Source organism: Pseudomonas sp. MYb185 (genome assembly GCF_002979975.1).
In the GTDB taxonomy this organism is placed as follows: domain Bacteria; phylum Pseudomonadota; class Gammaproteobacteria; order Pseudomonadales; family Pseudomonadaceae; genus Halopseudomonas.
On the sequence record NZ_PCQD01000008.1, the window covers coordinates 1 to 56,390 of the forward strand.

A 56,390-nucleotide genomic window follows, 5' to 3' on the forward strand; every position below is an offset into this window, starting at 1 on the left:
CTCGCCCCTTGCGGGAGAGGGGCCGGGGGAGAGGGGGAGACACACCCTACCGCCGAGCCCGAAAAAACTCCGTCAACAACGCCCCGCACTCCTCCGCCAATACCCCACCCTCCACCTGCACCCGGTGATTCAGCCACGGCTGGTCCAATACCTGCGCACGGCTGATCACAGCGCCGGAGCGGGGTTCGCTGGCGCCGAATATCAGGCGGCTGATGCGGCTGTGCACCAGCAGGCCGGAGCACATGGTGCAGGGTTCCAGGGTGACGTAGAGGGTGGTGCCGGGCAGGCGGTAGTTGGCGTCGCTGGCGGCGGCCTGGCGCAGGGCGACCATTTCCGCATGGGCGCTGGGGTCATGGCTGCTGATGGGCTGGTTGAAGCCGCGGCCGATGATCCTGCCGTCACGCACCAGAATGGCGCCCACCGGCACTTCACCCAGTTCGGCCCCCTTACGCGCTTCGGCGATGGCCTCACGCATGAAATCGATATCAGCTGGTTTCATCTGGAATCTTTTGCCGCCCGTCTATCACACCCCGTGGACGGCAAAGGATACACAATCGCGCGGAAAAGGTGGCGGGCATTGCTGCCCGCCGGAGGGATACTGCCTCAGATCAGCGAACGCTCGCGCAGCAGTTCGATGACCTTGTCGACGCTGGCCGCCAGATCCAGCTCGGCGGTATCGATGACCAGGTCGGCATCCTCTGGTATTTCGTAGGGATAGGAGATGCCCGGAATGGTGCCCTCTTCCCCGGCGGCATACAGCCCGGACGGGTCGCGCGCCTGGCACACTTCCAGCGGTGTACTCAGATGCACCATCAGGCAGCGATCACCGAGGATATGCTTGGCGGTTGCGCGACTTTCCGCGGTGGGCGCGACGAAGGCACCCAGCGCGATCAGGCCAGCCTGGTTCAGTTGGCGGGCAACGCGGGCGCCCTTGTGCAGGTTTTCCGCACGGCCAGCCGCATCCCGGCCCAGTCCCTTGCTCAGATCCTGGCGCATGGCTTTGCCATCCAGCACGAAGCAGGCCCGGCCACGGTCGAACAGGCGACGCTCCACGGCGTAGGCCAGGGTGCTCTTGCCAGCGCCGGACAGGCCGGTGAACAGCAGGGTGACCGGCTCCTGGCCGTAACGCACTGCGCGCTCGCTCGGGGTGACGTGGGCGAACCCGCCAAGGCTACCGCTGCTCTGCTGTGCCGACTGCGCCTTGGCCACGATCATGCCGGCACCAACGGTGCCATTGGTCATGCGATCGACGACGATAAAGGCACCGGTGGTACGGTTGGCGCGGTAGTCGTCAAAGGCAATGGGCCGTTCCAGTGCCAGCTCGACCCGGGCGATTTCATTCAATGCCAGCTCGCTGGCCTCTTCATGGGCCAGGGTGTTCACATCCTGACGGAAGTGAATACGGGTGAAGGACCCGGGACTGTAGCTGGTGGCCCGCTTGATATCGTACTTGCGGCCCGGCTGCATCGGCTGCTCGGACATCCACACCAGGCTGGCCTCGAACAGATCGCCGATCACCGGGCGGTTATCCACATGGGCGAGCATGTCGCCGCGGGAGATATCGATTTCATCCTCCAGCGTCAGGGTCACGGCCTGACCCGGTCCGGCGGCATCCAGCTCGCCATCGAAGGTGACGATGGACTTGACCCGGCTGGTCTTGCCCGAGGGCAACGCCACCAGCTCATCGCCCTTGCTCACCACACCGGAGGCAATGGTGCCGGCAAAACCGCGGAAGTTGAGGTTCGGCCGGGTTACCAGCTGCACGGGGAAGCGCAGGTCGGTCAGATTGCGGTCCGCAGCCACTTCCACGGTTTCCAGGATCTCCATCAGCGACGGGCCGGTGTACCAGGGGCTGCGCTCGCTGCGGTTGACCACGTTATCGCCTTTCAATGCGGACATGGGCACGAAATGCACCGAGCTGTTGGCCAGCGTGTCCAGCCCCTCGGCGAACTCGCTGTAATCGGCGCAGATCTTGTTGAACACCTGTTCGTCGAAGTCCAGCAGATCCATCTTGTTGACCGCGACAACGATATGCTTGATACCCAGCAGGGAGGCGATGAAGCTGTGCCGGCGGGTCTGGGTCTGCACACCGTAACGGGCGTCGATCAGGATGATCGCCAGGTCGCAGGTGGAGGCGCCGGTGGCCATGTTGCGGGTGTACTGCTCATGGCCGGGGGTATCGGCGATGATGAACTTGCGCTTGGCGGTGGAGAAATAGCGGTAGGCGACATCGATGGTGATGCCCTGCTCGCGCTCGGCCTGCAGGCCATCGACCAGCAGCGCCAGATCCACTTCCTCACCGGTGGTGCCGGACTTCTTGGAGTCGCGGGTGATGGCTTCCATGTGATCTTCGTAGATCATCTTGGAATCATGCAGCAGGCGGCCGATCAGCGTGCTCTTGCCGTCGTCGACGTTACCGCAGGTGAGGAAACGCAGCAGTTCCTTGCGCTCGTGCTGCCCCAGATAGGCCAGGATATCCTGGCTGATCAAATCAGATTGGTGACTCATGTAATTCTCCGGACTGAGCGCTTAGAAGTAGCCTTGACGTTTTTTCTCTTCCATCGACCCTGCCTGATCGTGGTCGATCACGCGGCCCTGGCGCTCGGAAGTACGGGTAAGCAGCATTTCCTGGATGATTTCCGGCAGCGTCGCGGCGGTGGACTCCACCGCACCGGTCAGCGGGTAGCAGCCCAGGGTACGGAAGCGCACCATTTTCATTTCCGGTGTTTCGCCCGGTTGCAGCGGCATGCGCTCGTCATCGACCATGATCAGCGAACCGTCGCGGTTGACCACTGGACGCTCGGCGGCGAAGTACAGCGGTACGATCGGGATGCCTTCCAGATAGATGTATTGCCAGATATCCAGCTCGGTCCAGTTGGACAGCGGGAATACGCGGATGCTTTCACCCTTGTGCACCTTGCCGTTGTAGATGTTCCACAGCTCGGGGCGCTGGTTCTTTGGGTCCCAGCGGTGATGCTTGTCGCGGAAGGAGTACACGCGCTCCTTGGCGCGGGACTTTTCCTCGTCGCGGCGCGCGCCACCGAAGGCGGCATCGAAGCCGTACTTGTCCAGTGCCTGCTTCAGGCCCTGGGTCTTCATCACGTCGGTATGCACGGCGCTGCCATGGGTGAAGGGACCAATGCCCTGGGCCACGCCTTCCGGGTTCATGTGCACCAGCAGGTCCAGGTCCATCTCCTCGACCATGCGCTCACGAAAGCTGTACATCTCGCGGAACTTCCAGCCGGTGTCCACATGCAGCACGGGGAACGGCAGGCGGCCGGGATAGAAGGCCTTGCGCGCCAGGTGCAGCATCACGGCGGAGTCCTTGCCGATGGAATAGAGCATCACCGGGTTCTGAAACTCGGCGGCGACCTCACGAATGATGTGGATGCTTTCAGCTTCCAGCTGTTTGAGATGGGTCAGTTTTTCCAGCATGGGGTACTCGCGGTGAACGAAGGGCTTCAAAAGAATCTCGCATTGTAACAAAGCGACGACCTTCTAATAAGCAGCCCCTCAATACCTTTAAGTTATAAGCATATTCACCGCGAGTCAGTCACACCGGATTGTCGATATCGATGAAGCGGTGTTCGACCCCGAAGTGCTCGACCAGATGCTCTCCCAATGCCTGCACCCCGTAGCGCTCGGTGGCATGGTGGCCGGCGGCATAGAAGTTGATGCCGCATTCGCGGGCGATATGGATGGTCTGCTCCGACACCTCGCCGGTGATGAAGGCATCCACGCCCAGCGCCACCGCCTTGTCGATATAGCCCTGCGCCGCGCCGGTACACCAGGCAATGCGCTTGACCGGTCGGCTATGGCCACTGATGAACAGCGGCTCGCGCCCCAGCGCCAGGTTCAGTTGCTGGGCCAGTTCCTCGCCGCTGAGCGCTTCGGCCAGCTCACCCTGCAGCCCTACCGAACGCGGGTTGTTCGGTTCCAGACCGCCGGTGATATTCCAGCCGAGCAACTGCGCCAGTTGCACGTTATTGCCCAGCTTGGCATGCACATCCAGTGGCAGATGATAGGCGACCAGGTTGATGCCGTGCTCGAGCAGGGCACGAATCCGCCGCTGCTTGAGCCCGGTTATCGGTGCCGCTTCACCTTTCCAGAAATAGCCATGGTGCACCAGCAACAGGTCGGCGCCCTGCTCTGCCGCCGCGTCGATCAAGGCCTGACTGGCGGTCACCCCGGTAACGATGCGTTGTACCCCGGCGCGCCCTTCCACCTGCAGGCCGTTGGGGCAATAATCCTGAAAGGCGTTGCAATCGAGCAGGTTATTGCAATAGGCCACCAGCTCGGAACATTCGGTCATGTTAGCTTACCCTCTGATATGAAAGCGGTTTTCGTGTATACAAGATGAAGATACCAGGCGCGTGCCGGAGGTACCTGCACAATCATATTAATCTCTTTATAATGACAAACTCCCAGGCTCTTCCCTCTGGCCATTTTCGGTAAAGGTAACCCAGTGAAAGGTTTTCTGCGTAATTTGGGCTGGCCTGCGGTCTGCGGCCTGTTACTGGCCCTGGTGATCCTGCAGCAGTTTCCGGAATGGCTCGGACTGCCGGCCAGATCCAACTATCAAATGGCTCCGGCAATGGCGCTCCCCGCCTCGACCGGCGTGGTCTCCTATAGCGACGCGGTGAGCAAGGCCGCGCCCGCGGTAGCCAATATCTTCACCACCAAGCAGGTGAATACCTCGAATGGCAACCAGCCATTCAACAACCCATCCGTGCGCGATTATGCCGATAGCATACCGGCGCCCTCCCGCCGCCAGTCCAGCCTCGGCTCGGCGGTGATCCTGCGCCCGGACGGCTACCTGCTGACCAACAACCATGTAGTCGCTGGCGCCGACGGTATCCTGGTGGCGCTGCAGGATGGCCGCGAGGCCATCGCCGAGCTGATCGGTACGGACCCGGAAACCGACCTGGCGGTACTCAAGATCGACCTGCCCGACCTGCCGGCAGTGGTCATCAGCCCGGCTGAGCAGCAACGCACCGGCGATGTGGTCATGGCCATCGGCAACCCGTTCGGTCTCGGCCAGACCATCACCATGGGCATCATCAGTGCCACCGGCCGCAACCAGCTGGGGCTCAATACCTATGAAGACTTCATCCAGACCGATGCGGCGATCAACCAGGGCAACTCCGGTGGCGCCCTGATCGATGCCTATGGCCGGCTGATCGGTATCAATACCGCCATCTTCTCCCAGTCCGGCGGCTCCCAGGGCATCGGTTTCGCCATTCCGGCACCGCTGGCGATCAATGTCATGGAGGAGATCATCCAGCGCGGCCGGGTCATTCGCGGCTGGCTGGGTGTCGAGGTCCAGCCGCTGACCAACGACCTGGCCGAGTCCTTCGGCCTGATCCAGGCCCACGGCATCGTGGTTTCGGGACTCTACCGCAACGGGCCGGCATGGGTCGCCGGCCTGCGTCCCGGCGATGTGATCCTGAAGATCGACGGTCAAACGGCCAGCAATGGGCGTCACGCGATGAACCTGGTGGCGCGGGCGACGCCCGGTCAGAAAGTCGAGCTGGAAGTGCTGCGCAACGGCGAATCGTTGAACTTTACCGCCGAGGTTGGCGTACGGCCAACCTTCGGCTCCTGACAAGTCAGCCGTTCAGCAGGTCGCCGAGGGCATCGAGCAGCGCCTGATTCTGCTCCGGCGTACCCACGGTAATACGCAGGAACTGCTCGATACGCGGCAGACGGAAATGCCGCACGATCACCCTGCGCTCACGCAACCCCGCCGCCAACTGTGCCGCATCCCGCTGGGGATGGCGGGCCAGCACGAAGTTGGCGGCCGAGGGCAGCACCTCGAAGCCCAGTTGCGCCAGCGCGGTACTCAATTGCTCGCGACTGTCGATGACCGCCTGGCAGCACGTCTCGAAGTAGGCCTGATCCTCGAATGCCGCTACCGCGCCGACAATCGCCAGACGATCCAGCGGATAGGAGTTGAAACTGTTCTTGATCCGCTCCAGCGCTTCGATCAGATCCGCATGACCGACCGCCAGGCCCACCCTCAACCCGGCCAGCGAGCGTGATTTGGACAGGGTCTGGGTCACCAGCAGGTTGGGATAGCGGTCCACCAGAGCAATGGCCGTCTCGCCGCCGAAATCCACATAGGCTTCGTCCACCACCACCACCGAATCCGGGTTGGCCTGCAGGATCTGTTCGATACCGGCCAGCGGCAGCAACATGCCGGTCGGCGCGTTGGGATTGGGGAAGATGATGCCACCATTGGCCTGCCGATAGTCTTCCGGCCGGATACTGAAATCCTCGGCCAGCGGCAACAACTGTGCCTCGATGCCGTATAGCCCGCAATACACCGGGTAGAAGCTGTAGCTGATGTCCGGCATCAGCACCGGTTTGCCGTGCTGGAACAGCGCATGGAAGATATGCGCCAGTACCTCGTCGGAGCCGTTGCCAACGAATACCTGGGCGCTGGTCACGCCGTAATAGCCGGCAATGGTGTCCTTCAGTGCATCGGCATTGGGCGCCGGATACAGCCGCAGGCCGTCATCCAGCTGCGCGCGGATGGCGTCGAGCACCTTCGGCGACGGACCGTAGGGATTCTCGTTGGTGTTCAGCTTGATCAGGTTGTCGAGCTTGGGCTGCTCGCCCGGCACATAGGGCACCAGATCCTTTACAAAGGGACTCCAGAAACGACTCACGGCAAGACTCCAGAACAGTAACGGCTCACCGGTCGGGAGCCTGGGTCAACATTGATACTACCGGCAAACGCCATGGATTGCCGCGCCACTACGTGGCTCGCAATGACGGTGATATTTCGGCCTGGCTCATGGTGGCTCGCAATGACAATGGTATTTCAGCCTGGCTCATGGTGGCTCGCAATGACAATGGTATTTCAGCCTGGCTCACGATGGCTCGCAATGACGGTGGTATTTCAGCCTGGCTCACGATGGCCCTCAATGACGGTGGTATTTCAGCCTGGCTCACGATGGCTCTCAATGACGGTGGTATTTCAGCCTGGCTCATGGTGGCTCGCAATGACAATGGTATTTCAGCCTGGCTCACGATGGCTCTCAATGACGGTGGTATTTCAGCCTGGCTCATGTGACAACCTCACAACCCATAGCCACCTTCGCCCACTCCCTCGTCATTGCGAGGAGTGAAACGACGCGGCAATCCACGGACTCGGTATCTCCGGCCATCACTGGATTGCCACGCCTCTGCGAGGCTCGCAATGACGACAATATTATTGCTTGATGCGGTACTCCGCGCTGCGCGCGTGCGCCGTAAGGCTTTCACCCCGGGCCAGTACCGAGGCGGTTTTCGCCAGTTCGGAGGCACCCTCTGGCGAGCAGAAGATCACCGAGGAGCGCTTCTGGAAGTCATATACCCCCAATGGCGAGGAGAAGCGCGCGGTGCCCGAGGTGGGCAGCACGTGGTTCGGGCCGGCGCAGTAGTCGCCCAGCGCCTCGGGGGTGAAGCGGCCCATGAAGATGGCGCCGGCATGGCGGATCAACGGCAGCATGGCATCCGGATCGGCTACCGACAGCTCCAGGTGCTCAGGGGCAATGCGGTTGGATACTTCGCAGGCCTGCTCCAGACTGTCGACCTTGATCAGCGCGCCGCGGCTTTCCAGGGAGATACGCACCATGTCGCTGCGCTCCAGGCTGCCCAGCAGCTTGTTCAGGCTGGCCTCGACCGCATCCAGGAATTGCGCATCCGGTGACAGCAGGATCGATTGCGCATCCTCGTCGTGTTCGGCCTGGGAGAACAGGTCCATGGCGATCCAGTCCGGGTCGGTCTGGCCGTCGCAGATCACCAGGATCTCCGAGGGACCGGCGATCATGTCGATACCGACCTGACCGAACACCGCGCGCTTGGCGGTAGCCACGTAGATGTTGCCGGGACCGACGATCTTGTCCACCGGAGGTACCGTCTCGGTGCCATAGGCCAGCGCCGCTACCGCCTGCGCGCCACCCACGGTGAATACCCGGTCCACACCGGCCAGGCAGGCGGCGGCCAGTACCAGCTCGTTGATCTCGCCGCGCGGGGTCGGTACCACCATGACCACTTCGGGCACACCGGCAACCTTGGCCGGGATGGCATTCATCAATACCGAGGACGGATAGGAGGCCTTGCCGCCCGGCACATACAGGCCAACGCGGTCCAGCGGTGTCACCTGCTGACCCAGCACGGTGCCATCGGCCTCGGTATAGCGCCAGGACGCCTGGCGCTGGTGTTCGTGATAGACCCGCACCCGCTCGGCAGCTACTTCCAGCGCCTGGCGCTGCTCGGGTGTGATGCGCTGCAGCGCCAGTTCCAGGCGGGCACGATCCAGGGTCAGGTCGGCCATGCCGGCCACCTCCAGCCCGTCGAAACGGCCGGTGTATTCGACCAGCGCCGCATCGCCGCGCTCGCGCACGGCGGCGATGATTTCCTCGACCCGCTCGTTGACCGCCTTGTCGGATACCCCTTCCCACGCCAGCAGGCCATCCAGATGATGGTTGAAATCAGCCTGATTGACATCCAGACGGGCGATTTTCAACGGCGTGTTCATGGCGTATTCCTCAACGGTAGGGATAGTACATATCAGCTGGCGCGGCGCTCGACGGCGTCGCTCAGCAATTGGATCAGGGTTTGTATCCGAGCATGCTTCATCTTCATCGAGGCCTTGTTGACGATCAGCCGCGAACTGATGTCAGCGATCAGCTCCTGCGGCTCCAGGCCATTGGCCTTGAGCGTATTGCCGGTATCGACGACATCGATGATCTTGTCCGCCAGGCCAACCAGCGGCGCCAGCTCCATGGAGCCGTACAGCTTGATCACTTCAACCTGGCGTCCCTGGGCAGCGTAGTAGCGGCGCGCGACATTCACGAACTTGGTCGCTACCCGCAGCCGGCCCTTGGGTTCGGGGGTGTTCACCGGGCCGGCGGTCATCAGCCGGCAGTTGGCGATCTTCAGGTCCAGCGGCTCGTACAGCCCCTGGCTGCCGTACTCCATGAGCACGTCCTTGCCGGCCACGCCCAGATCGGCAGCACCCTGCTCGACATAGGTCGGCACATCGGTGGCACGCACGATCAGCAGGCGCACATTCGGATCGGTAGTACTGAAGATCAGCTTGCGGCTCTTGTCCAGGTCCTCCACCGGCTCGATCCCCGCCAGCTTCAGCAGCGGCAGGGTATCGTCGAGGATGCGGCCCTTGGACAGGGCGATGGTCAGGCTATTGCTCATGTAGATTTCTCTCAGGCGGAAACGCGCCGGATGCTGGCACCCAGCATCTGCAGTTTTTCCTCGATGCATTCATAACCACGGTCGATGTGGTAGATCCGGTCCACCAGAGTATCACCGTCAGCCCACAGGCCGGCAATCACCAGACTGGCCGAAGCGCGCAGGTCGGTGGCCATGACCGGTGCGCCCTTGAGTCGCTCGACCCCGGTGACGATGGCGGTGTTGCCCTCGACCTGGATCTGCGCACCCATGCGGCTCATTTCCTGCACGTGCATGAAGCGGTTCTCGAATACCGTTTCGATCACCGTGCCAGTACCCTCGGCCACGGCGTTCATCGCCATGAACTGTGCCTGCATATCGGTGGGGAACGCCGGATAGGGTGCGGTGCGCAGGTTGACCGCGCGCGCGCGGTTGCCCTTCATGTCCAGGCTGACCCAGTTCTTGCCGGTATCGATCTGCGCGCCGGCTTCTTCCAGCTTCAGCAACACCGCCTCGAGTATGCTCGGGTCGGTATCCTTGAGCTTGACCCGCCCGCGGGTCGCGGCACCGGCCACCAGGAAGGTACCCGTCTCGATGCGGTCAGGCATCACCGAATAGGTAGCGCCGTGCAGACGCTCAACGCCATCCACGGTAATGGTATCGGTACCATGGCCGCGGATCTGGGCGCCCATGGCGATCAGGCATTCAGCCAGGTCCACCACTTCCGGCTCGCGCGCGGCGTTGTGGATCACTGTCTGACCGCGCGCCAGGGTGGCGGCCATCAGGATGTTCTCGGTGCCGGTGACACTGACGGTATCGAACGCATAGTGCGCACCGCGCAGCCCGCCTTCCGGCGCCTTGGCCTTGATGTAGCCACCTTCCACGGTGATCTCCGCGCCCATGGCTTCCAGGCCGCGGATATGCAGGTCGACCGGCCGCGAACCGATGGCACAGCCACCGGGCAAGGCCACTTCGGCATAACCGAAGTGCGCGACCATCGGCCCCAGCACCAGGATAGAGGCGCGCATGGTCTTGACCAGCTCGTAGGGCGCGACCAGGGTGGTGATGCTGGTCGGGTTGACCTCGACGTTGAGCTTGTCGCCTACCACCGGCTGCACGCCCATGCGACCGAACAGTTCGATCATGGTGGTGATGTCGTGCAGGTGCGGCAGGTTACAGATGGTAACCGCCTCGTCGGCCAGCAGGGTGGCGGCGAGGATTGGCAGTGCCGAGTTCTTCGCGCCGGAAATGCGGATTTCACCATCCAGGCGGTTACCGCCGGTGATCATCAGTTTGTCCATACGGATTCTCTTGTGCGGGATCGTTTCAGCGACGATCATCCCAGGCTTGGCGGGTGAAGAATTTCATGGTGACCGCATGAATGCGACCATCGGCGATCGGCTCGTTGAGCAGCGCATAGATCTGCTGCTGGCGCTTGACCGGCGACAGGGCCGCCAGCTCGTCGCTGATCAGCAACAATTGAAAATTGCAGCCCTCGCCTTCCACTTCCACCTGGGTGCCAGGCAATTGTTGTTCAATCAGGGTCTTTACTTCACTGGCCTGCATTGGGTATCTCCATGGTGCTGACAGTCGCAGCAGAAAGGGTTTCCAGCCATTCATCCAGCCCGCACACGGCCGCCATGCTCAGCAGGCCGGCCGGCAGAGCGCTGACCTGCAGTTGCACCTGGTGCTCGCGGGCAGTACGGGCGGCCGACAGCAGCAGTGACAAGCCGACGCTGTTGGAGTGGGTGACGCCCGACAGATCCAGCGTCATGGACTGACCGGCGCTGGCGGCGATGGCACGGGTGAGCTCCTCGCGCAGCGCTATGGCGCTGACGAAGTCCAGCTCACCTTCGAGCCGCAGCCGTTCGGCATCATGCAGCAGACGTGTGCTCACTCGCCGGCCTCTTGCTCGACGATCTCGCGGGACTCGGCAACCACACTGCCCCAGTTGGCGATCACCGCATCCAGGTCGTTGCGGTTGGCCTGCATGGCCTGGGCGAACTGGTCACGGAACAGCAGACCGATATTGATGCCCTCGACGATCACGTTGCGCACCTTCCATTGGCCGTCGAGCTTGACCATGGTGTAGGTGACCGGATAGATGTTGCCGTTGTTGGCCCGCACTTCCATGTTCACACTGGCGCGCTCATCGGACTGCTGCGCGCCCCTGGCCGGCGGCAGCACGGTGATGTTGCCGCTGTCGAATTCGAGCAGTGCATTGCCGTAGAACTCGACCATGCTGCGCTTGAAGGTGTCGATGAAGCGATCCATCTGCTCCTCCGAGGCACTGCGGCTGTAACGCACGGTCATCACGCTACGGGCGATACCGCGGAAATCCACCACCGGATCGAGCACTTCATTCAAGCCTTCGAGGAAGGCATTGGAGTCCTGCTCGTACAGTTCACGGTTGGCATTGAGCACTTCCATGACCCGCACGGAAGTATCTTCCACCACCTGGTGGGGGGTGGCGGCCGCAGCCTGGGCCAGCAGGGGCGTACTCAGCAGCAGGGCCAGTGCCCAAGTCATGAGGTTGCGCATGATATTCTCCTGTTAATCGTCTTTGCTGACGGTATTGAGCAAGAAGCGGCCGATCAGTTCCTCAAGTACCAGCGCGGACTGGGTATCGAGGATCTCATCACCATCAGCCAGCACCAGGTCGTCGCCGCCCACGGAAATGCCGATGTACTTTTCGCCCAGCAGGCCGGCCGTCACGATTGAGGCGGTGCTGTCGGCCGGCAATGTGTCCACATCGGAATTGATGGTCATCTCGACCAGTCCGGTATAACGGTTCTTGTCAAAGGTGATGCGCTTGACCTGGCCGATGGTCACACCCGCCATGGTCACCTTGGACCGGGCCGTCAGCCCGGACACGTTGTCGAAGTGGGCATACACGGTATAGGTGTCACCATTGGTGCTCAGGGTCAGGCCACTGACTCGCAGGGCAAGTATCAGCAGGGCCAGCAATCCAGCCAGGATGAACAGGCCTACAGTCAGTTCCAGTTTACGGGTGCGCATGGCAGTTTCCTTGGCAGATCAAAACATCAAAGCGGTGAGAATGAAATCCAGGCCCAGGATGGCCAGGGAGGCATAGACAACAGTGCGGGTGGTGGCCCGGCTGATGCCTTCGGACGTCGGCTCGCAATCGTAACCCTGGAAGACCGCAATCCAGGTGACCACAATGGCGAAGACCACGGCCTTGATCAGGCCATTGAGCACATCGGCACTGAACAGCACCGAATTCTGCATATTGGACCAGTAGGACCCGGAATAGACGCCCAACCAGTCCACCGCAACCATGGCGCCACCCCAGATACCGACCACGCAGAAGATCAGCGACAGCAGCGGCATGGAAATGAAGCCGGCCCACAGGCGCGGTGCGATCACGTACTTGAGCGGGTCGACGCCGATCATCTCCAGGCTCGACAGCTGCTCGGTGGCCTTCATCAGGCCGATCTCGGCGGTCAATGCGGAACCGGCGCGCCCGGCGAACAGCAGTGCGGTCACCACCGGCCCCAGCTCACGCAGCAGGGTCAGCGCAACCATCTGCCCGACCGCCTGCTCGGAACCGTAGTCCTTGAGAATGTTGTAGCCCTGCAGTGCCAGCACCATACCGATGAAGACGCCGGAGACGATGATGATCGCCAGCGACAGCACGCCCACCGCGTACAGCTGCTTGAGCAGCAGGCTGAAGCCATTGCCGTAGCGGGAACGCCCCGCCAGCGCCTGAAACAGGAAGATGCCGGAGCGGCCGATGGCAGCCACTACATCCAGGCCGCCCCGGCCCAGCGATGCCACCCTATCCACGAGCGTGCTCACTATTTGCGCTCCTTCTGCAACAGGTCATCCACATAGTCCGTCGCCGGGAAGTGGAACGGCACCGGGCCATCCGGCTCGCCCTGCATGAACTGGCGAATGCGCGGGTTATCGGAATTCATCAGGTCATCCGGCTTGCCATGACCAAGCACCTGGCCATCACCCACCACATACAGGTAATCGGCGATGCTGGCGGTTTCCGCCAGGTCATGGGACACCACGATACTGGTCAGTCCGAGCGCGTCATTGAGCAGGCGGATCAACCGTACCAGTACCCCCATGGAAATCGGGTCCTGGCCAACGAAGGGTTCGTCATACATCATCAGTTCGGGGTCCAGGGCAATGGCCCGGGCCAGCGCCACGCGACGCTTCATGCCGCCGGACAGCTCGTCGGGCATCAGCTTGAAGGCACCGCGCAGCCCCACGGCCTGCAGCTTGAGCAGCACGATGTCACGGATCATGTCTTCCGGCAGCTTGGTATGCACCCGCAGCGGGAAGGCGACGTTCTCGAACACGTCCAGGTCGGTGAACAGCGCACCGCTCTGGAACAGCATGCCCATGTGCTGACGCGCGGCGAACAGCTCTTCGCGGCCAAGCTGGGGAATGTTCTGGCCGTTGACCAGGATCGCACCGCTGTCGGGACGCAACTGCGCGCCGATCAACCGCAACAGGGTGGTCTTGCCACAGCCGGACGGCCCCATGATGCCGGTAATCTTGCCGCGGGGAATCCGGACGTCTACATTATTGAAGATAGTCCGCTCACCCCGGGTGAAGGTTACCTGCTGCAGATCGACGATGAAATCCGATGATTCGGGCATAGTTATGGGTGGCCTTACTGTTGACCGGCGCAATGACGGAAAAATGAACGGGCTAATATACCAGTTCAGCGAAGGCAGCCCAAGCTGGACACCTTTCATTTGTTTTCAGGGACGCCGAATTTCATGAAGCACTGCCAATAGATCCCCGCCCCGCCCCATCCCTTCCCAGTATTCTTTGCACTACCAGCAGCATAAAACTTTGCGGAACAGGTTGGCCGGCAGGGTTGGGCCGACCGTCGGTTGCCATGGATGGCAACCGCGAGCCCCCAGGGATGGGTTCACGGCGTGTCGGCACGGCCCTGCCGGCCAATCTGTTCCTTGCAGACTCCGGCAAAAGACATCAATCCTACGCTGGCGGTGACAAATGAAGAGGCACAGCACAGATGAGTTGAGCGTCACAAAACGCTATACTCCGCGCTGACTGCTTATAGAAATCAAAGACCATGCCAGAATTCGATTACACAGCTTCAGCCCAGCGCACCATTCGTCTCGAACGTGACGCCGTCGACAGCCTGTTGACCCGGCTCGAAGGGCATTTCGATACCGCCTGTGCCACGCTCATTGAATGCCCCGGACGCATCGTGGTCACCGGCATGGGCAAATCCGGCCATGTTGGCCGCAAGATCGCCGCGACCCTGGCCAGCACCGGCTCGCCGGCCTTCTTCGTCCATCCGGGCGAGGCCAGCCATGGTGACATGGGCATGATCACCCGCCAGGACGTGGTGATTGCCCTGTCCAATTCGGGCAACACCGCCGAGGTGGTGACCCTGCTGCCGCTGATCAAGCGCCTCGGTATTCCGCTGATCAGCATTACCGGCAACCCCGAGTCGACCCTGGCCCGCGCCGCCGTGGCCAACCTGGACACCGGTGTCGAGCAGGAAGCCTGCCCGCTGAACCTGGCGCCGACCTCCAGCACCACCACTGCCCTGGTGATGGGCGATGCGCTGGCTATCGCCCTGCTCGAGGCCCGCGGCTTCAGCGCCGAGGACTTCGCCTTTTCCCATCCCGGCGGCAGCCTTGGTCGGCGCCTGTTGCTGCTGGTCGATGACATCATGCACAGCGGCGCGCAGATGCCGCTGGTATCGCCGGACACTTCGCTGCGTGATGCTCTGCTGGAAATGACCCGCAAAGGCCTCGGCCTGACCGGCATCACCGACAGCCAGGGCGTGCTGGCCGGTATCTTCACCGACGGCGACCTGCGCCGCACGCTGGATCAGGACGTCGACATCCGCAGTGCCCGCATCGAGCAGGTCATGACCCCGCGCTGCAAGACCGTGCGCCAGGGAGTACTGGCTGCCGAGGCGCTGAAGGTAATGGAGGACGGCAAGATCAGCGGCCTGTTCGTGGTCGATGAGCAGGGCCTGCCGGTCGGCGCCCTGAACATGCATGACCTGTTGCGTGCGGGGGTGGTATGAAACCTGAGTTGACACTGCTGGAACGCGCCCGCGCTATTCGCCTGGCGATCTTCGACGTGGATGGCGTGCTCACCGATGGCCGCCTGTACTTCATGCCCGACGGCACCGAATTCAAGTCGTTCAACACCCTGGACGGCCACGGCATCAAGATGCTGATCGCCTCCGGTGTGCAGACCGCAATCATCAGTGGCCGCAACTCGCCACTGGTGGAGCGCCGGGCTGCCAACCTCGGTATCCAGCACCTGATCCAGGGCCGTGAAGACAAGCTTACCGCACTGGCCGAGCTGCGCCAGCAGGTACCAGTGGAGCTGGAAGAGATCGCCTTCCTCGGTGACGACCTGCCGGACCTGCCGGTCATGCGCCGCGTCGGCCTGGGCATGGCGGTGGCCAGCGCTGACGGCTTCGTCCGCGAGCATGCCCACGGCGTGACCCGCAATACCGGCGGGGCCGGTGCGGCGCGGGAGTTCTGCGAACTGATCATGCGCGCCCAGGGCACCCTGGACGCCGCGCAGGCGGCCTACCTGTGAAGATTCCGCGCTATCTGGTGACCGGTGGGCTGGTACTGCTGGCGGTCGTGCTGGCCCTGGCGGTGGGCTACTGGAACATCCGACCGGCCAGCTTCACCCCGCAATTGGTGCAGGACCCGCTGCAGCCCGACTTCTTCATGGATAATCCACGGATTCGCCAGCTCAACGAGCAGGGCCAGCCGGTCTATGACCTGACCAGCGTGCGCGCCGCCCACCAGGTCGGCGAAGACGTCACCGAACTGGATGAACCCAGACTGCTGTATTACCGCGAGGGCGAGCAGCAGCCGTGGAATCTGCGTGCCCGCTATGGCGAAGTCAGCGCCGACGGGGAACGCGTCGAGCTGAGCCAGAACGTGGTTATCGAGCAGCCGCTCGCCGGCCAGCCGGCCCGCCGACTGTCGACCCCGGCGCTGAGCATCTTCCCCAGCCGCCATTATGCCGAAACCGACCGCAGCGTCAGAATCGAGGCAAGCGGCGTGACCACGGCTACCGGTATGCAAGCTAACTTCAACGACGGCCGCATCGAGCTGCTGTCCAACGTAAGAGGCGAACATGAAGCGCTTTAGAATTCTGTGTCTTGCCCTGCTGGCCGGTGCCGCCGCGCCGGTGGCGGCGCTGCCTGATGACGCCAGCCAGCCCATTCGCATCCAGGCCAACTCCGCGACCCTGGATGATCGTCGCAACACCGCGGTGTACAGCGGCAATGTCATCATTACCCAGGGCAGCATGCGCCTGACCGGCAGCCGCGTCACGCTGAATACCGACCAGGCCGGCGAGGTCAGCAAGATCGTCGCCCAGGGCTCCCCGGCCACCTACCGCCAGACGCCCGATGCGGGCGGCAAGCCGGTAGACGCCCGGGCGCTGACCATCGAATACCACGCCGATGTCGAGCGTGTAGTGCTGATCGACCAGGCGTTTCTCGAACAGGCTGGCAACACCTTCCAGGGCCAGCGCGTCAGCTATGACATCCAGCGCCAGGTCGTGGATGCCGGCCGCGCCAGCGGCGACGATGACGCCTCGGCCGAGCGCATCGAAATCATCATCCAGCCACGCAAGCGTACCGAGCCGGCGAACAATGACGAAACTTGAAGCACGCCATCTGGCCAAGGCCTACAAATCGCGCAAGGTCGTGGAGGACGTCTCGCTGTCGATCAACAGCGGCGAGATCGTCGGGCTGCTTGGCCCCAATGGTGCCGGCAAGACCACCTGCTTCTACATGATCGTCGGCCTGGTCAAGGCCGATCGCGGCAATATCCTGATCAACGAGCAGGATGTCACCCGCCTGCCCATGCATGGCCGCGCGCGCCAGGGCATCGGTTACCTGCCGCAGGAAGCCTCGATCTTCCGCAAGCTCAGTGTGGCCGATAACATCATGGCGATCCTGCAGACCCGCAAGGACCTGAACCGCAAGGGCCGCGAAGGCAAACTCGACTCGCTGCTACGCGAGTTCCACATTCATCACCTGCGCGACAACCTGGGCATGAGCCTGTCCGGCGGCGAGCGGCGGCGAGCGGAGATTGCGCGGGCACTGGCCACCGATCCGCAGTTCATCCTGCTGGACGAGCCGTTCGCCGGCGTCGACCCGATCTCGGTGAACGATATCAAGCAGATCATCCAGCATCTCAAGGACAAGGGCATCGGCGTGCTGATTACCGATCATAACGTCCGTGAAACCCTGGATATCTGTGACAAGGCCTACATCGTCAACGATGGCCACATCATTGCCGAGGGAGATGCCGAGGAAGTGCTCGCCAACCAGTTGGTTCGCGAGGTGTATCTGGGTCATGCCTTCCGTTTGTAAAGACCGTCAGGTTTAAGGCATGCTAGAGGGCAATTGGCCATGATTTTGTTTTTATCATCAATGGCTTGAAACAGCGTACAAGGTAAACCGCAACACTATGAAACCAACGCTCGTCCTCAAGATGGGGCAGCAGCTGACGATGACACCGCAGCTGCAGCAGGCCATCCGACTGCTTCAGTTGTCCAGCCTCGACCTCCAGCAGGAGGTGCAGGAAGCGCTGGAAGCCAATCCGATGCTGGAAGCGGACGATGGCGAGGATGACTTTTCTTCCAGCTCGGCGGAGACCGCTGGCGGCAACGAAGACGCGCCCTCCACCGCCCTGCCCGAGCCCACCGCGCTGGATGTCATCGACCAGCACAGCCACAGCGAGGAAGAAGGCAACTGGAACGAGCAGATTCCCAATGAACTGCCGGTCGACACCCAGTGGGAAGACATCTACCAGACCTCCGCCAGCTCCTTGCCCAGCAGCGGTGATGATGAGGACTGGGACTTCACTGCGCGCACCAGCACAGGCGAAACCCTGCAGAGCCATCTGGAATGGCAGCTCAACCTGTTGCCGCTGTCGGATACCGACCACCAGATCGCCATTGCCCTGATCGACGGCATCAATGCCGACGGCTACCTGGAAGAATCGCTGGAAGACATCCAGGCCTCCCTCGATCCCGAGCTGGGCGTGGAGCTGGACGAGGTCGAGATGGTGCTGCATCGCATCCAGCAATTCGAACCTGTCGGGATCGGCGCGCGCAACCTGAGCGAGTGCCTGCACCTGCAGCTGCAGCAGTTGCCCGACAGCACACCGATGCTGGAGCAGGCCAAGCGCATCGTGCGGGAGTACCTGGAACTGCTCGGCAGTCGGGATTTCGCCCAGTTGATGCGCCGCACCCGGCTCAAGGAAGACCAGCTGCGCGAAGTCATCGCGCTGATCCAGACGCTCAATCCGCGCCCCGGCGGTGAAATCGCCTCCGGCGAGGCCGAGTACGTGATCCCTGATGTGATCGTACGGCGGGACCACAACCGCTGGATCGTCGAGCTGAACCAGGAAGCCGCACCACGGGTGAGGGTCAACAGCCAGTACGCGTCGATGGTCAAGCGCGCGGACAGCAGCGAGGACAACACCTATCTGCGCAACCACCTGCAGGAGGCGCGCTGGTTCATCAAGAGTCTGCAGAGCCGCAACGAGACGCTGATGAAGGTGGCCACGCAGATCGTCGAGCACCAGCGCGGTTTTCTCGAGCACGGTGAGGAAGCCATGAAGCCGCTGGTTCTGCATGATATTGCCGAGGCGGTCGGCATGCATGAATCGACCATTTCCCGGGTGACCACGCAGAAATACATGCACACCCCACGCGGCATCTTCGAGCTCAAGTACTTTTTCTCCAGCCATGTCAGCACCAGCGAGGGCGGGGAATTCTCTTCCACCGCCATTCGCGCGCTGATCAAGAAACTGGTGGCGGCAGAAAACCCGAAGAAACCATTGAGTGACAGCAAGATCGCTGGTTTACTGGAGGAACAAGGCATCCACGTGGCGCGGCGCACCATCGCCAAATATCGCGAGTCGCTCAACATCGCGCCATCGAGCGAACGGAAACGACTGGTCTGAAGCGACTTGGGTCAAGGAACACGAACATAAGAAGTGGCACCATGGGGGTAGCTGGACAAGCTACCCCAGTTCATCAAGCCAATCGGGAGAAATCTTATGCAAATGAAAATCACTGGTCTCCAACTCGATGTGACAGACGCCCTGCGCGACTATGTGACCGAGAAAATGGCACGCCTGGAGCGGCACTTCGACAAGATTATCAGCGCCCAGGTCACCCTGGAGGTGGACAAGCTGCAGCAAAAAGCCGAAGGTACACTCCACATCGCCGGCAACGACCTGGTTGCCGAGGCGCAGCATACCGATATGTATGCCGCCATTGACCTGCTGATCGACCGTCTGGATCGCCAGCTGATCAAGCACAAAGAAAAACACATTGGCCGCCAACAGGGCGTCAACGACCGGTAAGACCCAAGCAGCGAACCATGCAGATAAGTCAAATACTCTCCCCCCAGCTCACCTTCACGGCAGTGCAGGGGGGTTCAAAAAAACGTGTGCTGGAACTGATCGGCAAGCTGATCGCCCAGCACACCCACCTGGATTCCGATGCCATCTACGAAAGCCTGATCGCCCGGGAAAAACTCGGCTCGACCGGCTTCGGCAATGGCATCGCCATTCCCCACTGTCGCCTGGAGCAATGCACCGAGGCGGTGGGCGCCCTGCTGCAACTCGACAGCAGGATCGATTTCGATTCCCTCGACGGTGAACCCGTTGATCTGATTTTCGTTCTGCTGGTGCCCCATGAGGCCACCGAGCAGCACCTGCAGATCCTCAAGATGCTGGCCGAGAAACTTGACCAGGAAGATTTGCGCGAGGCGCTGCGACAGGCGCCGGATGCAGAGACCCTTTACCGGGTCATGGTTGGCAACGGAGGCTGACGATAATGCGTCTGGTGGTCGTCAGCGGACGTTCCGGCTCCGGCAAGAGTACCGCTCTGCACCTTCTGGAAGACAATGGCTTCTACTGTATAGACAACCTGCCGGCAGGCCTGCTCCCGGAGCTGGCACGGCAGGCCAACAATACCGACCTGAGTCTGCCCAAGGTAGCTATCAGTATCGATGCGCGCAATCTGCCCAGCGATCTGCAACGCTTTCCCGAGCTGCTCAAGCAGGTGCGCGACGTGGGCATCCACTGCGATGTGCTGTTTCTTGCCGCCACCGACGAGGTGCTGATCAAGCGCTTCTCGGAAACCCGCCGCAAGCATCCGCTGACCGATGGCAACCTGTCCCTTGGTGAAGCGATCGCCGCCGAGCTGAAAGTGCTCGAACCCATCATCGATCTGGCCAGCCTGAAAATCGATACCAGCCACCTGACCCTGTACCAGCTGCGCGATCTGCTCAAGCAGCGCCTGCTGAGCAGCCAGAGCAACAGCCCGTCCATTCTCATCCAGTCGTTCGGTTTCAAGCGTGGCGTGCCGGTGGATGCCGACCTGGTGTTCGATGTGCGCTGCCTGCCCAACCCCTACTGGAAGCCCGACCTGCGGCCGTTTTCCGGCAAGGACCAGCAGATCCGCGACTATCTGGACGCCGAGCCCGATGTGCAGGACATGTACCAGGATATATATCATTTCCTGCAGAAGTGGCTGCCACGCTATGCCGCCGGCGAGCGTAGCTACATGAGCATAGGCATCGGCTGTACCGGCGGTCATCACCGCTCGGTGTACATCGCCGAACGGCTGGTCAAGGAATTGAGCGTGCATTCCTCCAACCTACTCATTCGTCACCGTGACCTGCCATGACCCAGCTGACCCAACGCGTCCAGATCATCAACAAGCTCGGCCTGCATGCTCGCGCCGCGGCCAAGTTCGTCAGCGTGGCCAAGCAGCATGGTTGCAGCGTGTGGGTCGGCGGCGATGAGCAGCGGATGGTCGATGGCAAGAGCATCATGCAGGTCATGATGCTGGCCGCGAGCAAGGGCACCGAGCTATGCATCACCTGCGAAGGCGATCATGCCGAACAGGCCATGGACGAGCTGGTCTGCCTGATCAACGATTATTTCGGCGAAGGCGAGTAGCCCCAGCTGCCCACTGAACGCCCCCTACCTCACCGACAGTAGGCGTAGCGCCCGAACGCGGACCGGGGCGCTACACCCCGAGAAACAGACGGCGGTGAGCAAGGCACTTCAGCCTGGGCTGGCCTTTCGGGTTGTCGCGCGCCTGCGCGACGACGGAGTGGGAATGATGGCGCACAACCTGGAACGCCTCAGGCACCACCAACGGTCATGCCGTCCACCAGCCAGCTGCCGGTGAGGTAGTTGCCGCGCCGCTCGATATCCGAACCCACGCAGCGCAGATTGCCGAACATCTCCCGCAGGTTGCCGGCGATGGTCACTTCCCGTACCGGATGGCTGATCACACCGTTTTCCACCCAGAAGCCACCGGCACCACGGGAATAATCCCCGGTCACGCCGTTGATGCCCTGCCCCATCAGTTCGGTGACCAGCAGACCGGTACCCATTTCCTGCAACAATGCCTGCAGATCACCAGCATTGGAGCTGATGTGCAAGTTGTGCACGCCGCCGGCATTGGCGGTGCTCGGCAGCTTCAACCGTCGCCCGGAATAGGTGCTCAACACCCAGCTTTGCAGGGTGCCCGCGTTGATGAACGCCTGCTCCCGCGTAGCCAGGCCATCGCCATCGAAAGCGGAGCTGCCCAGCGCCTGAGGCAGATGCGGGCGTTCATCGATGCTGACCCACTCGGGAAACACCTGGCTGCCCATGGCATCCAGCAGGAAGGTGGACTGGCGGTACACCGCCCCACCGGAAATCGAGCCGATCAGATGACCAAGCAGGCCGGCAGCCTGGTCAGCAGCAAAAAGCACCGGCACCCGCGCAGTCTTCACCGGTTTGGCGCCAACCCGCGCCAGGGTCCGCTCCGCCGCCTTGCGGCCCAGCGCCTCGGAGCCCATCAGCCGGTCAGCGCGGCGATCGACTGTATACCAGTAGTCGCGCTGCTTGCCCTCTTCGGTACTGACGATCAGTACCGCGGACGCGCTATGCCGCGAGCCCAGCGAGCTACCGATGAAACCATGGCTGTTGCCATATACCCGGCAGCCCTGCTGACTGCTGATATTGGCACTGTCGCTACTCAGCCGCGGATCGATCGCCAGCGCCGCCGCCTCGCAGGCCAGGGCGCGCTCGATCGCGGCCTCGGCATCCAGCTGCCAGGGGTGATACAGATCCAGATCGACAAGATCACGCGCCATCAGCTCGGCATCGGCCAGGCCGGAACAAGGATCGGGGGAGGTGTTGCGCGCAATCGCCAGCGCCGCCTCGACGGTCGAACGGATCGCCTCATCGGAGGTATCCGAGGTGCTTGCCGACCCCTTGCGCTGATCCAGGTACAACGTGATGCCGAAGCCCTGGTCACGGTTGAGCTCGACCGTTTCCACCTCGCCCTGGCGCACACCAACGGACAACCCGGTGTTCTGGCTGACCGCCACCTCGCAGGCCGAGGCGCCCTGGCGGCGCGCCTCGTCAAGGATGAAGGCCACTCGCTGTTCGAGCATCCGGCACAGGGCCTGGGGGTCATCGTACTGCTGATCAGGAAGCTGTTCGGTCATGTGATCTCCTCGTAGATGGCCATTGTACCCCGGACAGACACCCTGTGAACGGGTATCATGGCGCATTGAACAGAACCGGCGCACGGGCGGCAACCATGACAGATTTTCCAGAAGAACACGACGACGGCCAGCAGGAAGACGAAAAGAGCAAAAGCCAGGTCAAACGCGAAATGCAGGCGTTCCAGGAGCTGGGCCGCCGCCTGGTCGAACTCAAGCCCTCCCAGCTGGCGAAGCTGGAGCTGACCGACAAACTGCGCGCTGCCCTGGAGGAAGCCCACCGGCACACCGCCCGTGGCGCATTGAAACGCCACCTCAGCTTCGTCGGCAAGCTGGTGCGTGAACAACCGGATATCGATGCCATCCAGACTTACGTCGACCGCCTCGACAGCAGTAGCCAGGTGCATGCCCAGTACTTCCATCAACTGGAGCGCTGGCGCGACCGCCTGCTCACCGGCAAGCCGGAGGAACAGCAGGCGTTCATCGATGCCTACCCCGACGCCGACCGGCAGATCATCCGCCAACTGGTACGCCAGGCGGGCAAGGAAGCCGCCGAAAACAAGGCGCCGGCCGCTGCACGCAAACTGTTCAAGCTGATTCGCGAAATCGCCGACCACGCTGAATAATCGCCCCCTGCCGGGTGGTGGATCACTATCGCCCGGCTATCCTTCCGTCACCACAAATGGCGTTCCCAAGTGGCTGTGCTAGGTTCAAGAAGAACCCCAAGCACAGGATTCGCCGTGAATATAGCCACGCCCCTGCCCCGTCTGGAAAACCTGCTGACGCCTGATCAGGGTCACGAGCATCAGCAACTGCTCGATGGACTGCTGCAACCACAGGCCTGCATCAATCCCAAATACTTCTACGATGATCGCGGCTGCGAACTGTTCACCCGTATCTGCCAGCTCGACGAGTACTACCCGACCCGCACCGAAGCGGCCATCTTCGAACAATGCGCCGACGAGATCAGCGCAGCATTGGCCAACCATGCCCAATGGATCGATCTGGGCTGTGGCGACTGCAGCAAATCGCGCCGCTGGCTGGAGCGCATTACCCCGGCCCGGCTGATCGGCATCGACATCGCCGGAGACTTTCTGCAATCCTGCCTGGCGGACATCGCCGACGGGCATCCGGAGCTGGAGTGCGTCGGCGTGGTCAGCGACTTCACCCAACGCCTGGATATCAGCCGGCTGCTGGCCGAAGACCCACACAGCCCGCCGGTGTTCTTCTACCCCGGCTCGTCGATCGGTAATTTCGCCCGCACCGATGCCCTGCGTTTGCTGCGCGGTATTCGCCGACACTGCGGCGAGCGCGGACAGCTGCTGATCGGCGTCGACCTGGTCAAACCCAGCCACATCCTCGAAGCCGCCTACGACGATACCGAAGGCGTCACCGCCGCGTTCAATCTGAATGTGCTGGAAGTAGTCAACCAACTGCTACCGGCGGACTTCGCAGCAGCCGCATTCCGCCACCAGGCCGTCTACGACCCGCGCAACTGCCGTATCGAAATGCGCCTGGTAGCCAACAGCCCGCAGACCGTGAGGCTGGGCAACACCGCGGTACGGCAATTTCAGCGTGACGAACATATCCTTACCGAGTATTCCCACAAATACACCACCACCGGCTTCAGCACCCTGCTGGCCGAGGCCGGCTTCGGCCGGCAACAGCTGTGGACCGATCCTCACCACTGGTTCGGCGTATTCCTCGCGGAGCCACAGGCATGACCCTGCAACCGCCACCGACCGAAACCAGCCTGCTGCACTCGCATTACCGCAACGTGCGTGACCACAGCATGCAACTGGTCGAAGGACTCAGCGCCGAGGACTGCCAACTGCAGTCGATGGCCGAAGCCAGCCCGATCAAATGGCACCTGGCGCATACCACCTGGTTCTTCGAGACCTTCATCCTGTCCGCCCTGCCGACACCGCCACCCCGCTTCGATGACGCGTTCGCGGTGCTGTTCAACTCCTATTACGTCGGAATCGGTCCGCGTCATGCACGACCGGAACGGGGCATGCTGTCACGGCCCTCGCTGGAGCAGGTTTTCGCCTATCGCCGACATGTGGATGCGCACATGCATCACGCCCTCTCCTCCCCGACCCTGCCCCAGGCGTTGATGGAACTGGTGGAACTGGGTCTGCATCATGAACAGCAGCACCAGGAATTGATCCTTACCGACCTCAAACATCACTTCTCCCGCAACCCGCTGGCCCCGGCCTGGCGCGACAGCGGCAAGGATCAGGCAGTGACTACTCACGGTGGCCTGACGGTCAGGGCGCTTGCCTTCGAAGGCGGTCTGGTCGAGATTGGCCATGCCGGCAATGGCTTCTGCTATGACAATGAAGGCCCCCGCCACCGCGTCTGGCTCGATTCCTTCAAGCTGGCCAACCGCAATGCGACCAACGGGGAGTACCTCGCCTTCATCCGCGACGGCGGCTATCAACGCCCCGAACTCTGGCTATCCGACGGCTGGGACCAGGTCTGCGGCGAACAATGGCAGGCCCCGCTGTACTGGCAGCATGACGACACCGGCTGGCATGTCTTCACCCTGCATGGCCTGCAACCCCTGGCCCCCGAAGCAACGCTCAGCCACATCAGCTTCTACGAAGCCGACGCCTTCGCCCGCTGGGCCGGCGCGCGCCTACCCACCGAGGCCGAATGGGAGCATGCGGCAAATCAGGACCAACCATTGCACGGCCTGTTCGACGAGGCCTGGCAGTGGTGCAACAGCGCCTACCTGCCCTACCCCGGTTTTCGCCCCGCCGCCGGCGCGGTCGGCGAGTACAACGGCAAGTTCATGATCAACCAGATGGTACTGCGCGGCGGATCAATCGCCACACCCGCCGGGCATAGTCGGACTTCATATCGCAACTTCTTTCCGACATGGGCGCGGTGGCAGTTCAGTGGGGTGCGGTTGGCCTGGGATGGCAATTGAGCCGGCTTCCCCAGCGACTCCGAAATCGAACTAGCGCAGAACCGAATAGCCCCATCCAGACCGTTTGATGCCAGGGACGGCATCAACGAGCCTACAGGGATGTATTCACGGCGCGTCTGGATGGGGCTATTCGGTTCTGCGCGTAACCACAAGACCACCACAATCCAAATAAAAAGGCCGCTCCCGTTACCGGAAGCGGCCTTGTTGATCACTCAACGCCAGCTATCAGTAGCCCAGCGAGAAGTTCTCTTCGTCCATCTCCATCAGGTTGGCGGAACCGGACAGCATGGCCTCGACGTGTGCACGGGTACGCGGCAGGATGCGCTGGTAGTAGAAGCGCGCAGTCTGCAGCTTGGCCTTGTAGAAGGCCTCGTCCCCAGTGCCGGCAGCCAGTTTCTCGGCAGCAACGCGGGCCATGTCAGCCCAGAAGTAGGCCAGGCAAACGTAGCCGGAGTACATCAGATAATCGACCGAAGCGGCACCGACCATCTCACGGTCCTTCATCGCCGCCATGCCGATCTTCATGGTCAGGTCAGCCCATTCCTTGTTCAGGGTCGCCAGCGGGCCGACGAACTCCTGGATGGACTCGTTGCCTTCCGCGCCCTTGCAGAACTTGTGCACGATCTTGGTGAAGTTCTGCAGGGTAGCGCCCTGGGTCATCAGCACCTTGCGGCCCAGCAGGTCCAGCGCCTGGATGCCCGTGGTACCTTCATACAGCATGGAAATGCGCGAATCGCGTACGTTCTGCTCCATGCCCCACTCGGAAATGAAACCGTGGCCACCGTAGATCTGCACACCGTGGTTAGCCGCCTCGAAGCCGACCTCGGTCATGAACGCCTTGGCGATCGGCGTCAGGAAGGCCAGCAGCGAGTCGGCCAGCTTCTTCTGTTCCTCGTCCTGGCTGCGCTTGATGATATCCACCTGCTTGGCAGTGAAGTACACCATGGCACGGTTGCCTTCGGCGAAAGCCTTCATGGTCAGCAGCATGCGGCGCACGTCCGGATGCACGATGATCGGGTCAGCTGGCTTCTTCGGTGCCTTCGGGCCGCTCAGCGCGCGCATCTGCAAACGCTCGCGGGCGTACTTGATGCCACCCTGGAACGCCACTTCAGCATGGGCCAGGCCCTGCAGAGCGGTACCCAGGCGCGCCGTGTTCATGAAGGTGAACATCGCGTTCAGGCCCTTGTTCGGCGGCCCGATCAGGAAGCCGGTGGCGCCGTCAAAGTTCATCACGCAGGTGGCGTTGCCATGGATACCCATCTTGTGCTCCAGCGAGCCACAGGTAACGGCATTGCGCTCGCCGTTCTCGCCCTCGGCGTTCGGCAGAACCTTGGGCACGATGAACAGGGAGATACCCTTGGTGCCAGCCGGGGCATCGGGCAGACGCGCCAGAACGATATGGACGATATTCTCGGCCATATCGTGCTCACCGGAAGAAATGAAGATCTTGGTACCGGAAATGCGGTAGCTGCCATCTTCAGCCGGCTCGGCCTTGGTGCGCAGCATGCCCAGGTCGGTACCGCAATGGGGTTCGGTCAGGCACATGGTGCCGGTCCACTGACCGGAAATCAGCTTGGTCAGGTAAACCTGCTTCTGCTCTTCAGTGCCGTGGGCTTCGATGGTATTCATCGCGCCGTGGGACAGGCCCGGGTACATGCCCCAGGACCAGTTGGCCTGGCCAACCATTTCGCTCAGGGTCAGACCCAGGGAGTCAGGCAGACCCTGACCGCCGTATTCGGGGTCCAGCGACAGGCTCGGCCAGCCGCCTTCGACGAACTGTGCGTAGGCTTCCTTGAAGCCGGTCGGAGTCTTCACGCCCTCAGGGCTCCAGGTACAGCCCTCGGTGTCACCGACGCGGTTCAGCGGTGCAATCACCTGCTCGCAGAACTTGGCACCCTCATCGAGGATGGCGTTGATCATGTCCGGAGTGGCGTCTTCGCATCCAGGCAGGCTGCTGTAATGCTCTTCATAACCCAGTACTTCGTCGCGTACGAAACGGATGTCGCGCAGGGGAGCCTTGTATTCTGGCATGGGTACTGACCTCAACGATTATTTCAGGATTCGGGACGGCGACGAGCCGGACGGCCCATTCAAACACGTGTTTGAAACTTACGTTTTAGCCCTGTCAATGTCAAGCCCCGGCGGACGGAAAACAGGGAATTGCACTGCTGAGAGTAGCAGTAAGACCCAGGAGCTGGGTTGGGAGCCGGATACGCGGAAGGTGGTAACGAAGCAGTTACCGTTACATGGTCACGGGGGTAGCGGCTTCGTCACGCCGCCGACTAGCACTTTAATCGCTCTGTATTGGGGAGAAGGATGACGGGGATTTACGAAGGATGACGAGCTTAAGTGAACAGCATGGCAGCCGGCGCCGAAGATAATGGGGAATGTGATGAAAGGACTGCTCAGGCCCGAATATCGATCAGGGTGCCCAGCACCTCGTCGGCGGTATCAATGATCGCCGCACCTGCCTCGACGTCCCGACTGGCCTGCTGCAGTTCCACCAGGCTATTGGTCAGGTTCACCGGACGGTTGCTATCCACCCGGGTGCTGGCCGCCGGTTGTCCGGTAGCCGGTTGCAGCGGAATGGCGCCAGCCGCCGCCGGCCCGACCGGTGCACCGGCACGGGCGATTTCCGCCGCGGCGGTATTGGCACGGTACTGGCCCTGACGCACGGCGTCGAAGCCGGAGGACAACAGATCAAGCGAGGCCATGGCGCAGACTCATATAGTGGCAATATGCCCATTCAAGCACAGAATGCCTCAGGATGACATGCCGCTGGTCGGTGCAAGCAGGGCATCAAGCTGCAGATGCGCGGCCACCGTCGCCGAACCGAGCGGCTCTATGCGCGGCACCACACCCAGGCAGGGGGCCGGTAGCAGCGCCTGCAGGGTCTGCAGATTGTGCTGCTGGCGGTCCATCTGCGGGTCGACCTGGTTGGCGACCCAGCCGGCCAGTTGCAGGCCATCAGCGGCAATCGCCTCGGCAGTCAGCAAGGCATGATTGATACAGCCCAGGCGCAATCCCACCACCAGGATCACCGGAATGTTCAACTCGATCGCCAGATCGGCCAGGGTCTGCCGGTCATTCAATGGCACGCGCCAACCACCGGCACCTTCCACCAGGGTCAGGTCCGCACCCTGCTCGAACACCTTGTTGCAGGCGGCGGCCAGTTGCGCAGCAGTCAGTGTCAGCCCCGCTTCCCGGGCGGCGATATGTGGCGCGATCGGCGGGGCCAGCGCCACCGGATTGAGCAGATCGTAGTCCAACGGCGGCAGGCATTCGGCCTGCAGTGTCAGGGCATCATCGTTACGCAGGCCGGCAGCGGTGCTTTCGCAGCCGGCGGCAACCGGTTTGACCGCTGCGGTAGTCAGCCCGCGCAGCCGTGCGGCATGCAGCAGGCCGGCTGCGATGGTGGTCTTGCCGATCTCGGTATCGGTACCGGTGACGAAGTAGCGCTGGGACATGCGGGGTCTCCGGATCAGTTATCGGTTGCTTTGAACATCAGCACCTGCGCCACCTGCCAACTGGCGGGCAGGCCGTCGGCGGTGCGGAAGTCTTCATAGGCGGCAGTCAATCGGCGCAGGCGCGCGGCGCCAGTCAGCCCACCGGGACGGCCGGGGTTGACGTTATGCGCACCCAGGGACTTCAACTCCTGGGTCAGCTCGCCCAGGCGCGGGTAATACAGCACATGCTGCTCGACCTCACAGCGCCAGTCGGCAAAGCCCGCCGTACCCAGCACCGCCTGCAGTTCGTCCAGCGGCATGAAGCGATTGACGTGGACAAAGTCATCCACCGCCCGCCAGGCACTGCGCAACTCGTGCAGGCTGCCTTCCAGCAACGTGTTGAAGGCCAGGCAACCACCGGGGCGCAGCACACGCCAGGCCTCGGCCAGCGCCTTCGACAGGTCGGGACACCATTGCAAGGCCAGGCTGGAAAAGATCAGATCCTGAGAGTCACTGCGCAGCGGCAGGGCTTCGGCATCGGCGGCCACCCAGGCCGGCAGCGCCGGGCTGAGCTGGCGGGCGTGGCGCAGCATACCTTCGGCCAGATCCAGACCGATGACCGGCTGTTGAAAGCGGGCAGTCAACGCCCGGCTGAAGTAACCGGTGCCACAGCCCAGATCGATGATGTCGACAGGCGCCGAATCCGCCGGCACGCGCTCCAGCAGATTGCTGCCCACGGTGCGCTGCAGGGCCGCTGCCTGGTCATAGGTCACGGCGGCGCGGCTGAACGACTCGGCAATCAGGCGCTTGTCCAGCACTGGCTCAGGCATGCCGGGTCTCCAGCCAACCGGCAATCTCGGCGGCCAGCCACAGCGGTTGCTCCAACGGCAGAGCGTGGCTGGCCTGTTCATGCACCACCACCCGCGACGCATCATGCAGTGCAGCAATAGCCTCGGCAGCAGCTACCGGCACCAACGCGTCCTGCCCAGCAAAGCAGTGCAGCATCGGTTGCAATGGGCGGCTCAGGGCCACACGGTTGTCGAGCATGCCGAGCACTGCCAGGGCATGCAGGCGCTGTTCGGCCTCCAGTTCGTCCCAGGCCAGGGCTTTCACCAGCTGTCTTGCCTGGGGGCTGCCCTGGGCCACCAGCAAGGCAAAGCGCTTGAGGGTTTTCTCCGGCGCATCGCGGTAATCCTGATAGAAGCTCTTGAAGGTTTCCGTGGGCATGGCCTGCGCCCAGTCCCGACGTTCGACGAAACAGGCGTTGCTGGCCAGCGTCGCCACCCGCGGGAAATGCTCCGGAAAGCGCCGATGCAACTGCACTGCCAGCATGCCGCCCAGCGACCAGCCAACCAGCACGCCCGGCTTCATCTGCTGGGCCAGGCTGCTCAGATCGGTCTCCAGGCTGGATAGCTGGATCGCCGGTAGCGGCAGAATATCCACGCCGACATCGGGCAGGCGCTCAAGCAGCGCCTCGCGCAGCGGCTGCAGGGTCTGCGGCGCCAGCGCCCAGCCGGGCAACAGGGTAATGTGCGTCATGTGTTCATCTCCGGCAGGCTGGCCAGGGTTTGCTGCAGGGCTTCCAGCAAGCGGGCGATATCGTCTTCACTGTGCTCGGCCGACAGCGTGACACGCAGTCGTGCCGTACCCTGCGGTACGGTTGGCGGGCGAATGGCGGTGATCAGGATGCCGCGCTGACGTAGCCCCGCCGACAGCTGCAGCGCTCGCTGGCTGTCACCGATCAACAAGGGCTGGATCGGTGTGGGGCTGTCCATCAGTTGCAATCCGAGCGCGCTGGCGCCGGCACGGAACTGGGCAATCAGCCGGGCCAGATGTTCCCGGCGCCAGCTCTCGTCACGCAACAGCTGCAGGCTTTTCAATGTTGCCCAGGCCACCGCTGGCGGCTGGCTGGTGGTGTAGATATAAGGGCGGGCGAACTGGATCAATGTCTCGATCAGCTCCTCACTGCCGGCAATGAAGGCGCCAGCGGTGCCGAACGCCTTGCCCAGGGTCCCCACCAGCACCGGCACATCCTCCAGACCCAGGCCGTAATGCTCGACGATGCCGGCACCGGTGGCCCCCAGGCAGCCGAAGCCATGGGCGTCATCGACCATGACCCAGGCGTCGTGGTGGCGCGCGGTAGCGCAGATCTCCGGCAGCTTCGCCAGGTCGCCATCCATGCTGAACACCCCGTCGCTCACCACCAGGGTGTTGCCGCTGGCCTTGCCCAGCCGCTGCTGCAGACTCTGCGCATCGTTATGCAGATAACGGGAGAAGCGCGCACCACTGAGCAATCCGGCATCCAGCAGCGAGGCGTGATTGAGCCGGTCCTGCAACACCGTATCGCCCTGCCCGACCAGCGCGGTGATCGCGCCCATGTTGGCCATATAGCCGCTGGACATCAGCAGCGCGCGGGGACGACCGGTGAACTCGGCCAGGGCTTCTTCCAATTGATGATGCGCACCGCTGTGACCCACCACCAGATGCGAGGCGCCGCCACCAGTCCCCCAGCGACGCACCCCCTCAATCATCGCTTCGGCCACCTGGGGGTGGTTGGCCAGCCCCAGGTAGTCGTTGCTGCAGAAAGCCAGCAGCGACTGCCCGTCGACCACCGCATGCACACTCTGCGGCGACGCCAGCAGCGGGCGCTGGCGGTAGAGATGGGCGGAGCGGCGCTCGGCCAGACGGCTCGACAGGTCGAAGGACACGGGATTCTCGTTGCAGGCGAATGGATGGAAAGAGGGGCCGGACGTCAACACGTCCGGTCCGGTACTACTGATCAGTCAGTGAAGCTCAGGCTCAAACCGCCGCGGCGTTGGTAAACATGGCACTGTCGCGCTGCTCGACCAGCGCCTGCTCGATTGCCGCCTGGTGCACCTCGTCATCATGCTCCTGACGCTCCTCGGGCTTGATGCCCAGACGCTGGAACAGACGCATGTCCTTCTCCGCCTGGGGATTGGAGGTGGTCAGCAGCCGATCGCCGTAGAAGATCGAATTGGCCCCGGCGAAGAACGCCAGCGCCTGGGTCTGCTCACTCATCTGCTCACGGCCGGCGGACAGGCGAACATGGGACTTGGGCATCATGATCCGCGCCACCGCCAGCATGCGGATGAAATCGAAGGGGTCCAGGTCCTCGGCGTTTTCCAGCGGCGTGCCGGCTACCTTGACCAGCATGTTGATCGGCACGCTCTCCGGGTGTTCCGGCAGGTTCGCCAGCTGTATCAGCAGCCCGGCGCGATCTTCCAGGGATTCGCCCATGCCGAGGATACCGCCGGAGCAGATCTTCATCCCCGCATCGCGCACGTAGGACAAGGTCTGCAGTCGGTCACCATAGGTACGGGTGGTGATGATGTTGCCGTAGAACTCCGGCGAGGTATCCAGGTTGTGGTTGTAGTAATCCAACCCGGCATCGGCCAGCGCGGCAGTCTGCTCCTTGGTCAATTTGCCCAACGTCATGCAGGTTTCGAGACCCAGCTCACGCACGCCGCGCACCATTTGCAGTACATAGGGCATATCCTTCTCGGAAGGATGCTTCCAGGCCGCGCCCATGCAGAAACGGGTGGCGCCAATGGCCTTGGCCGCAGCGGCCTCGTCCAGCACCTTCTGCACCTCGAGCAGTTTTTCCTTGTCCAGGCCGGTGTTGTAGTGGCCAGACTGCGGGCAGTACTTGCAGTCTTCCGGGCAGGCACCCGTCTTGATCGATAGCAGCGTCGAGACCTGAACACGGTTGGCGTCGAAGTGCTGGCGATGCACCGTCTGCGCCTGGAACAGCAGGTCGTTGAAGGGTTGGCGGAACAGGGCCAGCACTTCTGCCGGAGTCCAGTCATGGCGGGTAACAGGCGCAGTCATCGGAGCATATCCTTGGAGTCAGTGAGGATTTCTTTATGCAACGCATGATAATGACGACATGGAGACTGTCAACCACTTATGAAGGGCAAGGTTTACAACTGGTTAACTTTTAACCATATCAATCGCTGCCTGCTGTGCCTGGGCAGTGCCGCCGGAATCGCCGAGTGCATCTGCACACCCTGCCTGGAGGAGTTGCCCTGGCTCGGCACCGCCTGCCGGCAATGTGCACTGCCATTACCCAATGCCGACCAGTTGTGTGGCCATTGCCAGTTGCTGCCGCCGGCATTCAACCAGGTGGTGGCGCCCTTTCGCTATGCCTTCCCACTGGACAGCCTGATTCCCGCATTCAAGCATCAGCACAAGCTCACCTATGGTCGCCTCCTGGCACGCCTGCTGTGTCAGGCCATAGTGCATCATCATGAGGAGCACGAGCAGGCGTTGCCCGACCTGATAATCCCGCTGCCGCTGCACCGTGCGCGGCAGGCGCAGCGCGGCTACAACCAGGCGCTGGAGCTGGCCCGACCGATCGCCCGGCGGCTGGGCGTGACGCTGGACAGGAGCATCCTGCTACGCCAGCGCGCCACCGCAGCGCAGCAGGGGCTGGATGCCCAGGCGCGCCGGCAGAACATGCAAGGCGCCTTTGTCTGCCAGCACCCACAGCGGCTTAAGGGCAAGCATGTCGCGCTGGTCGACGATGTGGTCACCACCGGCACCACGGTCAATGAAGCCAGCCGCACCCTGCTGGCAGCCGGCGCGGCCAGCGTCAGCATCTGGTGCGTGGCACGCACGCCCTGAGGCAACCGCAGGCCGGTTTTGCGTAAACCCAGCCAATGGAAACGGCGCTCGCGGCAAGACGCGGCTTCTATAATGCATAGAGGATTACCTGTAAGCTGCGTTCAACTATCATGGCAAGCCGGCCAGTACGGACGGTTTGAGGCTTGCTGCTTGCCACCTGGAGCTGCAAATGAGTCACCCTTTTGCCCTGCTGACCCCTGATACCGTGCTGGATGCGGTGGAGTCGCTCGGTTTTGTCAGCGATGCCCGCACCCTGACGTTGAACAGCTACGAGAACCGGGTATTCCAGATCGGTATCGAGGATGGCCAGCCGCTGATTGCCAAGTTCTACCGCCCGGGACGCTGGAGCGATGCAGCGATCCTGGAGGAACACCAGTTCTCCATGGAGTTGGCCGAACGCGATATCCCGGTGATCCCGCCATTGCAGATAGATGGCCAGACCCTGTTCGAATTCGCCGGCTTCCGCTTCAGCCTGTTCCGCCGTTTCGGTGGCCGCGCCCCGGAGCTGGACAACCCCGACCACCTGTTGATGCTCGGCCGGCTGCTGGGTCGACTGCATGCCGTCGGGGCCATGAAGCCCTTCGCCCATCGTCCGGAACTGACCGTGCAATCCTTCGGCCATGACAGCCGCAACTGGTTGTTCGAGCATGGCTGCGTGCCGGAAAACCTGCGCCCGGCCTATTTCTCGGTGGCCGACGACCTGCTGGCGCGCATCGAGGATATCTACCGCGCTCATCCCTACCAGACCATCCGCCTGCATGGCGATCTGCATGTCGGCAACCTGCTGTGGCGCGACGACAGCCTGTACATGGTCGACATGGATGACTGCCGCCAGGGCCCGGCCATCCAGGACCTGTGGATGATGCTGTCCGGCGAGCGCGATCAGCGTCAGGCGCAACTGTCCGAGCTGGTCGACGGTTATAACGAGTTCCATGACTTCGATCCGCGCCAGTTGCCACTGATCGAATCCCTGCGCAGCCTGCGCCTGATCCACTACAGCGCCTGGCTGGCCCGGCGCTGGGAAGACCCGGCATTCCCCATGCACTTTCCCTGGTTCGCCAGCGAACGCTACTGGGCCGAGCAGATACTTACCCTGCGTGAACAGCGCGCTGCGCTGGATGAGCCGGCGCTGCGGCTGTTCTGATCCAGCTTTATCAATTCCATCAATGGCTGTTCCACGCTGACCGATGTGCCGCATACACTGCGGCACATCATAATTCACAGCCTCTGGAAACATTGACGCGCAGGCACTGCAACAGGCCGGACGCAACGGGTTTCGAGGTGAACTCAACGGGGTGCCCCACCATGACCGATACCTTGCTCGACTCACGCAACCTGGCCTTTGAGCTGTATGAAGTACTCGACGCCGAGGAACTGACCCAACGCGAGCGCTTTGCCGATCACAACCGCGAGACCTTCGACGCCGCCCTGGCCACTGCCCGGCAGATCGCGGAGAAATACTTCGCCCCGCACAATCGCAAGAGCGACGAGAACGAACCGGAATACGTGGACGGCGCCGCGGTGCTGATCCCCGAGGTGAAGCCGGCGGTGGATGCCTTTATCGAAGCCGGTTTCCAGAACGCCGGGCGCAGCTTCGAGGAGGGCGGCATGCAGTTGCCGAACCTGCTGTCGCGCGCCTGCTTCGCGCACTTCCAGTCGGCCAACATCGCTACCTCGTCCTACCCGATGCTGACCATGGGCGCCAGCAACCTGATCGGCAAGTTCGGCACCGAGGATCAGAAGCGCCGCTTCTTCCAGCCGATGATCGATGGCCGCTTCTTCGGTACCATGGCGCTGACCGAGCCGCATGCGGGGTCTTCCCTGTCCGACCTGCGCACCCGCGCCGAGCCGGCCGGTGACGGCAGCTATCGCATCAAGGGCAACAAGATCTTCATTTCCGGTGGGGATCACCCGCTGTCGGAAAACATCGTGCACATGGTACTGGCCAAGCTGCCCGACGCGCCGCCCGGGGTGAAGGGCATCTCGCTGTTCATCGTGCCCAAGTTCCTGGTCAACGATGACGGCAGCCTGGGCGAGCGCAACGACGTGGTGCTGGCCGGCCTGTTCCACAAGATGGGCTGGCGCGGCACCACCTCCACCGCACTGAACTTCGGTGACAACGGCAATTGCGTGGGCTATCTGGTCGGCGAGCCGCACAAGGGCCTGGCCTACATGTTCCAGATGATGAACGAAGCACGTATCGGTGTCGGCATGGGCGCCATCATGCTCGGCTACGCTGGTTACCTGTACTCGCTGGACTACGCTCGCGAGCGTCCGCAAGGCCGGCATCCGGATGGCAAGGACCCGACCAGCCCGCAGGTAGCGATCATCGAGCATGCCGACGTACGGCGCATGCTGCTGACCCAGAAGGCCTATGTCGAAGGTTCCTTCGACCTGGGGCTGTTCTGCGCCAGGTTGGTGGATGACGGCAAGACCGGCAGCACCGATGAACAGCGCCAGCTGGCCAACGAACTGCTCGACCTGCTGACCCCGATCGTCAAGTCCTGGCCCTCGGAGTTCTGCCTCAAGGCCAACGAGCTGGCGATCCAGATCCTCGGTGGCCATGGTTACACCCGCGAATACCCGGTCGAGCAGTACTACCGCGACAACCGCCTGAACCCGATCCATGAAGGCACCCACGGCATCCAGTCGCTGGACCTGCTGGCGCGCAAGCTGACCCAGAACAAGGGGGCGGGCCTGCGCCAGCTGACCGGACTGATCCAGGACAGCATCCAGCGCGCCGGTGCGCATGCCTCGCTGCAGGAACTGCGGGCTCCGCTGGAGCAACTGCTGCAGCGCCTGCAAACCACCACCCAGGCGCTGCTGACTGACCTGGGCAGCGGCAAGGTCAACCAGACCCTGGCCAACTCGGCACTGTACATGAAGGTCTTCGGCCACGCGGTGATCGGCTGGCGCTGGCTGGAACAGGCCATCCGCGCTGAGGAAGGCCTGGCTCGGGGCAACACTGCTGACGAGGCGTTCTACCGTGGCAAGCTGCAGGCAGCCCGCTACTTCCTGACCTGGGAAGTGCCCGCCTGCCATCATGAGCTGAACCTGCTGGATGCCCGCGACCAGACCTGTATGGAGATGCAGGATAGCTGGTTCTGAGGCCTTTCCCCTCTCCCCCGGCCCCTCTCCCGCGAGGGGAGAGGGGAGCGGAACGTGCAAACCGGCAACATGGGTGACAGCTCAGACAGGGAGGATGGTTACGCAAGTTACGGCAGCCTGTGCTCTGGTTACACATTGCCAGCGGTATCTACCCTTGTCTGAAAACGCCATGCTGACAAGAAGGCTCACGGATTTCAGCAAGCACAATCCAGCTCCCTCTCCCCTCGCGGGAGAGGGTTGGGGAGAGGGGGAAGCTGTAGCCGTTCGCCCCTCTACCCTTTCATTCGCACCCACCGACGTCTAACCTAGCCATCAGCTCACTGCGGATTGCTAGCCATGCCACGCCTTCACCTGCTGCTGTGTCTGCTGTTCGCCTGCCAGGCGCTGTTCATGCCCCTGGCCCACGCGCAGGACAGTGACGCGGACCTCAGCCCCATCGAACGCCTGCAGGCGGATATTGCCGCGCTACCCGACAGCGGCAAGTCCGCCGCCGAACAGCAACAGTTGCAGGAAGCCTGGCAGCAGAGGCTGACGGCTCTGCAACGGATCGAGTCGCTGAAGGAGCAGCAGGCCGACCTGCAGTCGACCCTCGACGGCGCGCCTGAACAGCTACGCAGCCTGCGACAGCAGACAGATGCCCTCCGCCCGGCCGATGAAGACCACCTGCGCCAGCGTTTTACCGCCGCCACGCTGCAGACCCTGGATACCACCCTGGGCGACCTGGTGGCCAGGATGTATGACTGGCAGAACGAACTGACCGCGGTCAACAGCGATCTGATCGCTGCGGAAACCCGCCCGGAGAAGACCCAGAGCCGTATCTCCACCAACCAGTCGCGGGCCAATGAACTCAATGAGCAACTGCGCCAACTGCAGCGCCAACCCCAGAACCAGTTGAACCAGGCGCGGGTGGAGGCAATCCAGGCGGAACTGGCCAACCTGGAACAGTCCAGCAACCTGCTGCGCCAGCAATTGTCGGCGAACAATACGCTGCTGGAGCTGGCCAATGAAGAGCGCCGCCTGCTGCTCGCCGAGCTGGGCAATATCGACAAGGAAATCAACGTCCTGCAGGACGTGATCGACGAGAAGCGGCGCAGCCTGTCCGAGCAGGTGATCAGCGATACCGCCGCCGAATCGCAGCAGATCAGCAATCACCAACTGCTGCACAAGCAAAGCCTGATCAACCAGCGGCTCAGTGAAGAGCTGCTCGAATCATCGAACCGGATCAGCACCCTGTCGCGGCGCAATATCCGCACGACCCAGCAGATCGATCACCTGACCCAGCAGGAAAGCGCACTGGACCAGCAGATCAGCGTACTGGAGGGCAGCCTGTTGCTGTCGCGCATCCTGCACCAGGAAAAGCAGGCATTACCGACGGTGCAGATCGACCCCACGCTGGCCGACTCGGTAGCCGACATGCGCCTGCGCCAGTTCGAGATCAATCAACTGCGCGAACAACTGCGTAACCAGGATGCCTATCTCACGCGCCTGCTCAACCAGTTGCCGGAGGACCAGCGGGATGACTTGCGGGATGATCTGCTGCAACTGATCCGCAGCCGGGTGACGCTGGTGGAGCAGCTCAGCAGCCATATCAACACCCTGCTGGGGGAGGCCATCGCCCTGCAGATAAGCGAGAACCAGCTGCAGCAACTCAGCACCAAGCTGCAGCAGACCATCGATGATCAGTTGTTCTGGGTAGCCAGCAATCCACCGATCGGCCGTGACTGGCTGCTCAGCCTGCCGGAGCAGATGCTCTCCCAGTGGCAGGATCTGCAACCGCTCAACCAGATCAAGCGTCTGTTGCTGACCCTCAAGGATCACCCTGGCTGGCTGGCGCTACTGCTGGTCCTGGCTGGCATACCGCTGCTGCTGCGCAAGCGGCTGATCGACCGGCTGCAGCAACTGCATGGGGAAGTCGGGCATTATCGCCTCGACAACCAACGCACCACGCCCCGCGCCCTGCTGCTGACGGCGGTCTCGGTGCTACCCCTGCCCATCCTGCTGGGCGGCGCCGGTTTCGGCCTGACCTTTGGTGATACCCCCGCCATGCCCACGTTCGGCCAGGCACTGCTGCAACTGTCCGTGAGCTGGTTCGTGCTGCATCTGATGTATCGGCTGTTCGACCCCCAGGGCATCACCATCCGGCATTTCCGCTGGTCCGCAACCACGGTTTCGCGCCTGCGCAAGCTGACCCGGCGCCTGGCCTGGGTACTGTTGCCGATGGTGCTGATCATCAGCCTCGGCACCACCAACCCGGAGCATCTGGACAAGGACGTACTGGGCCGACTGGTCATGATCACCACCCTGGTGCTGTTCAGCCTGCTGGTTGGCAGTGTCATGCGCCAGAGCGAGCCCTTGAACAATTCCCGGATATTTCACTTCGGCGCGTCGCTGATTCTCATCCTGCTGCCACTGGTGCTGGCCGGGATGACCATATGGGGTTATCACTTCACCGCTATCCGCCTGGCGGACCGGATGATCGATACCCTGTACCTGATCACCGCCTGGATACTGCTGCAGGGCATCGTGGTACGCAATCTGCGCGTGGCCGGCCGCCATCTGGCCTACCAGCGGGCGATCAGCAAGCGCCAGGCCGAGGAGCAGGCCAATGGCACCGAAACGGAAGTGACACTGGACATCCCCGAACTCAAGCTCGAGCAGATCAACCAGCAATCGCTGCGGCTGGCCCGCCTCGGTCTACTGATCCTGTTCAGTGTGCTGGTGTACCTGGTCTGGTCCGACCTGATCAGCGCCGCCTCCTATCTGGAATCCATCACCCTGTGGGAGTACAACAGCGGTACCGCCGACAACCCGCTGATGGTGCCGCTCAGCGCCGGCGACCTGCTCGGTGCGATCATCGTCGTGGTGCTGACCATCACCCTGGCACGCAACCTGCCCGGCTTGCTGGAAATCCTGGTGCTGTCGCGCATGGAACTGCGCCAGGGCAGCAGTTACGCCATCACTACTCTGCTCAGCTATCTGATCGTCAGTGTCGGCATCATCAGTTGCCTGTCCACCCTCGGGGTCAGCTGGAACAAGCTGCAATGGCTGGTTGCCGCACTCGGCGTCGGTCTCGGTTTCGGCCTGCAGGAAATCTTCGCCAACTTCGTCTCCGGGCTGATCATCCTGTTCGAGCGGCCGGTACGCATCGGTGATGTGGTGACCATCGGCGAGCTGTCGGGCACGGTCAACCGCATCCGCATCCGTGCCACCACCATCACCGACTTCGACCGCAAGGAAATCATCGTCCCGAACAAGACCTTCGTCACCGAGCACCTGATCAACTGGTCGCTGTCCGACACCGTCACCCGTGTCACGGTGAAGATCGATGTAGCCTATGGTTCGGATGTGGCTCTGGTGCGCAGCCTGCTGCTGCAGATCGCCGAGAATAATCCGCGGGTGCTGGATGAACCGGAACCCCTGGTGCTGTTTCTCGGTTTCAATGACAACCGACTGGATCACGAACTGCGCATGCATGTGCGACAGTTGGGCGACCGCAACCCGGCCATCGACGAAACCAACCGGGAAATCGATCGCCTGTTCGCCGAAAACCATATAGAAATCGCCTCCCGACAGATGGATATCAATCTGCGTACCAGCCAGGGCCTGGAGCGGTTGATAAGCACCAGGAGAGAGTGAAACCGCCGCTTGCGCGGCAACAGGCGGGGAACGCACAATAGCGTTTTCCCTGTCATCCGAGCATTGCCAATGCCAAAAGCCTCCGAACTGAAGAAAGGCCAGATCGTCCAGATCAACAGCCAGCCGTATATCGTTTCCCAGATCGATGTGAAGAGCCCGTCCTCACGCAGCGGTACCACCCTGTACAAGGTGCGCTTCAACCATGCGCAGACCAAGCAGAAGCTCGAACAGAGCCTGACCGGTGATGACTTCTTCGCGCCCATCGACTTCCAGAAGCGCGCGGTGCAGTTTCTCTACCAGGATGCCGATGGCTACACCTTCATGGATAATGAGGATTACACCCAGTTCACCCTGAGCCTGGACGCCCTCGAAGAACAGATTCCCTACCTGTATGACGGTATCCAGGGGCTGTATGGGCTGGTGGTGGAAGGCAACCTGGTCGGTGTGGAGCTGCCGTCTGTGGTGGAGATGGCGATTGCCGAAACGCCGCCGGCTATCAAGGGTTCCTCGGCCAGCGCCAGGACCAAGACCGCGCGCTTTGCCAGCGGTCTGGAGATCCAGATCCCCGAGTACCTGGAAACCGGTGAAGTGGTACGCATCAACACCGAAACCGGTAAATTCATGTCGCGCGCCTGAGGATAAAGCATGTCGAACGAAGCCCTGATCATCGAATCGCCCAAGCCGGCGGATGCCTGCGTCATCTGGCTGCATGGCCTGGGCGCGGACCGCTATGACTTCGTGCCGGTGGTCAAGGCGCTGGAGCTGCCGGCCGATCACCGCGTACGCTTCATCTTCCCGCAGGCGCCAACCCGCCCGGTGACCATCAATAACGGCTTCCCCATGCCATGCTGGTTCGACATCCTGGCGATAGCGCCACAACGGGTGATGAATATGGCGCAGTTGGCCGAGTCGGTAGCGATGGTCCGCGGCCTGGTCGAGCAGCAGATCGACAGCGGCATCGACGCCTCGCGCATCGTGCTGGCCGGCTTCTCCCAGGGCGGTGCAGTGATCATGCTCGCAGCGGTGGAAAGTGGCCTGCCGCTGGGCGGCATCATGGCCCTGTCGACCTATGGCCCTGGCCTGGAACAGGCCCTGCGCGACCATCAGGGGCCGACGCTGGACGCTTTCTTCGCCCACGGCCTGCATGACGATATCCTGCGGCCGGAGCTCGGCCGCCAGGCCCACGACCTGTTGCAGGGCGCCGGGCATACCGCGCATTGGCACGTCTACCCGATGGGGCATGAGGTGTGCCCGGCGGAGATCGCCGATATCCGCGACTGGCTGAACAATCGTTTAGCGTGAAAGTCGCATAGCGAGCCTTCTAATGGCCTTCTCCCGTTCCGGGAGAAGGTGGCGCGTAGCGCCGGAAGAGGGAACGATCACGCCGCCGCGGACTTTCATTATTCGGGTGCCCATGGCGGCATGATCGTTGGGTCTTCGCTAACCGCCTGGGTTGCTTTACACTGCTCGATGATTCCCATATCACATCGAGAGACGATTGTGCTCAAGGCACTGAAAAAACTATTCAAACCGGGCAAGACACCGGCTCCGCATCACGAGACGCACATCGAGCCGGCCGCTGCCCCGGTCGCCCCGGGCAGCGCCACGCCGACACCCGCGGCGCAGGCCCAGGCTAAACACGACAAGCACGAAAAGAAGGATGCCCGCCCGCGGCGCACCCGCCAGGCCAAGGCACGTCCGGCACCTGCGCCGGCCAAGCCCTGGGCCATCACTGATTTCGCCGTGGAACCAGCCGAGGGCAAGACCCGCTTTCATGACTTCCCGCTGCCCGACAGCCTGATGCGCGCCATTCAGGACCAGGGGTTCAGCTATTGCACACCGATCCAGGCCCAGGTGCTGGGTAATACCCTGCTTGGGCACGACGCCATCGGGCGCGCCCAGACCGGCACCGGCAAAACCGCTGCGTTCCTGATCTCGACCATTACCCAGTTGCTGGAAACCCCGCCGCCGGATGAGCGCTTCATGGGCGAGCCGCGGGCGCTGATCATCGCACCGACCCGCGAGCTGGTGATGCAGATCGCCAGTGATGCCGAAGGCCTGACCAAGCATTGCGGCCTGAACGTCATGGGCTTCGTCGGCGGCATGGACTATGACAAGCAGCTCAAGCAGTTGGAAAAGAAATACTGCGACATCCTGGTGGCGACACCGGGGCGCCTGCTGGACTTCTGCAATCGCGGCGAGGTGCACCTGGACCTGGTCGAGGTGCTGATCCTGGATGAAGCCGACCGCATGCTGGATATGGGCTTCATCCCGCAGGTACGCCAGATCATCCGCCAGACCCCACGCAAGGGTGAGCGCCAGACGCTGCTGTTCTCCGCCACCTTCAGCGATGACGTGATGAACCTGGCGCAGCAGTGGACAGTCGACCCGGCCATCGTCGAGATCGAACCGGAACGCCCCGCCTCGGAAAACATCACCCAGAAGGTCTACGCCGTCAGCAGCAGCGACAAGTACAAGCTGCTGTTCAACCTGGTCACCCAACTGGAGCTGGAGCGGGTGATGGTGTTCGCCAACCGCAAGGACGAGGTGCGCCGCATCCAGGAACGTCTGGTGCGCGATGGCATCGATGCCGCCCAGCTGTCCGGCGACGTACCGCAGAACAAGCGGGTGCGCACGCTGGAGAACTTCCGCGAGGGCAAGCTGCGGGTGCTGGTCGCCACCGATGTGGCCGGGCGCGGTATTCATATCGACGGCATCAGCCACGTGATCAACTACACCCTGCCGGAAGACCCGGAGGACTACGTCCACCGCATCGGCCGGACCGGGCGCGCCGGTGCCAAGGGTACCTCGATCAGCTTCGCCGGCGAGGATGACGCCTTCCAGTTGCCACCGATCGAGGAATTGCTGGGCGGCAAGCTGGAGTGCATGCCACCGGAAGAAGAGCTGATCAAGCCGGTGCCCAAGCGTCAGCGCAGCGCCGAGGAGAAGGCCGCCAGCGATGCCAACGAAGCCGAACAGGCCGCCGCCGCTGCAGCCAATCGCAGGCGTTCAAGTTCAAGAAGGGATGGTCGACGGGACCGTCGCTGAGTCTTTTTCACAACCGGGCCGATGACTATAACCCGCTCATTCGGCCCGGGTGAACCCCCATCCGTCCGTTAATGGCGATCTTCCACATTTATTTCATTGACGCTTGTAGCCGTCATTTACTTTGCGCTATACCTCAATCAACCGACCGATGCCTGGCAGTGATCCATTGATACCGCCAGGTAATGCGAGTCGGTCTTGCGGACTGCCAGGTGCGGACCGGTGCCTGATACAGTCTCGTATACGGCCATTGCGAGGTAATAGCCCATGGAAGCGTGCGGAGCGACCCGACACACCTTCTACGTACTGGATACCAACGTCCTCATCCACGATCCCAATGCCCTGCTCAATTTTGAAGAACACCACGTTATCATCCCGATGACCGTCCTCGAAGAACTCGACAAGCTCAAATCAGGCAAGACCAGCACCGCCGCAGACTGCCGTCAGGCGATCCGGCTGATCGACCAGACCCTGGCCGATGCCCCTCCCGCGCTGGTTGAATCCGGCGTACCGATCCAGCGCGGCAAACTCGGCCCCAACGGCACCCTGGCGATCCTCATGGACAAGGCGCCGATCCCCGCGCACTGCCTGCCCAATGACATCAACGACAACAAGATCATCAACCAGTTATGCCAACTGCAGATCCGCCATCCCGATGACCGCATCGCGCTGGTGTCCAAGGACATCAACATGCGGCTCAAGGCCCGCGCCTGCGGTATCGATGCGGAGGACTACCACACCGACCAACTGCTCGACGACATCAACCTGCTGGCCCGCGGTTACCATCAGATCGAGGGCTCGTTCTGGGACCGCGCCAGCCGCGTCGAAACCCGCCAGCTGACTGGCCAGACCCTGCATGATGTGCAGTTGATCGACAACCTGCCGGCCCTGCACATCAATGACTTCATCATCGACGAGCAGGGCTTTGTCGGTCAGATCAAGGCAGTCGACGGGGTCAATCTGCAGCTGCTCGACATGCACCGCGAACCGCTGATGCATCAGGAAGCATGGGGACTGCGGCCGAGGGACCTGTTCCAGGCGCTGGCCATGCACGCCCTGCTGGACCCGGACATCCACCTGGTCAACCTCACCGGCGCCGCCGGCTCGGGCAAGACCATCCTGGCGCTGGCGGCAGCGATCGAGCAGACCATGGTCAGCAAGACCTACCGGCGCATCATCGCCACCCGCAGCACCCAGGGGCTGGACGAGGATATCGGCTTTCTCCCCGGTACCGAGAAGGAGAAGATGGAACCCTGGCTGGGCGCGATCACCGACAACCTGGAAGCCCTGCACATGGACGACGAATGCACCCATGGCAGCGTGGAATACATCCTCGACCGGGTACCGCTGCAGTTCAAGTCGCTGAACTACATCCGCGGGCGCAGCTTCCAGCAGAGCTTCATCCTGATCGACGAAAGCCAGAACCTCACACCGCACCAGATCAAGACCATCATCACCCGCGCTGGCAACGGCTCCAAGGTGGTGTGTCTGGGCAACCTGGCGCAGATCGATACACCCTACCTGAACGCCACCAGTTCCGGTCTTACCTACCTGACCGAATGTTTCAAGGACTTTCCCCACGGCGTGCATATTCACCTGCAGGGCGTACCCCGCTCGCTGCTGGCGGAGTACGCAGAGACCCACCTGTAAACCGGTCCAGCCCCTGCTGCAAGGAGGGGCTGCTCCCATGGATTGCCACGTCGGCAAAAAACGCCGCCTCGCAATGACGGCGGGGAGCGCAACGCGGCAAGCAGCGCACAAGAGCTTACCCAGAACCCCGTCATTGCGAGCCCTGCAAGGGTGCGGCAACCGCTTGTCATTGGGAGCCCTGCAAGGGCACTACAATCCTCGTCATTGCGAGCGAAGCGCGGCAATCCAGTGATAGCGGGATGCTCGAAGCATATGGATTGCCAAGACACAAGATAAACGGCTTTATCAGTCCCATTGGGAGCCTTTGGCCGGTGTATGCGGCATAATATCCGGCACTGCATTTAAGGAGCCCTTGTCATGCTGATGGTGATTTCCCCCGCCAAGACCCTGGATTACGACACCGCACCGGTCACCAAGCGCCATACCCTGCCGCGCTATCTGGATCACAGCCGGGAACTGATCGAGGTGCTGCGGGAAAAATCGCCCCAGGACATCGCCGTGCTGATGTCACTGTCGGACAAACTCGCCAGCCTCAACGTCGCCCGCTACGACAGCTGGAGCGATACCTTCACTGCCGAGAACAGCAAGCAGGCCCTGCTGGCATTCAAGGGTGACGTCTATACCGGGCTCAATGCCGAGGACTTCAGCGAGGAGGATTTCGACTTCGCCCAGCAGCACCTGCGCATGCTCTCCGGGCTGTACGGCATCCTGCGGCCACTGGACCTGATGCAGCCCTACCGCCTGGAAATGGGCACCAAACTGGCCAACCCGCGTGGCAAGGACCTGTACAGTTTCTGGGGCGAGCACATCACCGAGTGGCTGAACCAGGACCTGGCCGAACAGGGCGACGGCGTGCTGCTGAATCTGGCGTCACAGGAATATTTCGGCGCGGTCAAACCCAAGGCCCTGGATGGCCGGCTGATCGAGACGGTATTCAGGGACCAGAAGAACGGTCAGTACAAGATCATCAGCTTCTACGCCAAGAAGGCCCGTGGCCTGATGGCCCGCTATGTGATCAAGGAACGCCTGCAGGATCCGGAAGGGTTGAAGGACTTCAATCTGGACGGTTATCGCTATGACCAGGCCAGCTCCAGCCCTGACAAGCTGGTATTCCTGCGTGAAGAGCAGCGCTGAGCCATGACCGGCGCCGGGCAGAACGGCTCGTCACCAGGGCCCAGTGACCGACTTACCCAGTTGCTGCAACATAATCGCTGGTTTGGTGACCTGCCGACTGACTGCATCAGCGAGATAGTGGCGATGGCGCGATTGCGCGGGGTGGATGATGGGCAGCGGCTATTTGCCCGCGGCGATCTGCCGGACGGTCTGTATGGTATCTGCAGCGGCAGCGTGCGCATCAGCAATACCGGCACCGATGGGCGCGAAGCACTGCTGACGGTACTCAGCCCCGGCAGTTGGTTTGGCGAGATATCCCTGTTCGATGGCCTGCCCCGCACCCATGACGCCCATGCCATGGGTGCCACCGAACTGCTGCTGATTCCGCAGAAGGGTTTCCAGCAACTGCTCGAACGCCGTCCCGAGCTTTATCCGCATTTCATGCGGCTGCTGTGCCGACGCCTGCGCCTGTCATTCAACATGATGGACGACAGCGCCCTGCTCCCGCTGCCTGCCCGGCTGGCCAAACGCCTGTTGATGCATGCGCAGTACTACGGCGAAATGGCGATGAGCAATGAGCGGCTGTCCATCCAGCTATCCCAGGAAACCCTGGGCCTGATGCTCAACAGCTCGCGCCAGAGCATCAACCGCCTGCTCAAGCAGTTCGAACAGGCCGGCTGGATTCGCATCCACTACAGCCAGATCAGTATTCTCGATGAAGAAGCCCTGACCCGCATCGCAACGGGCAGCGGTATGCCTGGGGTGTAGCCCCCCGGTCCGCGTTCGGGCAATATGCCTATGGCCTGGCCCGGCCGTCGTCGAGCAGGCGCTCGACAACCCGGGAGCAGCGCGGTACCAGGGTGTAGCGCACCGACGCTACGCCTGCGGGCTGGCCGGCAGCCTTCAAACCCGTCGTCGAGCAGGCGCTCGACAACCCAGGAGCAGCGCGGTACCGGAGTGTAGCGCATCGGCGCTACGCCTGCGGACTGGCCCGCAGCCTCAAGACCCGTCGTCGAGCAGGCGCTCGACAACCCAGGAGCAGCGCGGTACCGGGGTGTAGCGCCCCCGCGCTACGCCTGCGGACTGGCCGGCAGCCTCAAGACCCGTCGTCGAGCAGGCACTCGACAACCCGGGAGCGGCACGGTACCGGGGTGTAGCGCCCCGGCGCTACGCCTGCGGGCTGGTCGGCAATCTCAGGCCTGGCCGTTACGCAGGCGCGCAATGAAATCATCCAGCCACGGCTTGGCATCTTCCTCGGGGGTGACCGTTTCACTGGCGTCGAGCCGCAGCATCGGCAGCGCTTCGCTGGCCTGGACTTCCAGCAGCAGCTCGCGGATTTGTTCACCACCCAGGCAGAAGGTATCGCCGTAACCGGCGTCGCCCAGCGCAATGACGCCGAAGGGTTTGCCTGTCAGCAAAGGAAAGCGCGACTGCATGTCGTAGTAGAAATCCTGGATGGTGGCCGGCAGTTCCCCCATGCCGGTGGTCGAGCAACAGACCAGGATCGCGTCAGCATTGGCCTCGAGCAATGCATCCACCGTCGCCGGCTTGATGCGGGTAACCTGCAGCCCGGCTGCCCGGCAGCGCTCTGCCGCTTCGTCAGCCACCTCATCGGCAGTGCCGAAAACCGAACCACTGAGTATCGCCAGATGCATCATTACCCCCTTTGCTGATTGACCGGGCGCATATTATGCCCCAATCGCCACCCCGCTGCCGGACCGAACCGGACAGACATGCTAATATGCCGCCCTCGACAGACCACAGGATGCCGGCCCGATGCATGACCAGCAGACCATTCTGATCACCGGAGCAGCCCAGCGCGTGGGCCTGCACTGCGCCCGGCGGCTCGCCGCCTATGGCTATCGGGTGCTGATCACCTGCCGTCGCCCGCGTCCGGAATGGCAGGACCACCCGCTGGACGGGGTCGAGGTGCTGCTGGCGGACTTTTCCAGCGTCGAAGGCATACAGCAACTGGTCGATACCCTGCAAAGCCGGCAGATCCGCCTGCGCGCGCTGATCCACAATGCCTCGGTGTGGCTGGATGACCAGGACAGCGCCGCTGCCCTGCAGCAGATGTTCATGGTGCACATGCAGGCGCCCTACCTGCTGAACCTGGCCTGCGCCGAGCTGTTCGACCCCGATGTCACCGGCGATATCATCCATATCAGTGATCATGTGGCCCAGCGCGGCAGCGCCCGGCACATTGCCTACAGCGCCACCAAGGCCGGTCTGGAAAGCCTCAGCCGCTCTTTTGCCGCCAGTCTTGCCCCGCGCATCAAGGTCAACGCCATCGCCCCGGCACTGATCATGTTCAACGAGGGCGATTCAGCGGCCTACCGGGAAAAGGCGCTGGCCAAGTCCGCGCTGGGTATCGAGCCCGGTCCGGAAGTGGTCTACCAGTCCATTCGCTACCTGATGGATAATCCCTACGTAACAGGTACCTGCCTCGACCTCAATGGCGGCAGAAACCTCAAATGAACCGACACGAGAATTCTGATGAGTCTTGAAAAGCTGACCAGCAACTACCACGACGTCCTCACCAACCTGGGCGAGAATCCCGAGCGCGAAGGTCTCAAGGGTACCCCTCTGCGCGCTGCCAAGGCCATGCAGTTTCTCTGCCGCGGCTATGAGCAGTCTCTGGAGGAGATCGTCAACGGCGCGCTGTTCGAGTCCTCCAGCGACGAGATGGTCATCGTCAAGAACATCGAGCTGTATTCGCTGTGCGAACACCACATGCTGCCCTTCATCGGCAAGGCACATGTGGCCTACATGCCCAATGGCAAGGTGATCGGCCTGTCCAAGGTGGCGCGCATCGTCGACATGTTCGCCCGTCGCCTGCAGATCCAGGAAAGCCTGACGCGGCAGGTCGCCGAAGCCGTGCAGTCGGTAACCGGTGCCAAGGGCGTAGCGGTGGTCATCGAAGCACGACACATGTGCATGATGATGCGCGGGGTGGAAAAGCAGAACTCCTCCATGCTGACCTCGGTGATGCTCGGCAGCTTCCGCGAGTCGTTCAATACCCGCCAGGAATTCCTGCAACTGATCGGACGGGATAGCTGACATGCAACGTCTTGAGCCTGGCATGGCGCGCATCCGGATCAAGAACCTGCGCCTGCGTACCTTCATCGGCATCAAGGAAGAAGAGATCAACAACCGCCAGGACGTGCTGATCAACGCGCTGATCCTGTACCCAGCCGACAGTGCGGTGGAGGTCAATGAGATCGACCATGCACTGAACTATCGCACCATCACCAAGGCCATCATCAGCCACGTGGAGGAGAACCGTTTCGCCCTGCTCGAACGGCTCACCCAGGAGCTGCTGGATATCGTCATGCAGCATCCCCAGGTGCGTTATGCCGAGATCGAGGTGGACAAGCCGCACGCCCTGCGGTTCGCCGAATCGGTCTCCATCACCCTGAGCGGCGAACGCTGATGACACCCGAGTCTTTCAAGAACCGGCTCGGCAGTGCCGAGCACCGCTTTGCCGATACCCTGGCCTTCATTGACCAGAACTACCAGTACCAGCCCAGCGCCTTCCGCAACGGCCCGCTGCACAACAGTGCGGAACAGAACCAGGGCTCGTGCCGGGTGCTGGCCATGGCGCTGGACCTGGGGTTGAGCGACGAACAGGCACTGCACTGCTTCGGCGAGCACTACCAGTCGGTACTTGCCCAGCCCGAGGGCAGCGAGCATGCCAATATCCGCGCACTGATGCAGCACGGCCTGGCCGCGGTGCACTTCGACAACCAGCCACTCACCCGGTGCTGAACAGCGCCCAGCCAACGGAGCATCCATGGCGGTCAAGCAACTCGAACCACGCGGCGACTTTCCCGCCCCCGGCCTGTTTCGCCGCCTGGCCAGTGCCTTCTATGACCTGATGCTGTGCCTGGCGCTGCTGATGGTGCTGATCCTACTCTACCAGCAAGGCCTGTTGCGCCTGATCTATGGAGCGGAGACGCTGCAGGCCATGTCCGATGCCGGCAACCTGGACCGCGACCCAGTGCTCACCATCCTGATGATCATTTCCATCTATGGTTTCTTCGGGCTGTTCTGGACGCTCACCGGCCAGACCCTCGGCATGCAGGCCTGGCGCACGCGGGTACAGCAGATCGATGGCAGCTCCATCACCTGGCGTCAGGCCATCAATCGGGTCAGCGTGTCCTTCATCGCCTGGGCCTGCGGCGGGCTGGGCATATGGTGGGCACTGTGGGACAAGCAGTCACGCACCTGGCAGGATATCGCCTCCGGGACCCGGACGGTGGTGTTGCCGAAGAGAAAGTGAACCGAACGCTGCCGCTGCGCAGCATCCATAAGCAGATACCGATATGAATCTCGCCCTGACCACCTCCTATGCCCTGGTGGTAACCCTGCTGATCGCCACTCCTGGGCCGGTGGTGGCGCTGGTCATCAACACCGCCTCGGCGGCCGGATCGAAAAAGGCACTTCAGACCGCCATCGGCGCCAATGGCGCTTCCCTGGCGCTGATTGCCGCCGCGGCGGCGATCATTTCCGGCGCGGCGGTACTGCAACCGGAAACCCTGCGCTGGATCAGCATCGCCGGCTGCCTGTATATCGGCTGGCTGGCGATTTCGGCGATACGCGAGCATGTGACGCTGCCGAGCGAGGCGCAGCAGGGGCGCAGACTGCAACAGGGCGGCTGGTTGAAAGGCTTTCTGGTGGGTATCTCCAACCCGAAGGACATCCTGTTCTTCGTTGCGCTGTTTCCGCAGTTCATCCAGGTCACCGAGTCCTTCGCCACCAGCATGGGTCTGCTCGCGGCCATCTGGGTTGCCCTGGATCTGCTGATCCTCGGCGCCTACATCTTCATTCTTGGGAAGGTGCTGTCGGTCCGCTACCGGCGCTGGATCGCGCTGGTCTCGGCGGTGTTGCTGCTGGGTATTGCCGTGGCAGGGCTGGTGTACAACCTCAGCGCCTGAGGACGATAGCGCGGGCTGAGGAACTCAGCCCGCCCTGCGCATCAACCAGGCGCCCATGGCGATCAGGATGACAATCGGCAACAGCACCGCAATCAACGGCGAGAAGCCGAACACCAGGCTGGAGGGTCCGAGCAGGTCCTGCACGATGCGGAAGCTGAAACCGACCAGCACCCCGGTGAATACGCGCTGCCCCAGGGTGACCGAGCGCAGCGGGCCGAAGATGAAGGAGATGGCGACGAACACCAGCGCGGCGGTGGTCAACGGTTGCAGCAGCTTCTTCCAGAACGCCAGCCAGTACTGGCTGTTGTTCAGCCCCTGCTCGGCGAGATAGCCCTGGTAATGCCAGATGCCGGTCAAGGGCAGCACATCCGGGTCCAGTAGCACGACCCTGAGCAGACGGGGTGACAGCCCCACATCCCAGCGCTGCTGTGGATGATGCTCTACCCGGCTGGTGCCCTCGGGTTCAAACAGGGTGGTGGCGATATCTTCCAGCAACCAGTCCTCACCCTGCACGCTGGCGCGCTGGGCGAAGCTGGTTTCCAGCAGCTCGCGCTGTTCGTCGAAGCGGTAGCGGGTGATGCCATGCAGTATGCCATTGGGCTGCACGGCGTTGATGTGGATGAAATCATTACCCTCGCGATGCCACAGCCCCTTGGATTTGACCGCTTCGCCACTGCCGATCGCCAGTGCACGGCGGCTTTGGGCGAGATTTTCACTGTAGGGCGCGGCGTACTCACCGAGCAGTACACCGGCCAGCATCAGTACCAGCAGCGGCTTGAGCACCGCACCCATGATCCGGGCGATGGATACCCCCGAGGCACGCATCACCGTCAGTTCCGAGTTGCTGGCCAGCGAGCCCAGACCGATCAGACAGCCCACCAGGGCCGCCATGGGTAGCATTTCATACAGGCGTCGCGGGAAGGTTAGGAAGATGTAGGTCAGCGCCTCCAGCGCGCCGTAATCGCCCTCCAGATCCTCCAGCTCGCCGATGTAGGCGAACAACAGATCCAGCCCGACGATGATCAGCGCCACGGCCAGCACGCTGCTGATAACGGACTTGCCGATATAGCGATCAAGCAGCCGCATGCGCACCTCCGGTCGGGCCACTGCGGGCGGTCAGGGCGCGCAGATTGAGCAACACGCCTACCCCCAGAAATACCAGATGCACCCACCACAGGCCGATGAAGGCCGGGGTCTTGCCGGCCTCCATCCAGCCCCTGGCGCTGACCAGCAACACCAGGTAGGCCATGTACAGAATCACCGCCGGTATCAATTTCAGGAAGCGCCCCTGGCGTGGATTGACCCGCGCCAGGGGGACGGCGAAGAACGCCACTATCGGCACCAGCAAGGGAATCGCCAGGCGCCACTGCAATTCGGCGCGGTTCTTCAGATCGGTGTCACCGAGCAACCGTGCGGTGGACATGGCCTCACGGTCATTGACCTCGGTCACCACCTCCGGCTTGGGCAGCAGGACGCCGTAGGTATCGTATTGAATGGTACGGAAATCCGCCGCACCAGGACGGCCGTCATAGCGGTAGCCGTTCTGCAGCACCAGATAGCGACTGCCGTCGGCGTTCATCTGCTGCCGCCCGCGCTCAGCCACCAGCACACCGACACTGGCATCCTCGCCCGAGCCGGTGCGCTCGGCGATGAAGATGGTCTCCAGCTCGGTGCGGTCATCCGACAGACCGCCGGCATAGGTCACCCGCTGGCCACTGCCCAGGGTCTGGAAGCGACCGGCGGCCAGGGTATCGAATTCGGTCATGGCATCCTGTTCGTTGAACAGCTGCTGGGTCTTCAGCACCCCCGCCGGCGCCACCCACAGGCTCAGCCAGGCCACCAGCAACGCCACCAGCAATGCCGGCCCCTGGGTATAGCCGAGAACCTTGCGATCACTGATCCCGGTCGCCGACAGCACCGCCATTTCACTGTCCAGATACATCCGCCCGTAGGCCAGCAGGATGCCGAGAAACATACCCAGCGGCAGAATCAGCACCACGAAACCCGGCAGCCGATAGGCCATGATGGTGAACAGCACACCCGGGTCCAATTGCCCCGCTGCCGCTTGCGCCAGGTACTTGATGAAACGACCGCTCATGATGATCAGTAGCAGCACGCCACTGACCGCCGCCAGGGTGGTCAGCACCTCACGGCTCAGGTATCGGAATACGATCACAACTTGTTTCCTTGAATCCGGGGCTTTATGGCCTCACGGGAATAGGCCAGAATGCAGTGACAGCAAGCCTGTCCGCAGGTGGCTGGCCAGCATCGGCATAAAAGCCGGTCGCAATGGGCAGCATTATCGGTCAAACCACATGATTTGTCTTGGGGAGCACCATGGAGTTCAACGTCAAACACGGCGCACTGGAAACCATTAAAACCGGTTGTCTGGTGGTCGGCATCAACGAAGCACGCACCCTCACCGGCACCGCCGCCAGTCTCGACGGCATCTGCGGCGGCCAGATCAGCGCCGCGGTCAAGCGCGGCGACATCACCGGCAAGTCGGGTCAGAGCCTGATGTTGTTTGCCCTGCCGGGCATCAGCGCCCAGCGCGTGCTGCTGGTCGGCACCGGCAAAAACGCCGAAATGAGCGATCGTGACTTCCGCAAGCTGGCCCAGAAAGTGGTCGCCACGCTGAAAAATGGCGGCGCCACCGATGCCGTACTGGCGCTGACCGCATTGCCGGTCAAGAACCGCGACCTCTATTCACGCACCCGGCTGCTGGTGGAAACCGTCCGCGAGAGCCTGTACCAGTTCGACCAGTTCAAGAGCAAGAAGGCCGACAAGCCGCGCCTGAAGAAATGCACCCTCTGGTCCGCCGACAAGGCCGATGCCGAGGCGCTCAAGCGCGCCATCCTCCACGGCCAGGCCATCAGCGATGGTACGGACCTGACCCGCGACCTGGGCAACCTGCCCGGCAACGTATGCACCCCGACCTACCTTGCCAAGGAAGCCAAGGCCCTGGCCAAGCAGTTCAAGGGCATCGAAGCGGAAGTACTGGAAGAAAAGGACATGAAGGCGCTGGGCATGGGCTCGCTGCTCGCCGTCAGTGCCGGCAGTGCCGAGCCGGCCAAGCTGATCCGCCTCAGTTACCAGGGCACCGATGCCAAGGCCAAGCCCCATGTACTGGTTGGCAAGGGCATTACCTTCGACACCGGCGGCATCAGCATCAAGCCCGGCGCCAGCATGGATGAAATGAAATACGACATGTGCGGCGCGGCAACCGTGCTCGGCGTATTCAAGGCCATTGTCAGCCTGCAGCTGCCGATCAACCTGACCGTGCTCATCGCCTCTGCCGAAAACATGCCCAGCGGCACCGCCGCCAAGCCCGGCGACATCGTCACCAGCATGTCCGGCCAGACCATCGAGATCCTCAATACCGACGCCGAAGGCCGTCTGGTACTGTGCGACGCACTGACCTACGCCGAACGCTTCAATCCGGCCAGCGTGGTCGACATCGCCACCCTCACTGGCGCCTGCATCGTCGCCCTGGGCAGCCACACCACCGGCGTCATGGGCAACAATGACGAGCTCATCGAAAAACTGCTCGATGCCGGCAAACAGGCCGACGACCGTGGCTGGCAGTTGCCGCTGTTCGACGAGTACCAGGAGCAGTTGGACAGCCCCTTCGCCGACATCGCCAACATCGGTGGCCCCAAGGCCGGCACCATCACCGCCGCCTGCTTCCTGTCCCGGTTCACCAAGGCCTACCCCTGGGCGCACCTGGACATCGCCGGCACCGCGTGGATCAGCGGCGGCAAGGAGAAGGGCGCCACCGGTCGCCCGGTGCCGTTGCTGACCCAGTATCTGTTGAATCAGGTTCAGGGTTAAGGCCACACGACGCTATCCGGAAATATTGACTACGCCGACACCTCCGAGCCGGGTCCGGTAGCGCCGGTCACAGACCGTCGATAGCCAGGGATGGCTATCGCGAGCTACAGGGACGTACTTGCCGCGTGTCTGTGACCGGCGCTACCGGGCCCGGCGACGCGCGAAGGTAATGCCGTCGATATTTCCTTGCACGGAACCCGAACCGTACTTTCCAACAGCCAACGGCAACCATGACCAGAATCGACTTCTACGTCCTCAACAGCAACCAGATCGAAGCCCGGCGGCAGTTCGCCTGTCGCCTGGCCTACAAGGCCTGGGAACAGAACCGGCAGGTGTACCTGCACTGCGCAGACGAGGCTGAAGCCGCCAGCATCGACGAGCTGCTGTGGTCGTTCCGCGCCGACAGCTTCCTGCCCCACGCACTGCATCCCGACCAGCCGAACGAAACCGTGGTCTGTGGCTGGGGAGACGACCCGACACCACACCACGACCTGCTGATCAACCTCAGCAACGACACCCCCGAATTCTTCAGCCGCTTCAACCGCCTGGCGGAAATACTGGTCGAACACGACCCAATCCTGACTCCAGCCCGGGAACGATTTCGTTTTTATCGCAAACGGGGCTATCCTCTGAAAACTCATCAGATACGGATAGCAGGATGAAGTATGAAGCAGCGCGAACCAACGGACCCGTCACGCTTGCTGAAGGACCTGGAGTCCATCCGCACACTGCTGGATGACGACCCGCCAGCAGACCACCAGCTCGACATTCCCCTGTTGCAGGACATCATCAGCTCCGGCAGTGACAAGCCGGCGCCACCTCCTGCCTCTTCCGCCAGCAAGACACCCAACCCCTTCCTGCCCTATGAGTCCCTGGCACGCCTGGCCGGTGAACGGGTCCAGCTTGAACGCATCCTGCAACAGACCACCCAGCAATCCCTGCTCGGCCCGCATACCGGTGCCCGGGAAGTGCGCATGGAAGCCCGACTGCAAGCCGAAGCGCAACTGGTCATGCAGGATGTCATCGATGAGATACTGCCGGTGATCGAAGCCGAGCTGCGCAAACGTTTGAATGGGAAGCTGGAGCAGATCGTGCAGGAACAGCTGAACCAGGGGGTAGTGGATAGCTGACCGTCGCAAGGGCCATGCTGTCAGACATGGCCCCCACACACGCTATCAGACCAGTGGCGGATCCGTTTCCCGCTCGAAGCTCCTGTGCTGCGTCAGTGAGTCGATAAACTGCTGTAGCGCCTTATCGGTATCCTTGGTCGCAATATGGACACCGGGATAAGCGGACGCCGGATCGATTCCCGCCTTTTCCAGCACCCGGCCACCTTC

Annotated in this window: 60 protein-coding genes (1 of these 60 running past the window's edge); 34 read left to right on the forward strand and 26 right to left on the reverse strand. The window is 62.3% G+C overall.

All coding sequences use genetic code 11. The features are described 5' to 3' along the window. Positions 1–46 precede the first annotated feature (46 nt). The 4 genes from tadA to CQ007_RS13140 form a co-directional block, all read right to left on the reverse strand. Positions 47–499, reverse strand: coding sequence for a tRNA adenosine(34) deaminase TadA (tadA, locus tag CQ007_RS13125; protein WP_105646291.1), 453 nt, complete (start codon positions 497–499; stop codon positions 47–49). Positions 500–603: 104 nt separating this feature from the next. Beyond that, positions 604–2,508: a sulfate adenylyltransferase subunit CysN gene (gene cysN / locus CQ007_RS13130; protein ID WP_105646292.1), complete on the reverse strand. Its 1,905-nt coding sequence runs from the start codon at positions 2,506–2,508 to the stop codon at positions 604–606. Positions 2,509–2,529: 21 nt separating this feature from the next. Beyond that, complete coding sequence (cysD, locus tag CQ007_RS13135) at positions 2,530–3,435, reverse strand: sulfate adenylyltransferase subunit CysD (protein ID WP_105646453.1); 906 nt, start codon at positions 3,433–3,435, stop codon at positions 2,530–2,532. A gap of 118 nt (positions 3,436–3,553) precedes the next feature. Next, positions 3,554–4,312 (reverse strand): Nif3-like dinuclear metal center hexameric protein, encoded by a 759-nt coding sequence (locus CQ007_RS13140; protein ID WP_105646293.1) that lies wholly within the window; start codon positions 4,310–4,312, stop codon positions 3,554–3,556. 153 nt (positions 4,313–4,465) lie between these two features. Between CQ007_RS13140 and CQ007_RS13145 the strand changes: the two genes are divergently transcribed. After that, positions 4,466–5,605, forward strand: a complete 1,140-nt coding sequence (locus CQ007_RS13145) for a S1C family serine protease (protein WP_105646294.1) — start codon at positions 4,466–4,468, stop codon at positions 5,603–5,605. Positions 5,606–5,609: 4 nt separating this feature from the next. On the opposite strand, the gene hisC is transcribed toward CQ007_RS13145, so the two are convergent. Continuing rightward, positions 5,610–6,671 carry a histidinol-phosphate transaminase gene (gene hisC / locus CQ007_RS13150; protein ID WP_105646295.1) on the reverse strand — a complete coding sequence of 354 codons (1,062 nt, stop codon included), beginning with the start codon at positions 6,669–6,671 and terminating at the stop codon, positions 5,610–5,612. Positions 6,672–6,763: 92 nt separating this feature from the next. Between hisC and CQ007_RS13155 the strand changes: the two genes are divergently transcribed. Then, positions 6,764–7,078, forward strand: coding sequence for a hypothetical protein (locus CQ007_RS13155; protein ID WP_146114586.1), 315 nt, complete (start codon positions 6,764–6,766; stop codon positions 7,076–7,078). A 138-nt stretch (positions 7,079–7,216) separates the two neighbouring features. Here the strand turns inward: CQ007_RS13155 and hisD are convergent, their stop codons facing one another. From hisD to CQ007_RS13200, 9 genes are read right to left on the reverse strand one after another with little or no spacing between them, the layout of a single operon-like run. Next, complete coding sequence (hisD, locus tag CQ007_RS13160) at positions 7,217–8,527, reverse strand: histidinol dehydrogenase (protein WP_105646297.1); 1,311 nt, start codon at positions 8,525–8,527, stop codon at positions 7,217–7,219. Positions 8,528–8,559: 32 nt separating this feature from the next. Continuing rightward, the gene (gene hisG, locus CQ007_RS13165) at positions 8,560–9,201 is read right to left on the reverse strand and encodes an ATP phosphoribosyltransferase (RefSeq protein ID WP_105646298.1); all 642 of its coding nucleotides are present in this window, start codon (positions 9,199–9,201) and stop codon (positions 8,560–8,562) included. A gap of 11 nt (positions 9,202–9,212) precedes the next feature. Continuing rightward, complete coding sequence (gene murA / locus CQ007_RS13170; RefSeq protein ID WP_105646299.1) at positions 9,213–10,478, reverse strand: UDP-N-acetylglucosamine 1-carboxyvinyltransferase; 1,266 nt, start codon at positions 10,476–10,478, stop codon at positions 9,213–9,215. A gap of 25 nt (positions 10,479–10,503) precedes the next feature. Beyond that, positions 10,504–10,743 (reverse strand): BolA family protein, encoded by a 240-nt coding sequence (locus CQ007_RS13175; RefSeq protein WP_105646300.1) that lies wholly within the window; start codon positions 10,741–10,743, stop codon positions 10,504–10,506. Further along, positions 10,730–11,074 (reverse strand): lipid asymmetry maintenance protein MlaB, encoded by a 345-nt coding sequence (locus CQ007_RS13180; RefSeq protein ID WP_158256771.1) that lies wholly within the window; start codon positions 11,072–11,074, stop codon positions 10,730–10,732. The genes CQ007_RS13175 and CQ007_RS13180 overlap by 14 nt, the downstream gene beginning before the upstream one ends. Further along, the gene (locus tag CQ007_RS13185) at positions 11,071–11,721 is read right to left on the reverse strand and encodes a phospholipid-binding protein MlaC (RefSeq protein WP_371919833.1); all 651 of its coding nucleotides are present in this window, start codon (positions 11,719–11,721) and stop codon (positions 11,071–11,073) included. The genes CQ007_RS13180 and CQ007_RS13185 overlap by 4 nt, the downstream gene beginning before the upstream one ends. 9 nt (positions 11,722–11,730) lie before the next feature. Further along, positions 11,731–12,195, reverse strand: a complete 465-nt coding sequence (gene mlaD, locus CQ007_RS13190) for an outer membrane lipid asymmetry maintenance protein MlaD (protein WP_105646303.1) — start codon at positions 12,193–12,195, stop codon at positions 11,731–11,733. 18 nt (positions 12,196–12,213) lie between these two features. Further along, positions 12,214–12,996 carry a lipid asymmetry maintenance ABC transporter permease subunit MlaE gene (mlaE, locus tag CQ007_RS13195; protein ID WP_371919829.1) on the reverse strand — a complete coding sequence of 261 codons (783 nt, stop codon included), beginning with the start codon at positions 12,994–12,996 and terminating at the stop codon, positions 12,214–12,216. Further along, positions 12,996–13,811: an ABC transporter ATP-binding protein gene (locus tag CQ007_RS13200; protein WP_105646305.1), complete on the reverse strand. Its 816-nt coding sequence runs from the start codon at positions 13,809–13,811 to the stop codon at positions 12,996–12,998. Before CQ007_RS13200 ends, mlaE begins: the two co-directional genes overlap by 1 nt. A gap of 443 nt (positions 13,812–14,254) precedes the next feature. Here CQ007_RS13200 and CQ007_RS13205 point away from each other — a divergent pair, with 443 nt between their 5' ends. From CQ007_RS13205 to CQ007_RS13250, 10 genes are all read left to right on the forward strand, one after another. Then, positions 14,255–15,226, forward strand: a complete 972-nt coding sequence (locus CQ007_RS13205) for a KpsF/GutQ family sugar-phosphate isomerase (protein WP_105646306.1) — start codon at positions 14,255–14,257, stop codon at positions 15,224–15,226. After that, complete coding sequence (locus tag CQ007_RS13210) at positions 15,223–15,753, forward strand: HAD family hydrolase (protein ID WP_105646307.1); 531 nt, start codon at positions 15,223–15,225, stop codon at positions 15,751–15,753. Before CQ007_RS13205 ends, CQ007_RS13210 begins: the two co-directional genes overlap by 4 nt. Further along, positions 15,750–16,319: an LPS export ABC transporter periplasmic protein LptC gene (gene lptC / locus CQ007_RS13215; RefSeq protein WP_158256772.1), complete on the forward strand. Its 570-nt coding sequence runs from the start codon at positions 15,750–15,752 to the stop codon at positions 16,317–16,319. Before CQ007_RS13210 ends, lptC begins: the two co-directional genes overlap by 4 nt. Further along, entirely contained in the window at positions 16,306–16,842 is a 537-nt protein-coding gene (gene lptA, locus CQ007_RS13220) for a lipopolysaccharide transport periplasmic protein LptA (RefSeq protein WP_105646309.1), read from the forward strand. The genes lptC and lptA overlap by 14 nt, the downstream gene beginning before the upstream one ends. Beyond that, positions 16,829–17,554, forward strand: a complete 726-nt coding sequence (gene lptB / locus CQ007_RS13225) for an LPS export ABC transporter ATP-binding protein (RefSeq protein WP_105646310.1) — start codon at positions 16,829–16,831, stop codon at positions 17,552–17,554. Before lptA ends, lptB begins: the two co-directional genes overlap by 14 nt. Before the next feature lie 97 nt (positions 17,555–17,651). Next, positions 17,652–19,154 carry an RNA polymerase factor sigma-54 gene (locus CQ007_RS13230; protein ID WP_105646311.1) on the forward strand — a complete coding sequence of 501 codons (1,503 nt, stop codon included), beginning with the start codon at positions 17,652–17,654 and terminating at the stop codon, positions 19,152–19,154. A gap of 96 nt (positions 19,155–19,250) precedes the next feature. Beyond that, positions 19,251–19,559 carry a ribosome hibernation-promoting factor, HPF/YfiA family gene (gene hpf, locus CQ007_RS13235; protein ID WP_105646312.1) on the forward strand — a complete coding sequence of 103 codons (309 nt, stop codon included), beginning with the start codon at positions 19,251–19,253 and terminating at the stop codon, positions 19,557–19,559. A gap of 17 nt (positions 19,560–19,576) precedes the next feature. Then, positions 19,577–20,029, forward strand: coding sequence for a PTS IIA-like nitrogen regulatory protein PtsN (ptsN, locus tag CQ007_RS13240; RefSeq protein ID WP_105646313.1), 453 nt, complete (start codon positions 19,577–19,579; stop codon positions 20,027–20,029). A gap of 5 nt (positions 20,030–20,034) precedes the next feature. Beyond that, positions 20,035–20,889, forward strand: a complete 855-nt coding sequence (gene rapZ / locus CQ007_RS13245; protein WP_105646314.1) for an RNase adapter RapZ — start codon at positions 20,035–20,037, stop codon at positions 20,887–20,889. Further along, positions 20,886–21,164: an HPr family phosphocarrier protein gene (locus CQ007_RS13250; protein ID WP_105646315.1), complete on the forward strand. Its 279-nt coding sequence runs from the start codon at positions 20,886–20,888 to the stop codon at positions 21,162–21,164. The genes rapZ and CQ007_RS13250 overlap by 4 nt, the downstream gene beginning before the upstream one ends. A 188-nt stretch (positions 21,165–21,352) precedes the next feature. Here CQ007_RS13250 and pmbA read toward each other — a convergent pair whose 3' ends face one another. After that, a complete protein-coding gene (pmbA, locus tag CQ007_RS13255) occupies positions 21,353–22,711 on the reverse strand; it encodes a metalloprotease PmbA (RefSeq protein WP_105646316.1) in 1,359 nt (452 codons plus the stop codon). A gap of 95 nt (positions 22,712–22,806) precedes the next feature. On the opposite strand from pmbA, the gene yjgA reads away from it, so the two are divergent. From yjgA to egtB, 3 genes are all read left to right on the forward strand, one after another. Then, entirely contained in the window at positions 22,807–23,334 is a 528-nt protein-coding gene (gene yjgA, locus CQ007_RS13260) for a ribosome biogenesis factor YjgA (RefSeq protein WP_105646317.1), read from the forward strand. Between the two features lie 114 nt (positions 23,335–23,448). After that, complete coding sequence (gene egtD, locus CQ007_RS13265) at positions 23,449–24,432, forward strand: L-histidine N(alpha)-methyltransferase (RefSeq protein WP_158256773.1); 984 nt, start codon at positions 23,449–23,451, stop codon at positions 24,430–24,432. Next, the gene (gene egtB, locus CQ007_RS13270; protein WP_105646319.1) at positions 24,429–25,643 is read left to right on the forward strand and encodes an ergothioneine biosynthesis protein EgtB; all 1,215 of its coding nucleotides are present in this window, start codon (positions 24,429–24,431) and stop codon (positions 25,641–25,643) included. The genes egtD and egtB overlap by 4 nt, the downstream gene beginning before the upstream one ends. Before the next feature lie 225 nt (positions 25,644–25,868). Here egtB and CQ007_RS13275 read toward each other — a convergent pair whose 3' ends face one another. The 7 genes from CQ007_RS13275 to bioB form a co-directional block, all read right to left on the reverse strand. Next, the gene (locus CQ007_RS13275; RefSeq protein ID WP_105646320.1) at positions 25,869–27,674 is read right to left on the reverse strand and encodes a phenylacyl-CoA dehydrogenase; all 1,806 of its coding nucleotides are present in this window, start codon (positions 27,672–27,674) and stop codon (positions 25,869–25,871) included. Between the two features lie 374 nt (positions 27,675–28,048). Next, the gene (locus CQ007_RS13280; protein ID WP_105646321.1) at positions 28,049–28,357 is read right to left on the reverse strand and encodes a flagellar basal body rod C-terminal domain-containing protein; all 309 of its coding nucleotides are present in this window, start codon (positions 28,355–28,357) and stop codon (positions 28,049–28,051) included. A 48-nt stretch (positions 28,358–28,405) separates the two neighbouring features. After that, positions 28,406–29,110, reverse strand: coding sequence for a dethiobiotin synthase (gene bioD, locus CQ007_RS13285; RefSeq protein WP_105646322.1), 705 nt, complete (start codon positions 29,108–29,110; stop codon positions 28,406–28,408). A gap of 14 nt (positions 29,111–29,124) precedes the next feature. Then, positions 29,125–29,919 carry a malonyl-ACP O-methyltransferase BioC gene (bioC, locus tag CQ007_RS13290; RefSeq protein WP_105646323.1) on the reverse strand — a complete coding sequence of 265 codons (795 nt, stop codon included), beginning with the start codon at positions 29,917–29,919 and terminating at the stop codon, positions 29,125–29,127. Continuing rightward, positions 29,912–30,628: an alpha/beta fold hydrolase gene (locus tag CQ007_RS13295; RefSeq protein WP_105646324.1), complete on the reverse strand. Its 717-nt coding sequence runs from the start codon at positions 30,626–30,628 to the stop codon at positions 29,912–29,914. The genes bioC and CQ007_RS13295 overlap by 8 nt, the downstream gene beginning before the upstream one ends. After that, positions 30,625–31,797 (reverse strand): 8-amino-7-oxononanoate synthase, encoded by a 1,173-nt coding sequence (bioF, locus tag CQ007_RS13300; RefSeq protein WP_105646325.1) that lies wholly within the window; start codon positions 31,795–31,797, stop codon positions 30,625–30,627. The genes CQ007_RS13295 and bioF overlap by 4 nt, the downstream gene beginning before the upstream one ends. A 91-nt stretch (positions 31,798–31,888) precedes the next feature. Next, entirely contained in the window at positions 31,889–32,938 is a 1,050-nt protein-coding gene (bioB, locus tag CQ007_RS13305) for a biotin synthase BioB (protein WP_105646326.1), read from the reverse strand. A gap of 78 nt (positions 32,939–33,016) precedes the next feature. On the opposite strand from bioB, the gene CQ007_RS13310 reads away from it, so the two are divergent. The 10 genes from CQ007_RS13310 (at position 33,017) to CQ007_RS13355 (ending at position 47,053) form a co-directional block, all read left to right on the forward strand. Then, entirely contained in the window at positions 33,017–33,733 is a 717-nt protein-coding gene (locus CQ007_RS13310) for a ComF family protein (protein WP_105646327.1), read from the forward strand. A 169-nt stretch (positions 33,734–33,902) separates the two neighbouring features. Further along, positions 33,903–34,877, forward strand: coding sequence for a serine/threonine protein kinase (locus CQ007_RS13315; protein WP_105646328.1), 975 nt, complete (start codon positions 33,903–33,905; stop codon positions 34,875–34,877). A gap of 161 nt (positions 34,878–35,038) precedes the next feature. Beyond that, the gene (locus CQ007_RS13320; RefSeq protein ID WP_105646329.1) at positions 35,039–36,841 is read left to right on the forward strand and encodes an acyl-CoA dehydrogenase; all 1,803 of its coding nucleotides are present in this window, start codon (positions 35,039–35,041) and stop codon (positions 36,839–36,841) included. A gap of 336 nt (positions 36,842–37,177) precedes the next feature. Next, positions 37,178–40,477, forward strand: coding sequence for a mechanosensitive channel MscK (gene mscK / locus CQ007_RS13325; protein WP_105646330.1), 3,300 nt, complete (start codon positions 37,178–37,180; stop codon positions 40,475–40,477). A 69-nt stretch (positions 40,478–40,546) separates the two neighbouring features. Beyond that, on the forward strand, positions 40,547–41,113 hold the full coding sequence (gene yeiP / locus CQ007_RS13330; protein WP_105646331.1) for an elongation factor P-like protein YeiP: 567 nt from the start codon (positions 40,547–40,549) through the stop codon (positions 41,111–41,113). 9 nt (positions 41,114–41,122) lie between these two features. Beyond that, positions 41,123–41,779, forward strand: coding sequence for an alpha/beta hydrolase (locus CQ007_RS13335; RefSeq protein WP_105646332.1), 657 nt, complete (start codon positions 41,123–41,125; stop codon positions 41,777–41,779). A gap of 198 nt (positions 41,780–41,977) precedes the next feature. Beyond that, entirely contained in the window at positions 41,978–43,525 is a 1,548-nt protein-coding gene (rhlB, locus tag CQ007_RS13340) for an ATP-dependent RNA helicase RhlB (protein WP_105646333.1), read from the forward strand. Positions 43,526–43,789: 264 nt separating this feature from the next. Next, on the forward strand, positions 43,790–45,172 hold the full coding sequence (locus CQ007_RS13345) for a PhoH family protein (RefSeq protein WP_105646334.1): 1,383 nt from the start codon (positions 43,790–43,792) through the stop codon (positions 45,170–45,172). A gap of 357 nt (positions 45,173–45,529) precedes the next feature. Beyond that, a complete protein-coding gene (gene yaaA, locus CQ007_RS13350; RefSeq protein WP_105646335.1) occupies positions 45,530–46,306 on the forward strand; it encodes a peroxide stress protein YaaA in 777 nt (258 codons plus the stop codon). A 3-nt stretch (positions 46,307–46,309) separates the two neighbouring features. Beyond that, positions 46,310–47,053 carry a Crp/Fnr family transcriptional regulator gene (locus CQ007_RS13355; RefSeq protein ID WP_105646336.1) on the forward strand — a complete coding sequence of 248 codons (744 nt, stop codon included), beginning with the start codon at positions 46,310–46,312 and terminating at the stop codon, positions 47,051–47,053. 425 nt (positions 47,054–47,478) lie between these two features. On the opposite strand, the gene CQ007_RS13360 is transcribed toward CQ007_RS13355, so the two are convergent. Next, complete coding sequence (locus CQ007_RS13360) at positions 47,479–47,940, reverse strand: flavodoxin domain-containing protein (protein WP_105646454.1); 462 nt, start codon at positions 47,938–47,940, stop codon at positions 47,479–47,481. 121 nt (positions 47,941–48,061) lie between these two features. Here CQ007_RS13360 and folM point away from each other — a divergent pair, with 121 nt between their 5' ends. Genes folM through CQ007_RS13390 form a run of 6 tightly spaced genes read left to right on the forward strand, consistent with a single transcriptional unit; the run spans position 48,062 to position 51,222 of the window. After that, a complete protein-coding gene (folM, locus tag CQ007_RS13365) occupies positions 48,062–48,763 on the forward strand; it encodes a dihydromonapterin reductase (RefSeq protein ID WP_105646337.1) in 702 nt (233 codons plus the stop codon). A gap of 18 nt (positions 48,764–48,781) precedes the next feature. After that, positions 48,782–49,345 carry a GTP cyclohydrolase I FolE gene (gene folE, locus CQ007_RS13370; protein WP_105646338.1) on the forward strand — a complete coding sequence of 188 codons (564 nt, stop codon included), beginning with the start codon at positions 48,782–48,784 and terminating at the stop codon, positions 49,343–49,345. 1 nt (position 49,346) lies between these two features. Then, positions 49,347–49,718 (forward strand): dihydroneopterin triphosphate 2'-epimerase, encoded by a 372-nt coding sequence (folX, locus tag CQ007_RS13375; protein WP_105646339.1) that lies wholly within the window; start codon positions 49,347–49,349, stop codon positions 49,716–49,718. Then, complete coding sequence (locus CQ007_RS13380; protein WP_105646340.1) at positions 49,718–50,053, forward strand: HopJ type III effector protein; 336 nt, start codon at positions 49,718–49,720, stop codon at positions 50,051–50,053. The genes folX and CQ007_RS13380 overlap by 1 nt, the downstream gene beginning before the upstream one ends. A 25-nt stretch (positions 50,054–50,078) precedes the next feature. Continuing rightward, a complete protein-coding gene (locus CQ007_RS13385) occupies positions 50,079–50,567 on the forward strand; it encodes an RDD family protein (RefSeq protein WP_105646341.1) in 489 nt (162 codons plus the stop codon). A 43-nt stretch (positions 50,568–50,610) separates the two neighbouring features. Further along, positions 50,611–51,222 carry a LysE family translocator gene (locus tag CQ007_RS13390; protein ID WP_105646342.1) on the forward strand — a complete coding sequence of 204 codons (612 nt, stop codon included), beginning with the start codon at positions 50,611–50,613 and terminating at the stop codon, positions 51,220–51,222. 24 nt (positions 51,223–51,246) lie between these two features. Here CQ007_RS13390 and lptG read toward each other — a convergent pair whose 3' ends face one another. Together lptG and lptF are read right to left on the reverse strand one after the other, a co-directional pair. Beyond that, positions 51,247–52,308 (reverse strand): LPS export ABC transporter permease LptG, encoded by a 1,062-nt coding sequence (gene lptG, locus CQ007_RS13395; RefSeq protein WP_105646343.1) that lies wholly within the window; start codon positions 52,306–52,308, stop codon positions 51,247–51,249. After that, positions 52,295–53,398 (reverse strand): LPS export ABC transporter permease LptF, encoded by a 1,104-nt coding sequence (lptF, locus tag CQ007_RS13400; protein WP_105646344.1) that lies wholly within the window; start codon positions 53,396–53,398, stop codon positions 52,295–52,297. Before lptF ends, lptG begins: the two co-directional genes overlap by 14 nt. Positions 53,399–53,559: 161 nt before the next feature. Here lptF and CQ007_RS13405 point away from each other — a divergent pair, with 161 nt between their 5' ends. The 3 genes from CQ007_RS13405 to CQ007_RS13415 all read left to right on the forward strand — a co-directional run bounded on the left by CQ007_RS13405 (position 53,560) and on the right by CQ007_RS13415 (position 56,183). Then, positions 53,560–55,053 carry a leucyl aminopeptidase gene (locus tag CQ007_RS13405; RefSeq protein WP_105646345.1) on the forward strand — a complete coding sequence of 498 codons (1,494 nt, stop codon included), beginning with the start codon at positions 53,560–53,562 and terminating at the stop codon, positions 55,051–55,053. A 230-nt stretch (positions 55,054–55,283) separates the two neighbouring features. Then, positions 55,284–55,715: a DNA polymerase III subunit chi gene (locus tag CQ007_RS13410; RefSeq protein ID WP_105646346.1), complete on the forward strand. Its 432-nt coding sequence runs from the start codon at positions 55,284–55,286 to the stop codon at positions 55,713–55,715. Between the two features lie 3 nt (positions 55,716–55,718). Further along, on the forward strand, positions 55,719–56,183 hold the full coding sequence (locus CQ007_RS13415) for a hypothetical protein (protein ID WP_105646347.1): 465 nt from the start codon (positions 55,719–55,721) through the stop codon (positions 56,181–56,183). 45 nt (positions 56,184–56,228) lie between these two features. Here CQ007_RS13415 and CQ007_RS13420 read toward each other — a convergent pair whose 3' ends face one another. Beyond that, positions 56,229–56,390 carry the final stretch of a catalase gene (locus CQ007_RS13420; protein WP_105646348.1) on the reverse strand. The gene runs 2,211 nt beyond the window's last position, so 162 of the gene's 2,373 nt are visible here — the last part of the coding sequence; its start codon lies beyond the right edge, outside the window; the stop codon is at positions 56,229–56,231.

Excerpts from the sequence above, each read along its gene's own strand:
- bioC (WP_105646323.1), bottom strand. The coding sequence starts at position 29,919 with ATGCCTGAGCCAGTGCTGGACAAGCGCCTGATTGCCGAGTCGTTCAGC.
- CQ007_RS13295 (WP_105646324.1), bottom strand. The coding sequence starts at position 30,628 with ATGACGCACATTACCCTGTTGCCCGGCTGGGCGCTGGCGCCGCAGACC.
- hisG (WP_105646298.1), bottom strand. The coding sequence starts at position 9,201 with ATGAGCAATAGCCTGACCATCGCCCTGTCCAAGGGCCGCATCCTCGAC.
- CQ007_RS13210 (WP_105646307.1), top strand. The coding sequence starts at position 15,223 with ATGAAACCTGAGTTGACACTGCTGGAACGCGCCCGCGCTATTCGCCTG.
- CQ007_RS13335 (WP_105646332.1), top strand. The coding sequence starts at position 41,123 with ATGTCGAACGAAGCCCTGATCATCGAATCGCCCAAGCCGGCGGATGCC.
- rapZ (WP_105646314.1), top strand. The coding sequence starts at position 20,035 with ATGCGTCTGGTGGTCGTCAGCGGACGTTCCGGCTCCGGCAAGAGTACC.
- CQ007_RS13175 (WP_105646300.1), bottom strand. The coding sequence starts at position 10,743 with ATGCAGGCCAGTGAAGTAAAGACCCTGATTGAACAACAATTGCCTGGC.
- CQ007_RS13140 (WP_105646293.1), bottom strand. The coding sequence starts at position 4,312 with ATGACCGAATGTTCCGAGCTGGTGGCCTATTGCAATAACCTGCTCGAT.
- CQ007_RS13205 (WP_105646306.1), top strand. The coding sequence starts at position 14,255 with ATGCCAGAATTCGATTACACAGCTTCAGCCCAGCGCACCATTCGTCTC.
- cysD (WP_105646453.1), bottom strand. The coding sequence starts at position 3,435 with ATGCTGGAAAAACTGACCCATCTCAAACAGCTGGAAGCTGAAAGCATC.
- lptA (WP_105646309.1), top strand. The coding sequence starts at position 16,306 with ATGAAGCGCTTTAGAATTCTGTGTCTTGCCCTGCTGGCCGGTGCCGCC.
- folM (WP_105646337.1), top strand. The coding sequence starts at position 48,062 with ATGCATGACCAGCAGACCATTCTGATCACCGGAGCAGCCCAGCGCGTG.
- CQ007_RS13230 (WP_105646311.1), top strand. The coding sequence starts at position 17,652 with ATGAAACCAACGCTCGTCCTCAAGATGGGGCAGCAGCTGACGATGACA.
- CQ007_RS13345 (WP_105646334.1), top strand. The coding sequence starts at position 43,790 with ATGGAAGCGTGCGGAGCGACCCGACACACCTTCTACGTACTGGATACC.
- CQ007_RS13410 (WP_105646346.1), top strand. The coding sequence starts at position 55,284 with ATGACCAGAATCGACTTCTACGTCCTCAACAGCAACCAGATCGAAGCC.
- CQ007_RS13315 (WP_105646328.1), top strand. The coding sequence starts at position 33,903 with ATGAGTCACCCTTTTGCCCTGCTGACCCCTGATACCGTGCTGGATGCG.
- CQ007_RS13390 (WP_105646342.1), top strand. The coding sequence starts at position 50,611 with ATGAATCTCGCCCTGACCACCTCCTATGCCCTGGTGGTAACCCTGCTG.
- hpf (WP_105646312.1), top strand. The coding sequence starts at position 19,251 with ATGCAAATGAAAATCACTGGTCTCCAACTCGATGTGACAGACGCCCTG.
- yjgA (WP_105646317.1), top strand. The coding sequence starts at position 22,807 with ATGACAGATTTTCCAGAAGAACACGACGACGGCCAGCAGGAAGACGAA.
- CQ007_RS13415 (WP_105646347.1), top strand. The coding sequence starts at position 55,719 with ATGAAGCAGCGCGAACCAACGGACCCGTCACGCTTGCTGAAGGACCTG.
- CQ007_RS13360 (WP_105646454.1), bottom strand. The coding sequence starts at position 47,940 with ATGCATCTGGCGATACTCAGTGGTTCGGTTTTCGGCACTGCCGATGAG.
- CQ007_RS13200 (WP_105646305.1), bottom strand. The coding sequence starts at position 13,811 with ATGCCCGAATCATCGGATTTCATCGTCGATCTGCAGCAGGTAACCTTC.
- folE (WP_105646338.1), top strand. The coding sequence starts at position 48,782 with ATGAGTCTTGAAAAGCTGACCAGCAACTACCACGACGTCCTCACCAAC.
- CQ007_RS13385 (WP_105646341.1), top strand. The coding sequence starts at position 50,079 with ATGGCGGTCAAGCAACTCGAACCACGCGGCGACTTTCCCGCCCCCGGC.
- mscK (WP_105646330.1), top strand. The coding sequence starts at position 37,178 with ATGCCACGCCTTCACCTGCTGCTGTGTCTGCTGTTCGCCTGCCAGGCG.
- CQ007_RS13275 (WP_105646320.1), bottom strand. The coding sequence starts at position 27,674 with ATGCCAGAATACAAGGCTCCCCTGCGCGACATCCGTTTCGTACGCGAC.
- pmbA (WP_105646316.1), bottom strand. The coding sequence starts at position 22,711 with ATGACCGAACAGCTTCCTGATCAGCAGTACGATGACCCCCAGGCCCTG.
- CQ007_RS13250 (WP_105646315.1), top strand. The coding sequence starts at position 20,886 with ATGACCCAGCTGACCCAACGCGTCCAGATCATCAACAAGCTCGGCCTG.
- CQ007_RS13355 (WP_105646336.1), top strand. The coding sequence starts at position 46,310 with ATGACCGGCGCCGGGCAGAACGGCTCGTCACCAGGGCCCAGTGACCGA.
- CQ007_RS13320 (WP_105646329.1), top strand. The coding sequence starts at position 35,039 with ATGACCGATACCTTGCTCGACTCACGCAACCTGGCCTTTGAGCTGTAT.
- mlaD (WP_105646303.1), bottom strand. The coding sequence starts at position 12,195 with ATGCGCACCCGTAAACTGGAACTGACTGTAGGCCTGTTCATCCTGGCT.
- lptG (WP_105646343.1), bottom strand. The coding sequence starts at position 52,308 with ATGCGGCTGCTTGATCGCTATATCGGCAAGTCCGTTATCAGCAGCGTG.
- tadA (WP_105646291.1), bottom strand. The coding sequence starts at position 499 with ATGAAACCAGCTGATATCGATTTCATGCGTGAGGCCATCGCCGAAGCG.
- egtB (WP_105646319.1), top strand. The coding sequence starts at position 24,429 with ATGACCCTGCAACCGCCACCGACCGAAACCAGCCTGCTGCACTCGCAT.
- CQ007_RS13280 (WP_105646321.1), bottom strand. The coding sequence starts at position 28,357 with ATGGCCTCGCTTGATCTGTTGTCCTCCGGCTTCGACGCCGTGCGTCAG.
- yaaA (WP_105646335.1), top strand. The coding sequence starts at position 45,530 with ATGCTGATGGTGATTTCCCCCGCCAAGACCCTGGATTACGACACCGCA.
- hisD (WP_105646297.1), bottom strand. The coding sequence starts at position 8,527 with ATGAACACGCCGTTGAAAATCGCCCGTCTGGATGTCAATCAGGCTGAT.
- CQ007_RS13310 (WP_105646327.1), top strand. The coding sequence starts at position 33,017 with ATGAAGGGCAAGGTTTACAACTGGTTAACTTTTAACCATATCAATCGC.
- CQ007_RS13405 (WP_105646345.1), top strand. The coding sequence starts at position 53,560 with ATGGAGTTCAACGTCAAACACGGCGCACTGGAAACCATTAAAACCGGT.
- lptB (WP_105646310.1), top strand. The coding sequence starts at position 16,829 with ATGACGAAACTTGAAGCACGCCATCTGGCCAAGGCCTACAAATCGCGC.
- bioB (WP_105646326.1), bottom strand. The coding sequence starts at position 32,938 with ATGACTGCGCCTGTTACCCGCCATGACTGGACTCCGGCAGAAGTGCTG.
- ptsN (WP_105646313.1), top strand. The coding sequence starts at position 19,577 with ATGCAGATAAGTCAAATACTCTCCCCCCAGCTCACCTTCACGGCAGTG.
- folX (WP_105646339.1), top strand. The coding sequence starts at position 49,347 with ATGCAACGTCTTGAGCCTGGCATGGCGCGCATCCGGATCAAGAACCTG.
- yeiP (WP_105646331.1), top strand. The coding sequence starts at position 40,547 with ATGCCAAAAGCCTCCGAACTGAAGAAAGGCCAGATCGTCCAGATCAAC.
- murA (WP_105646299.1), bottom strand. The coding sequence starts at position 10,478 with ATGGACAAACTGATGATCACCGGCGGTAACCGCCTGGATGGTGAAATC.
- CQ007_RS13380 (WP_105646340.1), top strand. The coding sequence starts at position 49,718 with ATGACACCCGAGTCTTTCAAGAACCGGCTCGGCAGTGCCGAGCACCGC.
- bioD (WP_105646322.1), bottom strand. The coding sequence starts at position 29,110 with ATGTCCCAGCGCTACTTCGTCACCGGTACCGATACCGAGATCGGCAAG.
- cysN (WP_105646292.1), bottom strand. The coding sequence starts at position 2,508 with ATGAGTCACCAATCTGATTTGATCAGCCAGGATATCCTGGCCTATCTG.